This window comes from Acetivibrio ethanolgignens (assembly GCF_001461035.1).
Taxonomy (GTDB): Bacteria; Bacillota; Clostridia; order Lachnospirales; family Lachnospiraceae; genus Velocimicrobium; species Velocimicrobium ethanolgignens.
Map to the genome: position 1 here is coordinate 9,648 of NZ_LNAM01000186.1, position 57,671 is coordinate 67,318.

The 57,671-nt window shown below is 41.9% G+C and carries 54 protein-coding genes, 1 tRNA gene and 1 pseudogene (1 of these 56 only partly in view); 41 read left to right on the plus strand and 15 right to left on the minus strand.

Annotated elements, in window-relative coordinates; translation table 11 throughout:
• A partial coding sequence (locus ASU35_RS19935; protein WP_187142763.1) for a hypothetical protein occupies positions 1-189 on the minus strand: 189 nt, incomplete at its 3' end.
• Positions 190-203: 14 nt separating this feature from the next.
• On the opposite strand from ASU35_RS19935, the gene ASU35_RS14175 reads away from it, so the two are divergent.
• Positions 204-629, plus strand: coding sequence for a hypothetical protein (locus ASU35_RS14175; protein WP_058353635.1), 426 nt, complete (start codon positions 204-206; stop codon positions 627-629).
• A gap of 66 nt (positions 630-695) precedes the next feature.
• Here the strand turns inward: ASU35_RS14175 and ASU35_RS14180 are convergent, their stop codons facing one another.
• Complete coding sequence (locus ASU35_RS14180; protein WP_083504326.1) at positions 696-2,699, minus strand: methyl-accepting chemotaxis protein; 2,004 nt, start codon at positions 2,697-2,699, stop codon at positions 696-698.
• Positions 2,700-2,894: 195 nt separating this feature from the next.
• Between ASU35_RS14180 and ASU35_RS14185 the strand changes: the two genes are divergently transcribed.
• The 10 genes from ASU35_RS14185 (at position 2,895) to ASU35_RS14230 (ending at position 12,706) form a co-directional block, all read left to right on the plus strand.
• Positions 2,895-3,230, plus strand: coding sequence for a hypothetical protein (locus ASU35_RS14185; RefSeq protein WP_058353637.1), 336 nt, complete (start codon positions 2,895-2,897; stop codon positions 3,228-3,230).
• Between the two features lie 64 nt (positions 3,231-3,294).
• Complete coding sequence (locus ASU35_RS14190; protein WP_058353638.1) at positions 3,295-4,455, plus strand: molybdopterin molybdotransferase MoeA; 1,161 nt, start codon at positions 3,295-3,297, stop codon at positions 4,453-4,455.
• 15 nt (positions 4,456-4,470) lie between these two features.
• Positions 4,471-5,475, plus strand: coding sequence for an anaerobic sulfite reductase subunit AsrA (asrA, locus tag ASU35_RS14195; RefSeq protein ID WP_058353639.1), 1,005 nt, complete (start codon positions 4,471-4,473; stop codon positions 5,473-5,475).
• Complete coding sequence (gene asrB, locus ASU35_RS14200; RefSeq protein ID WP_058353640.1) at positions 5,465-6,256, plus strand: anaerobic sulfite reductase subunit AsrB; 792 nt, start codon at positions 5,465-5,467, stop codon at positions 6,254-6,256. Before asrA ends, asrB begins: the two co-directional genes overlap by 11 nt.
• 11 nt (positions 6,257-6,267) lie before the next feature.
• Positions 6,268-7,251, plus strand: coding sequence for a sulfite reductase subunit C (gene asrC, locus ASU35_RS14205; protein WP_058353641.1), 984 nt, complete (start codon positions 6,268-6,270; stop codon positions 7,249-7,251).
• A 17-nt stretch (positions 7,252-7,268) separates the two neighbouring features.
• Complete coding sequence (locus ASU35_RS14210) at positions 7,269-9,371, plus strand: molybdopterin oxidoreductase family protein (RefSeq protein ID WP_058353642.1); 2,103 nt, start codon at positions 7,269-7,271, stop codon at positions 9,369-9,371.
• Positions 9,364-9,792 carry a 4Fe-4S dicluster domain-containing protein gene (locus ASU35_RS14215; protein ID WP_058353643.1) on the plus strand — a complete coding sequence of 143 codons (429 nt, stop codon included), beginning with the start codon at positions 9,364-9,366 and terminating at the stop codon, positions 9,790-9,792. Before ASU35_RS14210 ends, ASU35_RS14215 begins: the two co-directional genes overlap by 8 nt.
• Positions 9,789-11,021, plus strand: a complete 1,233-nt coding sequence (locus tag ASU35_RS14220; RefSeq protein WP_058353644.1) for an NAD(P)/FAD-dependent oxidoreductase — start codon at positions 9,789-9,791, stop codon at positions 11,019-11,021. The genes ASU35_RS14215 and ASU35_RS14220 overlap by 4 nt, the downstream gene beginning before the upstream one ends.
• Before the next feature lie 12 nt (positions 11,022-11,033).
• Positions 11,034-11,966 carry a TDT family transporter gene (locus tag ASU35_RS14225; RefSeq protein WP_058353645.1) on the plus strand — a complete coding sequence of 311 codons (933 nt, stop codon included), beginning with the start codon at positions 11,034-11,036 and terminating at the stop codon, positions 11,964-11,966.
• Positions 11,967-11,980: 14 nt separating this feature from the next.
• Complete coding sequence (locus tag ASU35_RS14230; RefSeq protein WP_083504327.1) at positions 11,981-12,706, plus strand: Crp/Fnr family transcriptional regulator; 726 nt, start codon at positions 11,981-11,983, stop codon at positions 12,704-12,706.
• Here ASU35_RS14230 and ASU35_RS14235 read toward each other — a convergent pair.
• From ASU35_RS14235 to ASU35_RS14245, 3 genes are read right to left on the minus strand one after another with little or no spacing between them, the layout of a single operon-like run.
• A complete protein-coding gene (locus ASU35_RS14235; protein ID WP_058353647.1) occupies positions 12,697-13,491 on the minus strand; it encodes an ABC transporter ATP-binding protein in 795 nt (264 codons plus the stop codon). The two genes, ASU35_RS14230 and ASU35_RS14235, sit on opposite strands and share 10 nt — an antisense overlap.
• Entirely contained in the window at positions 13,484-14,473 is a 990-nt protein-coding gene (locus ASU35_RS14240) for a FecCD family ABC transporter permease (protein WP_058353648.1), read from the minus strand. Before ASU35_RS14240 ends, ASU35_RS14235 begins: the two co-directional genes overlap by 8 nt.
• A 6-nt stretch (positions 14,474-14,479) precedes the next feature.
• The gene (locus ASU35_RS14245) at positions 14,480-15,430 is read right to left on the minus strand and encodes an ABC transporter substrate-binding protein (RefSeq protein ID WP_058353649.1); all 951 of its coding nucleotides are present in this window, start codon (positions 15,428-15,430) and stop codon (positions 14,480-14,482) included.
• 110 nt (positions 15,431-15,540) lie between these two features.
• Between ASU35_RS14245 and ASU35_RS14250 the strand changes: the two genes are divergently transcribed.
• The gene (locus tag ASU35_RS14250) at positions 15,541-16,245 is read left to right on the plus strand and encodes a Crp/Fnr family transcriptional regulator (protein WP_058353650.1); all 705 of its coding nucleotides are present in this window, start codon (positions 15,541-15,543) and stop codon (positions 16,243-16,245) included.
• A 42-nt stretch (positions 16,246-16,287) separates the two neighbouring features.
• Here the strand turns inward: ASU35_RS14250 and ASU35_RS14255 are convergent, their stop codons facing one another.
• The 4 genes from ASU35_RS14255 to murC all read right to left on the minus strand — a co-directional run bounded on the left by ASU35_RS14255 (position 16,288) and on the right by murC (position 21,232).
• Positions 16,288-17,460 carry a ribose-phosphate pyrophosphokinase gene (locus ASU35_RS14255; RefSeq protein WP_058353651.1) on the minus strand — a complete coding sequence of 391 codons (1,173 nt, stop codon included), beginning with the start codon at positions 17,458-17,460 and terminating at the stop codon, positions 16,288-16,290.
• A gap of 61 nt (positions 17,461-17,521) precedes the next feature.
• A complete protein-coding gene (locus tag ASU35_RS14260; protein ID WP_058353652.1) occupies positions 17,522-18,532 on the minus strand; it encodes an ATP-binding protein in 1,011 nt (336 codons plus the stop codon).
• Between the two features lie 37 nt (positions 18,533-18,569).
• A complete protein-coding gene (locus tag ASU35_RS14265; protein WP_058353653.1) occupies positions 18,570-19,607 on the minus strand; it encodes a DnaD domain protein in 1,038 nt (345 codons plus the stop codon).
• Between the two features lie 245 nt (positions 19,608-19,852).
• The gene (gene murC, locus ASU35_RS14270) at positions 19,853-21,232 is read right to left on the minus strand and encodes a UDP-N-acetylmuramate--L-alanine ligase (protein ID WP_058353654.1); all 1,380 of its coding nucleotides are present in this window, start codon (positions 21,230-21,232) and stop codon (positions 19,853-19,855) included.
• A gap of 213 nt (positions 21,233-21,445) precedes the next feature.
• On the opposite strand from murC, the gene ASU35_RS14275 reads away from it, so the two are divergent.
• From ASU35_RS14275 to spoVG, 3 genes are read left to right on the plus strand one after another with little or no spacing between them, the layout of a single operon-like run.
• The gene (locus ASU35_RS14275) at positions 21,446-22,720 is read left to right on the plus strand and encodes a glucose-1-phosphate adenylyltransferase (protein ID WP_058353718.1); all 1,275 of its coding nucleotides are present in this window, start codon (positions 21,446-21,448) and stop codon (positions 22,718-22,720) included.
• Entirely contained in the window at positions 22,717-23,838 is a 1,122-nt protein-coding gene (gene glgD / locus ASU35_RS14280) for a glucose-1-phosphate adenylyltransferase subunit GlgD (protein WP_058353655.1), read from the plus strand. The genes ASU35_RS14275 and glgD overlap by 4 nt, the downstream gene beginning before the upstream one ends.
• Positions 23,839-23,853: 15 nt before the next feature.
• Positions 23,854-24,132, plus strand: a complete 279-nt coding sequence (gene spoVG / locus ASU35_RS14285) for a septation regulator SpoVG (protein ID WP_058353656.1) — start codon at positions 23,854-23,856, stop codon at positions 24,130-24,132.
• A 64-nt stretch (positions 24,133-24,196) separates the two neighbouring features.
• Here spoVG and ASU35_RS14290 read toward each other — a convergent pair whose 3' ends face one another.
• Both ASU35_RS14290 and asnS read right to left on the minus strand, forming a co-directional pair.
• Entirely contained in the window at positions 24,197-25,825 is a 1,629-nt protein-coding gene (locus tag ASU35_RS14290) for a putative polysaccharide biosynthesis protein (RefSeq protein WP_058353657.1), read from the minus strand.
• A 29-nt stretch (positions 25,826-25,854) separates the two neighbouring features.
• Positions 25,855-27,249, minus strand: coding sequence for an asparagine--tRNA ligase (gene asnS, locus ASU35_RS14295; RefSeq protein WP_058353658.1), 1,395 nt, complete (start codon positions 27,247-27,249; stop codon positions 25,855-25,857).
• A gap of 239 nt (positions 27,250-27,488) precedes the next feature.
• Here asnS and ASU35_RS14300 point away from each other — a divergent pair, with 239 nt between their 5' ends.
• The 3 genes from ASU35_RS14300 (at position 27,489) to ASU35_RS14310 (ending at position 31,354) form a co-directional block, all read left to right on the plus strand.
• On the plus strand, positions 27,489-28,868 hold the full coding sequence (locus tag ASU35_RS14300) for a PTS mannitol transporter subunit IIBC (protein ID WP_058353719.1): 1,380 nt from the start codon (positions 27,489-27,491) through the stop codon (positions 28,866-28,868).
• Positions 28,869-29,070: 202 nt separating this feature from the next.
• Positions 29,071-29,277 carry a hypothetical protein gene (locus tag ASU35_RS14305; protein ID WP_058353659.1) on the plus strand — a complete coding sequence of 69 codons (207 nt, stop codon included), beginning with the start codon at positions 29,071-29,073 and terminating at the stop codon, positions 29,275-29,277.
• On the plus strand, positions 29,243-31,354 hold the full coding sequence (locus ASU35_RS14310; protein ID WP_058353660.1) for a BglG family transcription antiterminator: 2,112 nt from the start codon (positions 29,243-29,245) through the stop codon (positions 31,352-31,354). Before ASU35_RS14305 ends, ASU35_RS14310 begins: the two co-directional genes overlap by 35 nt.
• Before the next feature lie 213 nt (positions 31,355-31,567).
• On the opposite strand, the gene ASU35_RS14315 is transcribed toward ASU35_RS14310, so the two are convergent.
• The 3 genes from ASU35_RS14315 to ASU35_RS14325 are packed head-to-tail and all read right to left on the minus strand — an operon-like array spanning position 31,568 to position 32,387.
• Positions 31,568-31,843, minus strand: coding sequence for a hypothetical protein (locus tag ASU35_RS14315; protein ID WP_058353661.1), 276 nt, complete (start codon positions 31,841-31,843; stop codon positions 31,568-31,570).
• A gap of 14 nt (positions 31,844-31,857) precedes the next feature.
• Positions 31,858-32,109 carry a hypothetical protein gene (locus tag ASU35_RS14320; RefSeq protein WP_058353662.1) on the minus strand — a complete coding sequence of 84 codons (252 nt, stop codon included), beginning with the start codon at positions 32,107-32,109 and terminating at the stop codon, positions 31,858-31,860.
• Positions 32,106-32,387: a hypothetical protein gene (locus ASU35_RS14325; protein WP_058353663.1), complete on the minus strand. Its 282-nt coding sequence runs from the start codon at positions 32,385-32,387 to the stop codon at positions 32,106-32,108. The genes ASU35_RS14320 and ASU35_RS14325 overlap by 4 nt, the downstream gene beginning before the upstream one ends.
• A 600-nt stretch (positions 32,388-32,987) precedes the next feature.
• Between ASU35_RS14325 and ASU35_RS14330 the strand changes: the two genes are divergently transcribed.
• From ASU35_RS14330 to ASU35_RS14425, 21 genes and pseudogenes are all read left to right on the plus strand, one after another.
• Positions 32,988-33,413, plus strand: coding sequence for a PTS mannitol transporter subunit IIA (locus ASU35_RS14330; RefSeq protein ID WP_058353664.1), 426 nt, complete (start codon positions 32,988-32,990; stop codon positions 33,411-33,413).
• 114 nt (positions 33,414-33,527) lie between these two features.
• Entirely contained in the window at positions 33,528-34,790 is a 1,263-nt protein-coding gene (locus ASU35_RS14335; RefSeq protein ID WP_058353720.1) for a zinc-binding dehydrogenase, read from the plus strand.
• A 191-nt stretch (positions 34,791-34,981) separates the two neighbouring features.
• Positions 34,982-35,809: a PrsW family glutamic-type intramembrane protease gene (locus ASU35_RS14340; RefSeq protein WP_058353665.1), complete on the plus strand. Its 828-nt coding sequence runs from the start codon at positions 34,982-34,984 to the stop codon at positions 35,807-35,809.
• A gap of 248 nt (positions 35,810-36,057) precedes the next feature.
• Positions 36,058-37,746, plus strand: a complete 1,689-nt coding sequence (locus ASU35_RS14345; protein WP_058353666.1) for a methyl-accepting chemotaxis protein — start codon at positions 36,058-36,060, stop codon at positions 37,744-37,746.
• 26 nt (positions 37,747-37,772) lie between these two features.
• On the plus strand, positions 37,773-38,960 hold the full coding sequence (locus tag ASU35_RS14350; RefSeq protein WP_058353667.1) for a GGDEF domain-containing protein: 1,188 nt from the start codon (positions 37,773-37,775) through the stop codon (positions 38,958-38,960).
• Positions 38,961-39,034: 74 nt separating this feature from the next.
• Positions 39,035-39,580, plus strand: coding sequence for a stage V sporulation protein T (spoVT, locus tag ASU35_RS14355; protein ID WP_058353668.1), 546 nt, complete (start codon positions 39,035-39,037; stop codon positions 39,578-39,580).
• A gap of 38 nt (positions 39,581-39,618) precedes the next feature.
• Positions 39,619-40,392 (plus strand): nucleoside triphosphate pyrophosphohydrolase, encoded by a 774-nt coding sequence (gene mazG / locus ASU35_RS14360; protein ID WP_058353669.1) that lies wholly within the window; start codon positions 39,619-39,621, stop codon positions 40,390-40,392.
• Positions 40,393-40,447: 55 nt separating this feature from the next.
• Positions 40,448-40,726: pseudogene (locus tag ASU35_RS14365) on the plus strand (HU family DNA-binding protein); the annotation flags it as partial.
• A gap of 82 nt (positions 40,727-40,808) precedes the next feature.
• On the plus strand, positions 40,809-41,048 hold the full coding sequence (locus ASU35_RS14370; RefSeq protein WP_058353671.1) for an RNA-binding S4 domain-containing protein: 240 nt from the start codon (positions 40,809-40,811) through the stop codon (positions 41,046-41,048).
• A 62-nt stretch (positions 41,049-41,110) separates the two neighbouring features.
• Positions 41,111-41,398, plus strand: coding sequence for a sporulation protein YabP (gene yabP / locus ASU35_RS14375; protein ID WP_147525459.1), 288 nt, complete (start codon positions 41,111-41,113; stop codon positions 41,396-41,398).
• A 5-nt stretch (positions 41,399-41,403) separates the two neighbouring features.
• Positions 41,404-41,865 (plus strand): spore cortex biosynthesis protein YabQ, encoded by a 462-nt coding sequence (gene yabQ / locus ASU35_RS14380; protein ID WP_172794654.1) that lies wholly within the window; start codon positions 41,404-41,406, stop codon positions 41,863-41,865.
• Positions 41,831-42,139 (plus strand): septum formation initiator family protein, encoded by a 309-nt coding sequence (locus ASU35_RS14385; protein ID WP_083504329.1) that lies wholly within the window; start codon positions 41,831-41,833, stop codon positions 42,137-42,139. The genes yabQ and ASU35_RS14385 overlap by 35 nt, the downstream gene beginning before the upstream one ends.
• Before the next feature lie 48 nt (positions 42,140-42,187).
• A tRNA-Met gene (locus tag ASU35_RS14390) sits at positions 42,188-42,261 on the plus strand.
• 233 nt (positions 42,262-42,494) lie between these two features.
• On the plus strand, positions 42,495-42,632 hold the full coding sequence (locus ASU35_RS19395) for a hypothetical protein (RefSeq protein ID WP_156059443.1): 138 nt from the start codon (positions 42,495-42,497) through the stop codon (positions 42,630-42,632).
• A 48-nt stretch (positions 42,633-42,680) separates the two neighbouring features.
• Complete coding sequence (locus tag ASU35_RS14395; protein ID WP_058353674.1) at positions 42,681-42,893, plus strand: hypothetical protein; 213 nt, start codon at positions 42,681-42,683, stop codon at positions 42,891-42,893.
• Complete coding sequence (locus ASU35_RS14400; RefSeq protein ID WP_058353675.1) at positions 42,893-43,144, plus strand: type II toxin-antitoxin system RelE family toxin; 252 nt, start codon at positions 42,893-42,895, stop codon at positions 43,142-43,144. The genes ASU35_RS14395 and ASU35_RS14400 overlap by 1 nt, the downstream gene beginning before the upstream one ends.
• Before the next feature lie 269 nt (positions 43,145-43,413).
• Entirely contained in the window at positions 43,414-45,705 is a 2,292-nt protein-coding gene (gene spoIIE, locus ASU35_RS14405) for a stage II sporulation protein E (RefSeq protein WP_058353676.1), read from the plus strand.
• Positions 45,706-45,769: 64 nt separating this feature from the next.
• Positions 45,770-47,170: a tRNA lysidine(34) synthetase TilS gene (gene tilS, locus ASU35_RS14410; RefSeq protein ID WP_058353677.1), complete on the plus strand. Its 1,401-nt coding sequence runs from the start codon at positions 45,770-45,772 to the stop codon at positions 47,168-47,170.
• The gene (gene hpt / locus ASU35_RS14415) at positions 47,154-47,675 is read left to right on the plus strand and encodes a hypoxanthine phosphoribosyltransferase (RefSeq protein WP_058353678.1); all 522 of its coding nucleotides are present in this window, start codon (positions 47,154-47,156) and stop codon (positions 47,673-47,675) included. Before tilS ends, hpt begins: the two co-directional genes overlap by 17 nt.
• Positions 47,676-47,684: 9 nt before the next feature.
• A complete protein-coding gene (gene ftsH / locus ASU35_RS14420; RefSeq protein WP_172794655.1) occupies positions 47,685-49,541 on the plus strand; it encodes an ATP-dependent zinc metalloprotease FtsH in 1,857 nt (618 codons plus the stop codon).
• Positions 49,542-49,882: 341 nt separating this feature from the next.
• A complete protein-coding gene (locus tag ASU35_RS14425; RefSeq protein ID WP_058353679.1) occupies positions 49,883-50,596 on the plus strand; it encodes a CPBP family glutamic-type intramembrane protease in 714 nt (237 codons plus the stop codon).
• A gap of 69 nt (positions 50,597-50,665) precedes the next feature.
• On the opposite strand, the gene sstT is transcribed toward ASU35_RS14425, so the two are convergent.
• Positions 50,666-51,892 (minus strand): serine/threonine transporter SstT, encoded by a 1,227-nt coding sequence (gene sstT, locus ASU35_RS14430; protein ID WP_058353680.1) that lies wholly within the window; start codon positions 51,890-51,892, stop codon positions 50,666-50,668.
• A gap of 292 nt (positions 51,893-52,184) precedes the next feature.
• Here sstT and ileS point away from each other — a divergent pair, with 292 nt between their 5' ends.
• On the plus strand, positions 52,185-55,319 hold the full coding sequence (ileS, locus tag ASU35_RS14435) for an isoleucine--tRNA ligase (protein ID WP_058353681.1): 3,135 nt from the start codon (positions 52,185-52,187) through the stop codon (positions 55,317-55,319).
• A gap of 11 nt (positions 55,320-55,330) precedes the next feature.
• A protein-coding gene (locus ASU35_RS14440) for a glycogen/starch/alpha-glucan phosphorylase (protein WP_058353682.1) crosses the window boundary here: on the plus strand, positions 55,331-57,671 show its 5' portion. Its footprint extends 113 nt past the window's final position; only the first 2,341 of its 2,454 coding nucleotides appear in the window; its start codon is at positions 55,331-55,333; its stop codon lies beyond the right edge, outside the window.

Sequence of the window (57,671 nt, forward strand, 5' to 3'; positions counted from 1 at the left end):
CAGGTCCGAGCCCAAATCCAGGTCCGAGCCCAAATCCAGGTCCGAGCCCAAATCCAGGTCCAAGACCACAACCAGACCCAGTACCAGAGCCAGTACCAGACCCAGTACCAGAGCCAGTACCAGAGCCAGTACCAGAGCCAGTACCAGAGCCAGCACCAGAGCCAGTACCAGATCCAGTACCGCCTTCAAGGGGAGAAAAGCTGGTGTCTGCTATAGTAACAGTTAAGACTGTGCAGAATCCTGTAGTTGTTGCCAGTGGTGCAGCAATTCGAGTTGCCACTGGTTCGGCAATTGATGACAATAACGAGGTGAAGCTGAGTCTTAAGGTAATGGATAATCGACTGCAAGATAATATTACTTTATCTGATCTTCTAAAGATAGACAGTGGATACAGTGTTGAGGTTGATTTTAAATTTGAAGGTATTGAAGATAGTGATAATGTCTACTTAAAAGACAATTATGGTGAAAGCAGGACTATAGAAAATGGAGGAATGGATAACTTTCTGTTGAGCGAGTGTGTCAAAGGGACAAAGGATACGGTAAGGTTTACAGCTTATAAAAATGGCGGTGGAAACACAATATTCTTTACCTTTACACTCAAGGTAACCCTGGAAACAAAAAAAGACTAAGCTATAAAAATATCCTGTGGAAGCTCCCTGCACTAAGAAGCAGAGAATTCCACAGGATATGCTTTTTTAAATCTGAAACTGTGCTACAATATGCTCCAACTCTACGATAACCTGAAGCAAATCCTCCATGGAATTTGCAATCTGCTGCATTCCGCCATTTTGCTCCTCGGCTCTTTGGTTGATTTCGGCTGTAGAAGCAGAAATCTCCTGAGTAGCAGCAGAAATACCGGAAAATTTAGATAAAATCTCATTTTTATTCTGATTTAAATAGGTCAGAGTTTTATCCAGGTTTTTGATTCTATCACCTACTTCACCGATTTCATCATTAATGCTGACAAAGGTGGTTCTGGTTTCCTTCATCGAATGAACACATTCCTTTGTAGCAGAGCTGATAAACTGCATATTTGCTTTCGTCGTGCTAATCTCATTCTGAATTTCAGAAATAATCTTTACAATGTCACTGGTAGCACTTCCGGTTTGCTCTGCCAGAGTGCGGATTTCATCTGCTACTACAGCAAAGCCTCTTCCGGCCTCTCCGGCTCTTGCCGCCTCAATAGAGGCATTTAGCGCAAGGAGGTTGGTCTGGCTTGCAATATCATTGATAATTTGTGTAATTCCATCAATGGATTTTGATTTATCTGCCAGTGTCTCCACATTTTCTGTTGTCTTAATCTGTAGTTCCTCTGTTTCAGAAATTCTTTTTGAAAGAACATCGGCCTTGCTAATTCCATCCATGCTTTGTTGAACCGCCTTTTGAGATACCTCGCTGATTTTCTTTGTATCCTCTGCGACCTGCTGGATTTGTCCGGAAAATTCATTTAGCTTGTCAGAACCGCTTTGAAGCTCCTCTACCTCACTATCAATGGCGATAGCAATTTCGTTAATAGTTCTGACAACAGTATCCAGAGAGCTTTGATTTGTATCAATAACACTGCCGATTTCATTTGATTTTGTATTGATGACATCAGAGGTCATCTTCAGATTTGTAACAATTTCAATTAAGTTTTTCCGCAGCAGTTTTACCGATTGCACCATCTTACCAATTTCATCTCTTCGTTTCTGATAATGCTCCCAGGAATGGTCATTTTCAGCACTGTCCAATTCAAAGTTCTGTATTTTTCCAATTTCTCTGGAAGACATTTCAATCGGTTTTGCAATGCTGTTTCCTATCAGAACAGAAATAAGGGCAATCACAGCAATGACAGCTAAGATCAGATAGCCAAAGGTGGCCAGAAGCTCCTTGGTCTGCTGGATATATGCGGCGGTAGGAGTTACCAATACAACAGTCCAGCCATTTGTTGCAACCTTACAGCTTTCAAGGTATTTTTGTGCTCCGTCATAGTCAGTGATTGGAGTGAAGCTGCCCATCCCTGCCTCATAGTTACCAGACAAAGCCTCAGATAAATTTACAGCCCGTTCCTCTGTTGGAGTAAATTCGCTGTCTGGATGGAGAATAAAATTGTTCTCGCTATCCAGTAAAAAGGCATAGGAGCCATCAGAGGTATCAATCAGGCCATTGATAATATCAAGAAGATTTTGGATATTTAAATCCATTCCGACAACGCCGGCAATGGAACCGTTAATCTCAAAGGGCTGTGCAATTGTGATAACCATTTCACCGGTAAGGGCGTCCAGATATGGACTTTGATAAATTCGTGCGTTCTGCTCCTTGGCACTTTTATACCATCCGCGGGAGGTACAATCATAATCCGCTGGAAGCTCGCTGCCGGAGCCGTTGATATGAACCTTATTTTCGAAGGAGACATAGATATCTGTAATGGTGGTTTGATGCTCTCTTAGCTTTGAAAGATACAAAAAGATGGTTTCCTCATTGGGAGGATTCTTGCTTTCCATAATAGACTTTACGGAATCCAGAACAGCAGCTTCAGTTCTAAGCCAGCCTTCGATTTCAGTTCCATACAAGGCTGCTGTTTGGCGGGCAGTTTTCTTATTGGCTGCCTCCATGTCGTCATAGGATAGCTTGGCTGCGATTCCCAGTGCCACAACTAAAAACAGCACAGAAGCAGTCAGGAAAATAGAGATAATTTTTGTTCTGATACTCTTCATCATAAAAACCTCCTAAAATATGTATAGATAGTATTGTATTGCAAGTGTAAAAAAATGTCAAGTAATGCAAAATATAGAAGATTGCGGGCATAATACTAATTCCTTTCGTTGATAATTTCCATGAAAGCATGCTATACTTATAGCAACCAACGGAAGAAGAAAAGGAATACCGGATAGAACAGAGAAGAAGGAGTAACGATGACAGTTGGAAAATTAATAGAAGCCGGAGTATTTCAGCTTCTGAATCAGGGAGATAACTTAGAACAGAGGATTACAAGACCTTTTTGCTGCGATCTTTTGAGCAGCTGCATGACGAAGATACCAGCGGGGGCGGCATGGGTTACAGTCATAGGCAATATCAATACTCTGGCAGTTCTGACATTAACAGATGCAGCTTGTGTAATTTTAGCAGAGGGTGCTTTTCTGGATGAGGCAGCGGCCCGGAAAGCGAAGGAACAGGGGATCACGGTATTCGCGACGGACCTGCCGATTTTTGAAGCAGCCTTGAGGGTCTATGAGCTTGAACATGTGTGATTTCTATCACGGCGGCTGAAATGTAAGTTTGATATAATTTTGTCACAAGGAGCTGTGAGAGAAGATGAAAATTTCAATTAAGGAAGCCCAAAGAATCACATCTGCCCATATGCCGGAGCAGGGTATAGAGGTTATACCGCTTATGGAAAGCTGTGGACGGATGCTAGCAGAGGACATTATTGCAGAAATAAGCCAGCCACCCTTTCGGAGAAGTGCTATGGACGGTTATGCACTGCATAAGGAGGATTATGTGGCAGGAGTAAGCTTGCCTGTTGCCTGTGAAATAGACGCAGGGGATATTCATTCCTGTGTTCTTGAGCCTGGAACGGCAGTACGGATTATGACTGGTGCAAGGCTGCCAGAGGGAGCTAATCTGGTTGTCCGGCAGGAGGACACGGACTATGGTGAGGATTTTGTTTTGATTAAAAAACTGCCACAAACAGATAATATCTGTCCTGTAGGAGAGGATTTTTTAGCGGGAGAAACTTTGGTAGAAAAGGGGAGAAAAATAGATGCCCAGACCATGGCTTGCATTGCAGCAGCCGGGAAGCAAAGGGTAGCTGTCTATCGCCCACCCCGTGTTATGCTTTTGACTACAGGAACAGAGCTGACGGAACCTGGCATGAAGTTAAAGCTGGGGCAAATTTACAATTCTAACCTTGTGTACCTTTCTGCAAGGCTTTTAGAGCTTGGCTGTAGGATTGTCTGTCAGAAGCAGGTAGAGGATAACGAGCAGCTTATTGAACGGGAACTGTTAAAGGTGGAAGGCAGTGTAGATTATATTATTACAACAGGCGGTGTTTCTGTAGGAAAGAAGGATTTTATGGAACAGATACTGCAAAAAATGGATGCAAGAATTTTGTTCCATGGGATAGCGATTAAACCGGGAATGCCAACGATGTTTTCCATGCTGGGTAAGATACCGGTTCTATCTTTATCCGGGAATCCTTATGCAGCCAGCTGTCTGTTTGAATATCTGTTTCCTTATCATACACCCCTTTGTATTGAAACGGTTCTGGCAAATAGCTTTAAGAAGCCCCGACCCTGCTTAAGGATTGTCAGAGGTTTTTTTGATGGAAAGGGTGTCACAGTCTTTGTCCGACAGAGAAATGGAGCTACGAAAGAAGGGGTTCAGGCAAACTGCTTTGTGGAGCTTCCGGCTGGGGACAAGCCGGTGCCGGAAGGAGAAAAGGTAGTTATTTTTGGACCATGGAACAGAAAATAGGAAGAGGTGAAAATTATGGGATATCAGCTTACATATGCTGAAATGAAACGGCTGTTTTCAGAAATAACACAGGCCTATGATGTATGGGCACCAGTGGTGAAAAAAGGGGAGGGATGCTTTTCTGATACGGATGTGATACGTTATGAGAAAATTTCTTCTCTGGATGAGGTCTCATGGGAAAAGAAATCAGATTATTCCTTTAAGGAGGCTCTCCTTGCAATAAATGAAACATTATTTTATTTTACGGAGGATAAGGTAACTATTCCGGCAGAGCCGCAAAAGGAGCTTTTGATTTTCCTTCGCTCCTGTGACCTTCATGGGATAAGGAGGCTGGATCAGATTTATTTGAAAAATGGCTTTGAAGACTTTTACTATGCAAGGGTAAGGCGAAGGGCAAAATTTATTTTGATGGGCTGTAGCGAAAGCTGTCAGACGGGCTTTTGTGTCAGCATGGGAACAAATCAGTCTGATAACTATGATGCCTATATAAGGATGGAAGAGAAGGCTGTATTTATTGATACGAAGGACGAGGCTCTGAAACAGCTGTTCTCTGTTGGAAAGGAAACAGACGTAGAGCCGGACTTTGTAACAGAAAACCATGAAAAGGTGACCCTGCCAAAAAAACTGTCACCTGCAGTTTTTCAGTCTGCTATTTGGGAGGAATATGGAGAACGATGCATTGCTTGCGGAAGATGTAATTTTGTATGTCCGACCTGCACCTGCTTTACTACCCAGGATATTTTTTACAGGGACAATAAAAAGGTCGGAGAACGTCGCCGTGTATGGGCTTCCTGTCAGGTAGATGGTTATTCGGACATTGCAGGGGGACATGGCTTTCGTCAGAAAAAGGCAGAGCGTGTACGATTTAAGGTTATGCACAAGATTTGTGATTATGAGAAGCGTTTTGGATATCATATGTGCGTAGGATGTGGACGTTGTGACGCTGTTTGTCCGGAATATATCTCCTACTCTAATATAATTCATCGTCTGGCAAAGGAGGAAGAAGAGAATGAAAAATGAATATATTCCTCAGCTTTCTACGATTCGTGAGGTTATTAGGCATACGGCCTTAGAATACACTTTCCGTATGGAATACAAAGGTGAGGTAAAGCCGGGACAGTTTTTTGAGATTTCTATTCCCAAATATGGTGAGGCCCCGATTTCCGTAAGTGGAATTGGAGAGGACACTGTGGACTTTACAATCCGCCGGGTAGGAAAAGTAACAAATGAGGTATTTGAAAGCTACGCAGGAGAGCAGCTTTTTATCCGGGGACCTTATGGAAATGGTTTTGATATTGAAAATTACAGAGATAGAGAACTGGTTATTATTGCCGGTGGAACCGGTGTTTCACCAGTTCGCGGCATAATACAGTATTTTGCACAGCACCCGGAGGAGGCTGTGAGTACCACACTGATAGCAGGCTTTAAAAGTCCGGAGGATGTCCTCTTTAAAGAGGATTTTGAATTTTGGAAAAAGCATATTAATGTTATTAAGACGGTAGATAAAGCACCGGAGGATTATGAAGGACCGATTGGGATGGTAACAAAATATATACCGGACTTGAAATTTAAAAATCCTAAGCAGGCGGTGTTCGTTTGTGTTGGACCTCCGGTTATGATTCGTTTTACAATTGCAGAAATTAAAAAGCTTGGGATAGAGGATGAGCAAATCTGGACCTCTTATGAAAGAAAAATGTGCTGCGGACTTGGAAAATGCGGCCATTGCAGAATAAATGAGAAATATGTCTGTCTGGACGGACCGGTATTTAATTATGCGGAGGCAAAAAATCTGATGGATTAGGAGGAGGACTCATGGGTTTAGATATTAATACGAAAAAAGCAAAAAAAAATGCGTTCCGTATATCAAAGGAACGTGGAATCGGAGCCTCAAGAATCCGTGTGCCGGGAGGGTATCTGAAAGCAGAGGTTCTGGGGATGGTAGAGGAGATTGCAAAAACATATGGAAATGGCTACGTACATCTGACCACCAGGCAGGGCTTTGAGATTGAGGGAATCCGTCTTGAAGATATGGAAGAGATTAATAAAAAGCTTCAGCCAATTATCGAAATCGTAGGAATTAACCAGGAGGAGAAGGATAAGGGGTATCCGGCCTCTGGAACAAGAAATATTTCTGCCTGTATCGGAAATAAGGTCTGTCCCTTTGCAAATTATGATACATCGATTCTTGCAAGAAGACTTGAACGGGAAATTTTTCCAAATGATTTGCATTTTAAGATTGCCTGCACCGGCTGTCCGAATGACTGTGGAAAGGTAAGAATGCATGATTTTGGTATTATTGGAATGACCCTTCCACAGTATGACCCAAACCGCTGTATTCATTGTCAGGCTTGTATAAAGGGATGTAACTCCCTGTCTGTTGCAGCCCTTCGGTCAGAGAATTACAAGATTGTGCGGGATGAGGAAAAATGTGTTGGCTGTGGTGTCTGCGTTACCAAATGTCCGACCAGGGCCTTTACAAGAAGTCCGAAGAAATACTACAGGCTCTCAATTATGGGGCGAAGTGGTAAGAAAAATCCGCGTCTTGGACAGGATTTTTTAGTATGGGCGGATGAAGAGAATATCGTAAAAATCATTAAAAATACCTATAAATTTGTAGAGGAGTATATCTCAGAGGATGCACCGGCCAGAAAGGAGCACATCGGCTATATTATAGACCGGGTGGGCTTTGAGGAATTTAAAAAATATGCCCTGGAGGGTGTTGTACTTATGCCGGAAACAAGGGTAAATCAGTGTGTGTATTGGGGTGGCATACATTTTGATAAAAGCAATTCATAAGAGGAAAGGAGAAGAACATGAAGAAAGTACAATCAACCTGTAATTACTGTGCTCTTGACTGTAATCTGGATTTCTACGTGGAAAATAACAGGGTCATAAAAACACTTCCTACAAAAGGCTATCCGGTAAATGATGGATTTTGCTGTATTAAGGGTCTTTCCCTGAGTAAGCAGCAGACGACAGTGAAGCCAAATTCCCTTCCAAAGCTTCGCCAGGAGGATGGAAGCTATCGCGAGGTGCCATGGGAGGAGGCATTTACCTATGTAGCAGACAAGCTAAAGCAGCTGCAGGAGAAGTATGGACCGGAAAGTGTGGCTGGAATCAGTACCGGTCAGCTGACTATGGAGGAGTTTGCTATTTTTGGTCATGTAATGCGTAACTATTTAAAGGCGAATGTAGATGGAAATACCAGGCTTTGTATGGCGACGGCAGTCGTTGCCCATAAGCAGAGCTATGGTTTTGATGCACCAGGCTACACTCTTGAGGATCTGGAATTATCCGATAGGATTATTTTTATCGGAGCAAATCCGGTAGTAGCTCATCCGATTCTATGGGGGAGAGTGCTTCAGAATAAGGTGCCGGGGCATAAGGTAATTGTAATTGATCCAAGATGCTCTGAGACGGCACAGAATGCGGATTGCTGGTATGGCTTAAAGTCAAAGAGCGACCTGCTACTCATGTACACGATTGCCAATCAGCTGATTGAAAAGGATTATATTGACCGGGAATTTATAGAAGCACATACGGAAAAATTTGAAGAATTTAAGGAATTTGTAAAGGATTACACCCTGGAGAGAGGTGTCGAAGGAACAGGACTCAGCAAGGAACAGATTAACGAGCTGATAGAATTGATACATAGTGGAAAGAAGGTTTCTTTCTGGTGGACAATGGGGGTAAATCAAGGCTACGAAGCAGTTCGTACCGCTCAGTCCATTATTAACCTTGCCCTTATGACCGGTAATATTGGAAGACCTGGCACAGGAGCAAATTCCATTACCGGGCAGTGTAATGCCATGGGTTCCCGTGCATTCAGTAATACTGCTGTGATGTATGGAGGTGGTGACTTTACCAATCCGGCAAGAAGGGAAAGGATTGCCTCTGTACTTGGGGTAGCTGAGAGTATGCTGGCAGAGAAGCCGACTAAGACCTATAACCAGATTATTGAGGGAATTAATGCAGGAGAAATCAAGGGGCTGTGGATTTTATGTACTAATCCAAGACATAGCTGGGCGAACAACGAAACCTTTGCCAGGGCGGTAAAAAAGCTGGAGCTTTTCGTAGTACAGGATATTTATGATACGATAGAAAGTGCGGAAGAATGTACAGTCTTTTTCCCGGTGGTTCCAGGCTTAAAGAAGGAAGGAACCTATATTAATCTTGAGAGAAGACTTTCTGCCATGCGGCAGGTCCTAGAGCGTGAGGAAAATGAAATCTCAGACTATGAGGCTATTCTTGGTGTGGGAAGAGCTCTGGGAATGGGAGCTGCTTTGAAGGGCTGGGAAACACCAAAGGACTGCTTCCAGCTTATGAAAGAATGTTCCAGAAATATGCCTTGCGATTTTACTGGTGTGACATGGGAGGCATTGACGGACTCCCATGGAATCCAATGGCCATATCCGGAGGGAAGGGAGGAGGAAAACCAGGAAGAGCAGCGGCGTTTGTATGGAGACGGAAGATTTTTTACGGCTTCCCAAAAGGCACAGTTCATGTTTGAACAGATACAGGAAAATCCATATCCATTGACGGAGGAATATCCTTTTGTGTTTAATACAGGCCGGGGTACGGTAGGACAGTGGCATACACAAAGCCGCACAAAGGAAGTGAAATTTGTAGAAGATGTATCCTTAAAGCATGCTTATATCTACATGAATCCGGAGATTGCAAGGGAGAAAGAAATAAAGGAAAATGACAGAATCCGTGTATTTTCAGTGAATGGAGAAAATGCAGTATTTTCTGTAAAGATAACGGATAATGTGGGAAAACATCAGCTCTATGCACCAATTCACTATGTGGAATGTAATAAGCTGACCCTGTCCAGCTATGATCCATATTCCAAGGAACCAAATTATAAGGCGGCAGCTGTTCGCTTTGAGAAATGTGAGGAGGCAGGATATGTATAGAATAAAAATTGATCGAAGCCGTTGTATCGGGTGCCTGACCTGTGTGACAGCTTGTGTTGTCAGCCATGAAACAGAAAGTGCAGATGCAAGGAACCGTGTAGTTATTGATAGCGAAACAAAGCCAGCACCGATTTTCTGTCGTCACTGTGATAGACCGGAATGTGTTTATACCTGTATGACAGGGGCAATGAGAAAAAATCCGGAGACAGGATATGTAGAATATGATAAGGAGCAGTGTGCAAGCTGCTATATGTGCATCATGTCCTGTCCATATGGTGTCTTAAAATATGACAGTATAACACATCTTGAAATTATGAAATGTAATATGTGTATACACCGCGGAGAAAACGGAGAAGAAAAACCGATGTGTGTAGAGCGTTGTCCGATGCATGCGATTACCCTTGAGGAGGTGAAAAAATGAGATACATAGTACTGGGAGCCTCTGCAGCTGGAGTCAATGGAGCCATGGAGCTAAGAAGACTGGACCCCGACTGTGAGATTTTATTGATTTCCAAGGATGAGGAAATCTATTCCAGATGCATCCTTCATCAGTATCTGGCAGAGCAGCGAAGTTTGGAGCAGCTGTGCTTTGTAGGGAAGGATTTTGAAAAAAACTATCGGGTGGATTTAAGGAAGGGAATTGGCTGTACCGGAGTCTGTCCGGAGAAAAAGGAAATTCTTTTAAGTGATGGTACAACAGAAGGATATGATAAGCTTTTAATTGCAACAGGAGCACATACCTATCTGCCACCGATAAAAAATCTTAGAGAGGCAAAAAATGTTACAGGATTCCGCAATATAGAAGATATTGAGGCAATCAGAGAAGCAGCAGAAACAAAAAAGAACATTATTATGCTTGGTTCTGGTCTGGTGGGGCTTGACTGTGCAACAGGGCTTTTGGAGCGGAAGGTATCCCTGTCTCTTGTTGAAATGGAACAGTGGCTCCTGAATAAACAGCTGGATGCCCGTGCTGCAAAGGTTTATCAGGATATTTTTGCAGAGCGTGGTGTAAAGCAGTATTATGGTGTTGGTATTTCAGAGCTCATTCTGGATGAGAATAAGATGATTACAGAGGTTGTTTTGACGGATGGAAGACACCTTCCATGCGATTACTGCATTGTGACAGCTGGTGTAAGGGCTAACGTAGAATTTTTAAAGGAAAGTGGAATAGAAATCAATAAATTTGGCCTTGTGTATGATGCGACAGGAAAGACCAGCGATGATAATATTTACGGTGCTGGAGATGTCTCTGGAACCAGTCCAATCTGGCCGGTGGCAGTAAAGGAGGGAATTATTGCTGCTAGCAATATGGCTGGAGTGGAACGGAAAATGACAGACTTCTTTGCAAGTAAGTCCACGATGAATTTCTTTGGAATACCGAGCATGTCTTTGGGAGAGGTAAATCCTGCTCCAGAAGAGGAGGTACAGGTTGAAATCAAAGAAACAGAGACTTCCTATAAGAAAATTCTTCATAAGCATGGAAGGATTACAGGAGCAATTTTGCAGGGAGACTTGGACTATGGCGGTATTTTGCAGCAGCTGATTGCAAGAAAAATTGATATCTCAAGGGTGAAGAAACCGATTTTTGATATTGACTATTCGGATTTCTTTCATATGGATGAAAATTTAGAGTATTTTTATGAGGATTAGGAGGAGATAAGTATGGAGCGACTTCAACGTATGCCAGTGCCGGTGCTGCCGACCTTTGTTGGTGCACTGACATTGAGCAATGTATATGCAGGCTTAGGATATTCGTGGGTACGTCATGTTACAATGATTGTGGCAACGGTAGTCTGGATTCTTTACTTGGTAAAAATCATACGTTATCCAAAGACCTGCCAGGGAGAATATAAAAATGTAGTACCATGCAGCCTTTATGCAGCCTTTTTTATGATGCTAATGATTCTTGGCAGCTATTATGCAGCCTATGCTCCGGCTTTTGGGAAAGGGCTTTTACTAGTAGCAACCTTTGCACATGCAATTCATATTTCAGTATTTACCTACCGTAATGTAATCAAGGAACGTAATATAAAGACCTTTGTTCCAAGCTGGTTTGTAACCTATAATGGTATTATGGTAAGCTGTGTGGTAGGAGCAGGGATGGGCTGCAATCATATTTTAGTATATTTGGTATATTATGGAATTGCTATTTATCTGCTTCTGATTCCAATTATGATCTGGAGATTATGCAAGGTGGAGATAGGGGATGCTGTATATCATACTATGGCAGTTGTTCTGGCACCGGTCAGTCTGTGTCTGGTAAGCTATTTAAACATTATAGAAGGTCCAAATCAAAGCTTGGTATATTTTCTGTATATTTGCGTACTGGCCTCTCTTGTTTTTGTGGTGCTTATGCTTCCTAAATTTTTCCGTTATTCCTTTACTCCGGGATATGCAGGTCTTACCTTCCCAATGGCAATCGGAATTGTAGCGTCCAATAAAATGGCTGGCTATCTTCTGAATGTAGCGGGAAATGAGATGCTTTCTAAGATGGTAACACAGATAGCGGGAATCCAGATTTACCTCACTACTATTTTAGTGGGTTATGTTCTTCTAAATTTTCTTATTATGGCACTTAAGCTTGAAAGAAAGTAGCTGGCAGTAGTATAATGGTACTGTTCCAAGGAGGTGCTATTATACAAAAAAAGATAAAAGAGGACATGCTGTTCCCGGGGCTGAAATCGGAAACGAAGGAAAAGCTGCTTCAATGGGGGAGAATGAAGTCCTATGGGAAAAAGGAAATTATTTTTCTTGACCGGCAAAATGAGGAAAAAATTTATATTTTATTAGAGGGATATGCTGCTTTATATAAAGTAAATAAAAATATGGAAAGAAAAATAATTTTTATTCTGGGGCCAGGGGATATATTAAATGAAGAGGTTCTTGAAAATACGATAGTTTCTACAAACAGTATAGCTTTAGAGGAGACAAAGCTTTTGCTTTTCACAAAAAAGCAGTGGCTTGAGCTTATGGAGCAGGATTTTTCCCTGGTAACGTGGACATATAATGAGATGGCAATGAAAATTAGAAGACTATGTCATCAGCTTGGTAATACCACGAATGCCATGCGTCTGAATCAACAGGTAGCGGCAAAGCTGTGGAAGCTTGCAAAGGACTATGGTATAAGGACAGAGGCTGGGATCCAGATTCCTTTTGATATGACAATTTCTTTTTTAGCAGATATGGTAGGATCAAAAAGAGAAACGGTATCCAGGGTAATTAAAAATTACGCACAGCAGGGTCTTGTATCAATGAGGCAGAACCGCTGCATTATTTATAATATGGAACGACTGAAAAAAATCACAATGGAATATATAGCGGCTTCCTACGAATGAAAATCCTGTGGGTAGTTGGTTTTGGGGAGCTCGAAGGTAAAATATACCCTGCCTGAACTATCAGTAAGCTTAACTGGCCTGACCTGAAAGATCTCTTCAAATATACTGGAGGAAAGAAGCTCTTTTGGTGTCCCCTGAGCAACGACTTTTCCACGTTGCAGAACGATAATAAAGTCAGAAACCTGTAAAGCGAAGTTAAAGTCATGCAGTACCATAAAAAGAGTTTTCCCCTTTTCCTTCAGAGCTTTAATAATTTGTAGAAGTCCCAGCTGGCAATGGATATCCAAATAAGTAGTGGGCTCATCCAGCAGCAGATATTCGGCTTCTCCGCAAAGAAGCATGGCCAGATAGACCTTTTGCTGCTCTCCGCCGGAAAGAGTGGAAACATTTTTGTGCCGCAGGGGATAGATTCCTGTCTGTTTCATAGCAGATGCACAGCACTCATAGTCAAAGGGAGAATAGCTTCTCGGAAAATTGATATAGGGGAAGCGTCCATGGAGTACCATTCGTTCTACGCTGATGGATGGTGTATTGTGCTGTTGGGAAAGATAACGTACAGTTTTCGCCAATTCCTTTGAAGATATTTTTTTAATATCATCTCCATTGACGCAAATACTGCCCTTTGTTATATGGCATAAGCCGGCGATGGATTTCAAGAGGGTGCTTTTTCCACTGCCGTTTGGTCCAATTACAGTTGTTATGGAATTGTCTGGAAGCTGTACATTAGCCTGCTTTATAACAGCTTCAGCAGTATAGCCGGAAGAAAGATTAGTAATTTCAATCATGAGATGACCTCCTTCTATGTGACAAAAGCAGGAAAATAAAAAATGGTGCACCAAGCAGAGATAAAAAGATACCTGCCGGGATTTCATAAGGCGAGAAAAGCGTTCTTCCGAGTGTATCGCAAAGGACTACCAGAATGGAGCCGATAAAGGCAGATACAGGGAGTAGATAACGGCATTCATCGCCTACAAGAATTCTTGCAATATGAGGGACGATAAGTCCGACAAAGCTAATTAATCCTGCAAAGCTGATAACTGCACCGGCCAGAACAGAGGCAAGGAGCAGGAATAAAAAGCGGTATTGCTTGATTGGCAGACCGAGGGAGGCAGCGGTTTCATCGCCTAAGGACAATATTTCCAGCTGCTTATGAAGCAACAGGATAAGGCAAAAGGCAATGACAATGATTAGGGCGGCAATGGAAAGAATCTGAATATTGACACCGGAAATGCTTCCGATTTTAAACAGCTTACTGCTAATCAGGTAGTTGTCATTTAAAAGATAAATCGAGTCTAATGCACTATTTAGGATGCTGTTAACAGCCACACCGGATAGAATTATTGCATATTTAGAGGCACCACTTTTGTGGCCCAGAAAATAAATGGAAAGTGTAGTAAGAAAGGCTCCAGCAAAGGCTGCAAAGGGAAGGAGTGCATAGGAATAGGGAAAAACAGCAAAAATCAGAACAACAAAAAAGCCAGCCCCGGCATTAACGCCAATAATGTTGGGGCCTGCAAGAGGATTGTGAAAAACAGTCTGGATAATAACACCAGCAGTAGATAATCCAAGTCCTGCAATGATACCGGCGATTACTCTTGGAATTCGGATATATGTTAAAATGTATCCGGTTTTTGTGAGGGGCTGCCTAAGGGCGACAGCCACAAGCTCACGCAGGGACACAGGAATAGCTCCTACAGTGATAGAAAAAAAGCTGATAACAGCTAAAAAAGCAGCCAGTCCCAGAATTATGTACTTTTTTTTCTTCATTGGATACTATTCTCCTCCGTATAAAATATCGGCCAGAAACCTGTAGCTTTCAGGCCAGCGTTTGTTCGGCTTATTTTGAAATAACTCCTTTGGAAGAACATAGTAATTTCCCTGCTGTACAGCGTCTAAGGAGCTCCAGGCCGGATTTGATATCAGAAGCTTATCAAGGCTTTTTTGTGCAGCAGCCTCAGAGTTTCCCATGGTGGTTACAAAAATATAGTCAGGGGAAGCAGCAATAATTGCTTCGAGACTTAGGTTCTCTGAAAAAACAGAATCAGAATCGGCAATATTAATACAGCCAAGGTCATGGAGCATGGTGCCGGTCATGCTGCTGCTGTCCTTTGCTTTCACACCCTTGGAATAGGCACGCAGAAACAATACAGAAGGATGGCTTCCATCACTACGGCTAATCTGCTCTTCAATGGCGGTTCGAAGTGTGAGCACATTTTCATCATATAGGTCGCTGCGGCCTGTGATGTCAGTAAAAATCTTCATCATCCTTGCATAGTCGTCAAAGGTTTCTACATCAAAATAGGCAGTAGGAATATCAGCAGCCTTTAGCTGTTCCTTAAGCTTTATATGATATGGAATGTTTGCAGAGAGAATCACAAAATCGATATCATTTGAAATCATAGCTTCCAGATTTGGAGAAGACAGGCTTCCTAGGGAAATCGTATCTGGATCCAGAGAAATATTTGAAATAGACCAGGTATCCTCTGTAGTAGCATAGACAGAACCACCAGCTAAAAGCCAGGCATCGGCCAGACTGCCAGAGAGTACTGCTGTCTTCTGGGGATTAGCAATTGTCACATTGTTATCCAAATCATCTGAAAAGGAAACTGCCTCCGGCATCTGTGAGGCAGAGGTCTCTGGCTCCTGGGTAGTGGCTCTGCTGCAGCCAGATAGGAAGATGCAGCAAAAAAACAGAAAGCAGAGTTGTCGTTTAAGCTTGGTCATAGTATAATTCCTCCATGTCGGTAATAACTATATTGAAACAAAAAGCAGAAAAATATAATGTTGCACATGCAACATTAAAAAATACTATAGGAAAAATGAGGTAAAAAGGAATGACAAAAAGGATGGAAGACTATATCCCTGAACTAAATAAAATGCCGTTATTTTCTGGAATTAAGGAAGATGATATAGTTAACGTACTAAGCTGCCTGGGGGCATTTAGAAAAGAGTATAAAAAAAGGGAATACATTATTCTCTGTGATGATGATGTACATTCGGTGGGAGTTATTCTCCATGGAAAGGTGCAGATGCTCCGGGAAGATATGTGGGGTAATAAGTCAATTTTAACCAGTATGATTACGGGTGAGCTGTTTGGAGAAACTTTTGCCTGTGGGAGCCTGTTGCGTTCTACGGTTTCCTTTTTGGCGGTGGAAGAAACAAGAGTCCTTTTTCTGCCCTTTGAAAAAATGATGAAATCCTGCACTATGTCCTGCATTTTTCATCATAGGCTGATAGAAAATATGGTTACTTTAATTGCAGATAAAAATGTACAGCTCATGGAAAAAATAGATATTATTTCTAAAAATTCCTTGCGGGAAAAGATATTGGCATATCTGCTTTTTCAAGAGGAGCATCAGCAAAGTCCTTATATAGAAAGTCCTCTTGGAAGAGTGCAACTGGCAGAATACCTCCACGCAGATAGAAGTGCCCTCACAAGAGAGTTGAATTTAATGAAAAAGGATGGACTGATTGATTTTGAAAAAAATTCCTTCCGGATTACAGGGAAATTGGACAGGCCTTCTACTTGCGGTAAATAATAGAGAGATTTCTATAAAACTTTATAGAAATCTCTCTATTATTTAAATCTGCTTATACTCCTTCAAAATCTTCTGAATTCTCTCTGTTGGGCTTAACAGGCTGGAAATAGAAGAGTCGTGGTTCAGGGTATCAATCATAAGGGCAATATATTTGCTCATATCAGCAGATATATACCATTCTCTCTTTAAAAGCTCTTCTGGCTGATATACCAGGTTAGTGGTCAGTACACAGTGGATTAGCCCCTCCTCGTAAGCCTGATCAAACTTCTCCAGGCCGTTGGTAAACAGACCAAAGGTAGAAGCAACAAAGATACGGCCGGCCTTTCTCTTTTTCAACTCGCGGGCTACATCCAGCATACTTTCACCGGAAGAAATCATATCATCAATAACAAGCATATCCTTACCTTCTACATTGTCACCCAGAAATTCATGGGCAACGATAGGATTACGACCATTTACAATATGAGCATAGTCACGGCGTTTGTAGAACATACCCATATCAATACCAAGGATATTTGCATAGTAGATAGCTCTGCTCATAGCCCCCTCATCCGGGCTGATAACCATCATTTTGTCAGCCTTGAACTGTATATCAGGTACATTTTTAAGCAATGCCTTGATAAACTGATAAGTAGGCTGAACCGTTTCAAAGCCTTTTAAAGGAATAGCATTCTGGACTCTTGGGTCATGGGCGTCAAAGGTGATAATGTTATCTACACCCATAGAGGTCAGCTCCTGTAAAGCGAGGGCACAGTCCAGGGACTCTCTGCCGCTCCTCTTGTGCTGGCGGCTCTCATACAGGAAAGGCATGATAACGGTAATACGATGTGCCTTTCCTCCTACTGCGGCAATGACTCTTTTTAAATCCTGGTAGTGGTCATCCGGCGACATATGATTTGTCTGACCGCATACGGTATAGGTCAGGCTGTGGTTACAGACATCTAAAAGGAAGTACAGATCTGCTCCACGAACCGATTGTCGGATAGTACCCTTTGCCTCACCAGAGCCAAATCTTGGACATTTGGCATCGATAAGATAGGTATCCCTCTGGTAGCCGGCAAAAGAAATCGTGCTTTTATGCTCGCTTTCCTTAGAACGACGCCATTCAACGATATAATCGTCTACCTTTTTTCCCAGAGACTTGCTGCTTTCGAGGGCAACAATACCTAGCTTTCCAACAGGGATTGTTTCGATTTGCTTGTCTTGTGCTGACATATTTGATTTCCTCCATAAAGTATATAAAAGTTAATAATGTACAAAGCCATGTTCATTTATATCATTTTCGACCCATTTCGTCAAGGAAAATCGCCTTTTTTAGACGAATATCTGTGCCGGTAAGCTTCAAAAGGCGATAGCTGCTTAGGATTCGGGAGAAAACCCGCTCACTGTAAAGACGGTTTAAGTCATCCAGGGAAAGGTTAGTCGATATAATTGTAGCCTTCTGCTTTAAAAGCCGTTCATTGACACAGAGGTAGAGCTGTGAAGCCAAAAAACTGTTGGTAGACTCCGTACCCAGGTCATCAATAATTAAAAGGTCAGAGTCCAGAATATAGTGTACCTTTTCTTCAATAGAAGAGTATTCCTCAGGGCTTCGGTTAAATTTGTATTTTTCCAGAATATCAAAAAGCTGGAAGGCGGTCAGATAAACAACAGTGTGTGCTTGGTCCAAAAGCTCCTTTGCAATACAGTTACAAAGAAAGGTTTTGCCGACACCGGTATTGCCATAAAGTAAAAGTCCGTCCTTTTTTTTGTCGAAATTACGGATAAAGTCATGACATTCATTTAAAACCCGGAGAATATTGTCGCGGGGGGTAAGACCGGTGCTTTCCTCTATCCGGTCATCAGGATAATAGTCAGTTTGAAAGGTGGAAAAATTCTCTTCTGTAAGAATGGAGCTTAGGTTGGACTGGGAGTATAAAAAATTAACAATGGTCTGTTTCAGACAATGACATTTTTCATTGCCGATATAACCAGTATCCTGACAGTCCGGGCAGGTGTAGACCGGTTCCAGATAATCAGCAGGATAACCGTGGTTTTCTAAGAGCTGGGCTTTTTCACGGATTATGGATGCATTTTCACTGGCCAGCTTATCCATAGAAATAGTATTGCCCGAAAGAGACATTTTAGCATAGACAATGCTGTTAGAGGCCAGCTTTTCTTCGAGAATGGTATATTCAGGAAGGGTATCCTTTATTTCGTTATAGCGGAGTATGGCTTCATATCTGGCCTGAAGCCGCCGCTCCTCGTAATCATTCATGATTTTGGTATAGGGAAGATTTTTAAGCATATGTGTACCCCTTTCTTAGCTGTAGTTTAAGAGCCTGTCAGGCTTTACGCTGACGGCGTAAAAGCTCCTTTTCCATGTTGGAATAATCCTCTTGGGAGTAGCTTCGCTGAGGAAAAGCATTAAACCGGTTAGGAGCTTTTGGCTGTGTCTCTGGCGGAGCCAGCCTACTGATCCGGGAGGCATTAAATTCACTGTCAAGCTTCTTAATATCCTCAAGACTTTTGACCTCTTTTTTATACCAGTTGTTAAGAATCCGGTCGGTGTATTTAAAATCCGGCTTCTGGGTATTTAACAGAGTACGGTTGCAGGCCTCAGTAATAATTTCTATCGAAAAACCAAGACCGGAGGTCCAACTGTCAATATAGCGACGTTCTGCAGCTCCAGGCATACGGTTCAGTCCGAAGGCTTTTGTAACAGCAGAATAGCTGCTGTTGTACTGAATAGAAGCATTTTCTGCCTCCTCTACGGTGCTGATGCCCTGCTCGGCCCAGGAAATAGCTACGGCCTCTATGTAGGAGGAGCTTTTCTTTCCTTTGGAAATACAGTGCTCGTATAAATAGAAAATAAGCTCTGCACTAAAATGCAGGGAATCATACAGGTAAAGAATCAGCTGTAGATCCTTTGGGCGAAGGGGCCGGGATAAATAGTTCTCAATAATGGTAATAATCCATTTAACCTCATCATCATTGGAAAGGACAGCAATCTGCTCTGTAGTATAAACCGGACGCTCCGGAAGCAAAGAGACGGAAAGGGGTTTAGCCTCTTCCATTGCTGGTCTTACTGGTGTCAGCAGGGAAATAGAAGACACAGAGCCGTCAGAGCTTGTCTGCAGCTTTAAAAGCTTTACCTTTTCCCAGTATTTCAATGCCCGAAGAATATCCTTTTCTGTCTCCTCAAGCTGGTCTGCCAGATAGGAAATGGACAAAGTCTCCGGGGTCTGGTACATGCATCGAAGCAGGTAAAGGTAAACCTTAACAAAGCTGCCGTTTGCTGCTGGCATATAGTAGTCAATAAATGTATTGGAAACAGAAGTAGCTGAGAAGCTTTCTTCTGCACATAAAGTTAAGTTTTTCATAAAAATCGCTCCTGTTTATAATATGATAAAAGGTTTTTTGAACCTGTGCATCTTAGTATAACACAGAAAAAAACTCTTGAAAATAGACGATTTTTTGCAGAAATTCAGGTGGATAAAAAAGTGGATAATGTGAATTCTGTGGATAAAAATACGGGGCTTTGATAAATAAGGGAAAAGTTATTAGCAAAAAATCCACACCCAAATTATCGACAAAATGTTGATAAGGGTGTGGATAATGTGGATAACTATAATCCAAGCAGGTCTTCTCCCACAGATACAATGTTTCCGGCACCCATAGTTATCAACAGATCACCGTTGGAGCAATTTTCTAATAAAAAATCTTCAATTTCATCAAAGGACGGAAAATACCATACATTTTTTCCTAAATCTTGAAGTTCTTTTTGTAAATCTCTGGAAGAAATCTCGTCGGTATCAACCTCTCTGGCAGAATAGATATCTGCAAGAACAATTTTATCAGCCAGAGAAAGGGCCTGGGCAAAATCCTTTAAGAAAGCTTTGGTACGAGAATAGGTATGTGGCTGGAATACGCACCAGACCGGCTTATTCAGACGTTTGGCTGCTGTCAGGGTAGCTTTGATTTCTGTTGGATGGTGGGCATAGTCGTCTATGACAGTAATTCCCTTTAAATCACCCTTATACTGGAACCGCCGGTCAGTACCGCCAAAGGTAGCGAGGCCTTCCTTAATGTGCTCCATATCAATATGGAGAGAAAGGGCAATGCCAATCGCAGCAAGGGCATTGGATATATTGTGGGTACCGACAACGTGGAGGGCTACCCGGCCAAGCTCTGCACCATTATAAATGACGTCAAAGCTTCCATGGCCATTTTCATCATAAGAAATGTTGGCTGCAAAAAGATTGCAGGTGCTGTCAGCCAGGCTGTAAGTGAGATATGGACAGGCAAGGCCTTTTGTGATTTCTGTATAATTTTCAATATCGCCATTAATGACAAGGACACCGTTTTCCGGAAGCAGGTGAGCAAATTGCAGGAAAGAATGCCGGATATCATTGAGATCCTTAAAAAAATCAAGATGCTCTGCTTCAATATTTAAAATAACTCCCATTGTCGGGTTAAATTTCAAAAAGCTGTTGGTGTATTCGCAGGCTTCGGTCAGGAAGTTACCGGATTTTCCAATTCGGATATTTCCATGAAGAGCTTTTAAAATACCTCCGACAGATATGGTCGGATCCAGGTCTCCTGCCAGAAGAATATGGGAAAGCATAGAAGTCGTTGTGGTTTTCCCATGGGTACCGGCTACGGCAATGGCTGTTTCATAATTTTTCATGATCTGCCCAACCATTTCGGCACGCTCCAGCATTGGAATACCATCTGCCATGGCCTTGGAAAATTCTGGGTTATTCGGATGGATCGCTGCAGTGTACACAACGAAATCAATATCCGGAGTAATATTAGCAGCAGCCTGTTCATATACTATACGGATGCCAAGCTCCTCCAAATGTTCAGTAATGAGGCTTTCTGTGTTATCGGAGCCAGAAACGGTAAATCCGGCACTATGTAATAATTCTGCAAAGCCGCTCATACTGATGCCGCCAATGCCGATAAAATGAACATGACATGGATGGGTAAAATCAATTTTATACATAAAGAGCACTTCCTATTCTTTGTTTTATACTGTTATTATACCCGTTTTTGCAAGAAAAACAAACAGAAAATTGGAATAGGACTAGAGAACTAAGGTTATTTGTTTAATTTGCCAAAAAAATCCATAAATAATATAAAAAATTTAGGAAAAATAATTCACTTTTTCAGAAAAGAATGGTATAATATTGATATTAAATTGACAAGAGGTGATTGTGTGATTAAAAAAGAAATGATCGCCATGCTTTTAGCAGGGGGACAAGGCTCCAGATTAGGTGTACTGACAGCTAATATTGCAAAGCCTGCAGTAGCTTTTGGCGGCAAATACCGTATTATTGATTTTGCATTAAGTAATTGTATTAATTCGGGTGTAGATACCGTAGGTGTTCTGACCCAGTATCAGCCTCTCAGGCTGAATACCCATATTGGTATTGGAATCCCTTGGGATTTAGACCGCAATGTTGGAGGAGTTTCTATTCTTCCACCCTATGAAAAGAGTACAAACAGCCAGTGGTATACTGGAACGGCAAATGCTATTTTTCAGAATCTGGAGTATATGGAGTACTATAATCCGGAATATGTACTGATTCTGGGTGGTGACCACATCTACAAAATGGATTATGAGGTTATGCTTAAGTTCCATAAGGCAAATAAAGCAGATATCACGATAGCGACCATTCCGGTGCCAATGGAAGAAGCAAGCCGTTTTGGCGTTGTTATTACTGATGAGACGAAGAGAATTCAAGAGTTTGAAGAAAAGCCTCCGATACCAAGGAGTAATCTGGCTTCCATGGGTATCTATATTTTCTCCTGGCCAGTATTAAAAGAAGCACTAATCACCTTAAAGGAGCAGAAGGGCTGTGATTTTGGAAAACATATTATTCCATACTGCCATGAGCGTGGAGATCGCATTTTTGCGTATGAGTATAATGGCTACTGGAAGGACGTTGGAACCTTAGGATCTTACTGGGAATCCAACATGGAGCTCATTGATCTGATTCCAGAGTTTAATCTTTATGAAGAATTCTGGAAGATTTATACGAAGAGTGACCAGATTCAGCCACAGTATATTTCTGCAAATGCAGTGATTGATAAGGCAATTATTGGCGAATCGGCAGAGATTTATGGTGAAGTACATAATTCTGTTATTGGTGCCGGTGTTTATATTGGTGAAGGTGCAGTAATAAGAGATTCTATTATTATGAACGGAGCACGGATTGGTGACAGAAGTGTGATTAATAAAGGTATTATTGCAGAGAAGGTAATTATTGGCAATGACTGCCAGATTGGTGTTGGTGAGGAAGCAGAAAATAAATGGAAGCCAGATATTTATGCTTTTGGACTGGCTACAATAGGTGAAGGCAGCGTTATACCAGGCGGCATCAAAATTGGAAAGAATACGGCAATTTCTGGTGTAACAGAACCGGCAGATTATCCTGGTGGATGTCTGGTGAGCGGAGAATCAATAATAAAGGCAGGTGACATAAAATGAGAGCATTAGGAATTGTTTTGGCTGGAGGAAACAGCAACAGGATGAAAGAGCTGTCCCATAAAAGGGCAACAGCAGCGATGCCGGTGGCAGGAGGCTTCCGTGCGATAGATTTTGTACTCAGCAACATGTCCAACTCTCATATTCAGAAGGTTGCTGTGCTGACCCAGTATAATGCAAAGTCTTTAAATTTACATTTAAGTTCTTCTAAATGGTGGGATTTCGGACGTAAGCAGGGAGGTCTTTATCTGTTTACACCTACGATTACCCAGGACAATGGCTTCTGGTATAGAGGAACGGCGGATGCGATTGCACAGAATCTTGACTTTTTAAAAAGCAGTCATGAGCCATATGTAGTGATTGCTTCCGGTGACTGTGTTTATAAGCTGGATTTTAATGAGGTATTGAGCTACCACATTGCTAAGAGGGCAGATGTCACCATCGTGACCAAACAGATTGGAAAGGATGAGGATGCTACTCGTTTTGGTACGATAAGAACCAATGCAGACGGAAGAGTCATTGAATTTGAAGAGAAGCCGGTAGAAACACAGGAAACAAAAGTTTCCACCGGAATTTATGTTATCCGTAGACGCCAGCTGATAGAGATGATTGAACGCTCTATGGAAGAGGAGCGGTACGATTTTGTAAAGGACATTCTGATACGTTATAAAAATATAAAGAAAATCTACGCTTATGATATGGAAAGCTACTGGAGCAATATTGCTACAGCGGAGTCCTATTTTAAGACAAATATGGATTTCTTAAATAAAGAAATCAGAGACTACTTCTTTAATGAATACCCGAGTATTTACTCTAAGGTAGAAGATTTGCCGCCAGCAAAATATAATGCCGGAGCAAATGTAAAGAATAGTCTGGTAGCCAGTGGATGCATCATTAATGGAACCGTAGAGAACTCGGTATTATTTAAGGAAGTCTTTGTAGGAAATAACTCTACGATAAAGAACTCTATTATTTTAAATGATGTATATATTGGAGACAATGTACATATTGAGAATTGCATCGTAGAAAGCCGGGGTACTCTTCGTGTCAATACAAATTATATCAATAATGAAGATGAGGTTAAGGTTATTGTAGAAAAGAACGAAAGATATGTTTTATAAACAGGGGGATTTTCTATGCAGATTACGGACGTGAGAGTAAGGAAAGTGACAAAAGTAGGAAAAATGAAAGCTATTGTTTCGATTACCTTGGATAACGAATTTGTTGTCCATGATATTAAGGTAATTGAAGGTGACCAGGGATTGTTTGTTGCCATGCCAAGCAGAAAGGCAGGGAATGGGGAATACCGGGATATTGCCCACCCAATTAATTCAGAAACCAGAGAGCGTGTGCAAAAGGCCATTCTGGAAAGCTATGAAAGGGCATTAGAGGAAACAGGCGAAGAAATTGCATAGTAATTACTAATAAAAAGATGCTGTCATTAAAGTGGCAGCATCTTTTTTGCTGATAGAAAAGTTTTTATAATAAATGAAGTTTTTTCCCCAGACGGATAAGGGCACCACCCTTTGGAAAACGGGAAAGCTCATCCTCAGTAATTGCCTTTGTTCCCAGGATTGCCATAAAATACACAATGACAGAAAGAGGAACAGAAACAGCCAGTCCAAGGATGTTACCAAAGCCTGCAATACGAACCAGGTAGTAAGAGGCCCAGGTGACTATGCCCATAATTCCGGCGGCGATTGCCGGAAGGAGAAAGGACTTCTTTAAATCCAGGCAAAAGCCCAGATATTTTCTTACAGACAGGTCATTTAAAATGCACATAGTCAAAGAGTAGGCTACGGTTCCCAAAAGCAGGGCATACAAATTAAGGTCTGTAAAGACTAAAAGCGGGACCAAAGCAGCCAGATGGATAACCAGGGCAATAGCAGCATTTTGCATAGGAATATTAACCTTTCCAATACCCTGGAGTACAGCATTGGTTACCGTGGACAGAGAGTAGAAAATAATGCAGATACAGCCTGTCCTCAGCAAATCAGAAGCAAGTACAATGGTTTCCGGCTGTGGAAATAAAAGTGCCATAATCGGGTAGGACAGAACACCGATACCTATCGTGGCCGGAATTGCGAGGAGCATGGTAAAGCGGATGGCTTCGCTAATCCGGGCATGGGTCGTTTTAAGGTCTCCAGTCTCATAGCCGGCAGATACGCTCGGTATCATGGCGGAGGAGATAGAGGAGGCCAGTGCAATTGGTATATTGATAATAACGGTGTATTTTCCGGAAAATACACCGTACTGAACAGCACTCTGCTCCTCAGTCCAGTTCTTTAAATACATGGATATCTTATAGTACAGGGTGGAGTCAATGGCTGTAATGCTATTGTAAATAAAGGTACTGAAGATAACCGGAGTTACCATCAGAAGAATGGTTTTAAAAATAGCCTTATAGCTTTGTACATTGGTGTGCTGGTCTTTTTCCAGCCGCCGGTTGACAAAGGAGCAGTTAAGAAGGTAGACAAAAACCATAAATAAAAGTCCGGTCAGGACACCAGCACCTGTACCAAGAGCACCACCGGCTGCACCTTCAATCGGCACGAGAAGCTCATTGGCGGTGCCTACATAGGCTCTGGTGAGAAGCCAGGCAGCAAGGACGCTGACAACGGCATTGATAAGCTGCTCCAGAATCTGGGAAACCGAGGTCTGAAGCATAGAACCATGAGCCTGGAAATATCCCCGGAGAACGCCTAAGATACCGGAAAACAGAATCGTAGGTGCCAGTACCTTAAGGGCAGGCACGGAGTTTGCTTCTACCAGGAAATCTGCGGCAAACCAGGTGAAAAGGCTTGCAATTCCACCGACAATAACAACGTACCACAGGGCACAGATAAATACACGATGGGCATTTTTATACTCCCGCAGAGCCAGTTTGGCCGAAATAATTTTAGAAATTGCCAGTGGTATGCTGTAGGAGGAAATCAGAAGAATAATTGTATAAATGTTATATGCAGCACCATAATAGCCGTTTCCTTCATCGCTGATAATCGCAGTTAAGGGGCTGCGGTAGAGCATACCGATAATACGGACTAAAATACCGGCAGCCCCCAGGATAGCGGCTTGTTTTAAAAAACTGCTTTGTTTCTTTCCTGACATAGATATCCCCTATCTTAGCTTTATCTATATTATAAATCGCAGTTATTTACAGTTCTTGGGAATGGGATGACGTCACGGATATTGCCCATTCCGGTAAGGTACATAACACAGCGTTCAAAGCCAAGACCAAAGCCGGCATGACGAGTAGAACCATACTTTCTTAAATCCAGATAGAACTGATAATCCTCTGGTTTTAAGCCAAGCTCCTTCATACGGGAAAGGAGCTTGGCATAGTCATCCTCTCTCTGGCTTCCGCCGATAATCTCACCGATACCAGGAACTAAAAGGTCCATAGCAGCAACTGTCCTGTTGTCATCATTCATCTTCATGTAGAAGGCCTTGATATCCTTTGGATAATCGGTTACAAATACCGGCTTTTTGAAAATCTGCTCGGTTAAGTAACGCTCATGCTCAGTCTGTAAATCGCAGCCCCAGGATACCTTGTAATCGAAGTTATCATTATTCTTTTCCAGAAGCTCGATGGCTTCGGTATAAGTAACGTGGCCAAAGTCAGAATTTACCACATGCTGAAGCCGCTCTAAAAGTCCCTTGTCGATAAATTGGTTTAAGAAGTTCATTTCCTCCGGAGCATTTTCCAAAACATAGTTGATGACGAATTTTAACATGCTTTCTGCCAGAAGCATATCGTCCTTTAAGTCAGCGAAGGCAATTTCTGGCTCAATCATCCAGAACTCTGCTGCATGGCGGGTAGTATTGGAATTTTCTGCACGGAAGGTAGGACCAAAGGTGTAAATGTTACGGAAGGCCTGGGCATAGGTTTCACCATTTAACTGGCCGCTTACGGTCAGGTTGGTCTCCTTACCAAAGAAATCCTGAGTAAAATCTACCTTTCCATCTTCTGCTTTTGGAAGGCTGTCCATATCCAGGGTGGTAACACGGAACATCTCGCCGGCACCCTCGCAGTCGCTTCCTGTAATCAGTGGTGTGTGAACATATACAAAGTTCCGCTCCATAAAGAAGGTGTGAATTGCATAGGCAATCAGAGAGCGGATACGGAATACTGCCTGATAGGTATTGGTCCGTGGACGCAGATGTGCGATGGTTCTTAAGTACTCCAGGGTGTGTCTCTTTTTCTGAAGTGGGTAGTCTGCACTGGAAGGCCCCTCAATAAATACCTCGGTGGCCTGGATTTCAAAAGGCTGCTTTGCGTCTGGAGTAGCTACCAGTTCACCGGTAACGATAACGGCAGAGCCTACATTTAACTTTGTCAGCTCCTGGAAGTTGGAAAGCTTGTCCTGACCGTATACAACCTGAAGGGTTTCAAAAAAGGTTCCATCATTTAAGATCATGAATCCAAAGGTTTTAGAATCGCGGTTGCTTCGTAGCCAGCCGCCGACCTGGATTGTTTTTCCGATGTAATTTTCCTTGTTGCGGTATAAATCTCTTATTGTTATTAAATCCATCTTTCTTCTCCTCATTTCACAAATAATCTTTTGCTTTCTCTATAATAGAATATTTTTCCTAAAAAGACAAGAAAAAACTTAAAACGAAAGTTTGACGCTATCGGCTGATGCCAAAGCTTTCGCTAGTTTTGATTGCTAAACGAGGAAATGTTTCGGTATAATAAAGCTATCAAAAAGGAATTGATTGGCCAATCATGCCTTTGATTTGATATTATACTAAGCAAAGAGAGGGTATGATGATGAAAGAAAAAGTACAGGTTATTGGTAGATTTTTTAGTGGAATGGTAATGCCGAATATTGGTGCCTTTATTGCATGGGGATTGATTACTGCATTATTTATTCCGGCAGGTTGGTGGCCAAATGAGACATTAGCTGGTCTGGTAGGACCAATGTTAAACTATCTGCTCCCACTTCTGATTGCGTATACCGGTGGTAGCGTTGTAGCAGGTATCCGTGGTGGTGTTATCGGTGCGATTGCATCCATGGGTATTATTGCAGGAGCAGACATTCCTATGTTCTTAGGTGCTATGCTCATGGGACCTTTGGCTGGATGGGTTATTAAGAAGTTTGACAAGGTTCTGGAGGGAAAAATCCCAACTGGCTTTGAAATGCTGGTAAATAATTTCTCTCTGGGTATTATCGGTGCAATTTTAGCAGGAGTAGGTATGGTAGGTGCTGCTCCATTAGTAGAAGGATTAAACAGTGTTATGGAAGCGTGTGTAGGCTTCTTTGTAGACAGAGGTCTTCTTCCTTTGGCAAGTATCTTTATTGAGCCTGCAAAGGTACTGTTTTTGAATAATGCGATTAATCACGGTATTTTATCTCCACTGGGATTAAAGCAGGCAGAGGAACTTGGAAAATCCATTTTCTTCCTTCTGGAAGCAAATCCTGGATCAGGACTTGGAATTTTACTGGCTTATTGTTTGGCAGGTAAGGGAAATGCAAAGACAACAGCTCCAGGAGCTGTTATTATCCACTTCCTCGGTGGTATTCATGAGATTTATTTCCCATACATACTGATGAACCCATTGTTAATTTTAGCAGCGATTGCTGGTGGAGCTACAGGAATCTTTGTACTGGATATGTTTAACGGCGGTCTGGTTGCACCGGCATCTCCTGGAAGTATCATTGCTGTATTAGCTATGACACCAAAGGGTGGATACCTTCCAGTTATTCTTGGAGTAGCAGCGGCCTGTGCCGTATCCTTTGTAGTGGCAATTCCAATCCTTAAGTTTGCAGGAAAGGATGAAGATATTGAAGAGTCCCAGGCAAAGGTAACCGAGATGAAGAAGCAGTCTAAGGGTGTAAAGGAAGAAGCTGCTGTTACTGTAGAAGCAAAGGATGTAACAAAGATTGTATTTGCCTGTGATGCAGGTATGGGTTCCAGTGCGATGGGGGCTGCCGTACTTCAGAAAAAGCTTGCTGAGGCAGGACGGAAGGATATTAAGGTGGAGCATGCGTCTGTATCATCAATTCCGGCAGATGCACAGATTGTAGTGACACATCAGGATTTAAAGGAGAGAGCTGCACACTCTAATCCAAAGGCACAGCTGGTGCTGATTAAGAATTTCCTTGCAGCACCGGAATATGATGAGCTGGTAGTACATCTTACCAAATAATAGCCGGATGTGAAAAAATATGCTATAATGTAAAAAAGTTTTGCTTTTTTGCCTCAAATAAGGATGGCAGCCTGCGGGTCTGCCAGCCTTATTTGTGCATTTATAAAAGTGCTCAGGGAAGAAACCGGGGGAACCGCTTATGGGATTGCAATTCCGATGATTTTGAGCTATACCGCAGGAAAACAGGCTGGAGGAGAGATTGGTGCTGTTGCAGGAGCTATGGCAGGAGCGGGGCTCATACGTTTTGAAGAGATGGGCTCCAGTGCGATGGGAGCGGCTTGCAGAATTTTCTGGAGAAGCAAAGGTTTTAGAGGTTGAAAATCTGACCAGTATGGCAGAGTACGAAAGACTGGCAGAACAGTTGGAGGAAAAAAATGGAATTTACACCAAGATTACAGCAGATTCTTAAGATTCTTCTGCGGGAGGAGAATAGTATACCGGTAAAGGCTTTGGCAGAGCAGTTGGAGGTAAGTAAACGGACTGTACAGCGGGAGCTGGAGTATATAGAGAATCCATTAAAAAAATATGGAATAACCTTCTGCTCCAAGACGGGCAGCGGTATCTGGCTGGAGGGAAAAAAGGAAAATAAGGAACAGCTTCTTTTAGAGCTTGAGAAAGAGGACAGTCTGGATGTATCGAACCGTTCGGAACGGCGGAAAAGGCTGACTTTTGAAATTTTAAAGGATAAAACAACGCAGAAGCTGTATTATTACAGTAATCTATTTGGTGTCAGTGAGGCGACGATAAGCAGTGATCTGGATGCAATAGAGCCGTGGTTTCAGAAATTCAATCTGCGGATACAGAAAAAACAGGGATATGGCATTTCTCTGGAAGGAAGAGAGCGGGATTACCGGCAGGCTATCTGCACTTTCCTGGATGAAAACGCAGATACGGAGATGATTCGGGAGCTCTATGAAAGCCGCAGTCAGGTAATGCTTCATACCATTTTAAATAAAGAAAAAAACATATACAGTATACTGGATGAAAAAATCCTCAAACGGGTAGTGTCCTGTATTCTGGGATTGAATGATAAACGTATTCTGAATTTGACAGAAGGCTCTTATATGGGCTTGATTATACATGTAACGATTGCCATTAACCGAATTTTAAAGCAGGAGATTTTAAAGGAAGAAGAAGGGGGACTTTGTAATCTTCGAAATGAGAGTGAATATGAGCTGGCATCTTATATTACTGCTGCATTGGAAAGAGAATTTGAAATTTCAATTCCGGAGATTGAAACGGCTTATATCTGTTTACATATTAAAGGTTCTAAGCGGCAGAATGTGGAAATTGATGAGAAGTCCAGAGAACTCATTCAGGAACAAAAGCATCTGATGGAGATTGTAAATCGTATGATTGATGCTTATGATGAAGAAAACGGATGGCTTTTAAAGCAGGATGAGGAGTTTATCCGGGGATTGTTAGCTCATCTGATGCCAACGATGACCCGGCTTTCTAACGGTATGAGAATTAAGAATCCGCTTTTGGAGCAGATAAAGGAGGATTACCCGGAGATATTTAAAAAGTGCCAGGCGGTTGTCCGGGTTTTGGAGGAGGAGACAAAAACACAGGTACCAGAGGAGGAAACCGGATTTCTGGCTATTCACTTTGGGGCGGCGGTTGTCCGGATGGCTGATGAAAAGGAGAACCGGAGAAAGGTTTATATCGGTATTGTGTGTGCCAGTGGCATTGGCATATCCCGCCTGATGCTGACCAAAATTATGAAATGCTTTGCAGGGCGGACTGAGCTTACTACTTATGGAAAAAATGATGTTACACCATATGTTCTGGAGCAGATGGATTTCTTTATTTCAACAATTCCACTGACCGAAGCGGATGAAAGTGATGTCTTATATGTGAGCCCGCTTTTGGGAAATGAGGATATGGAAAAGATTGAGAAAAAAATCTGCTATTACGAAAGAACGCCCCAGAGAGAGCGGGAAGAAAATGCCTTTACCCGGCAATTAGAGCAGATTAATTATGTTGCTATGCAGATAAAAAATCTGATTCGGGATATTACCGCTATTAAAGTGGATAACAACATTGGCTTTGATGAGCTTTTATTGGCGGTGAGTGAAGGCTTGACGCCATATCATGACCGACAGAGCATGATACAGGAGGATATTCGTCATAGGGAAAGTCTTGGGACACAGGTGTTTTCTGAGCTTGGCTTTGCCCTTTTACATACCCGGACCAGGGGGGTGCTGCGGCCTAATTTTTCTCTTTGCTTTACAAAGGACAAGGGCGTTTTTGCGAATCCGTTTTTTAATGGCATAGGAGCAGTGGTTATTATGCTGCTTCCAGAGGATGAGCATATCCGGGAAAACAGAGAAATACTGGGATATTTAAGCAAGCAGTTTATTGAAGAACCGGATTTTATGGATATTATACTGAGGGGAGAACTGGAAGAGATAAGGGAAGAGGTATCACGACAGTTGAAGCGGTTTTTTAATTTGTATCTGGATAAAATTAAGGTAGAAATTTAATATTTGTAAAAAAAGACTGACAGACGAAAGGCGAGTAGTCATAAAGACAACTTGTGAACCGAGAGTCAAGGCAAACTGAATAAGGTGAGAGTTAGGTCCGATACTTGAGATTTCAAGTATCAGACCTAACTCTTTTTAGTTTATTTTTTATAAGCTTACAGGAATATCTTATAGCAATTTAAGATGGCTTCACAAATGTCCTGCATCTTGTTTTTAATATATTAATTTTGTAGAAAAATTTGTAGTATATTCTTTAATTTTATTTTCATCAAAATAAACATTTGGAATAGATAAATCCTCGGGAGAATCAGAAAATCGATAACACATCTCCGATAAATTGTCTAACCACTTTTCTGAAAAACTTGACAACTCTTCTTCTTCTGCCATATCTCTATGATATTCAATGAATAAATCACAAAAATCACTTGTAGTGTAGTTACCTTTATTATAATTTATTATTAAATATATTAATTTTTCTTTAGAATTCATAACTATCACCTATTCTACTTTATTTTTGGTAAGGGACCTAATGCTTTAGAGCCTCTTGGGTCCGGTCGAGACAATCCTTTACTTATTGCTTGCTTTAAAGTATGTACAGGTACAAACCTATTTGGATTATTCATATGTGTTGCTGTTGCAACAGTAAAATTCAAGCCATCCTGAATTTTAGAATATTTATAGGTTTTCATTGCAGCTTTAATAGCTTTTTTACCTTTAGCGGTTTTGGCAAATTTAGCAAAATCATCGGCTTTCAAAAGAACTTTACTACCTCACGAAAGTAAGCGGTAGAAGGCAATAACGGTAATAATGCCGCAGTATCTAAAACATCCCAAACTGTTCGTTTTTTGGGTCTACCATCTTCTTCTACATAATAGATTGTACCATAAGCTGTTTCATTAGATGATACAATTGTAAATGATATGTTGGAATTTTTAAAAGCCATAGATTCAGCAGCAAAAGCTGGAACGGATAGGCTAAAAATCATCAATATTGTTAGTATAAGACTTAAAATTTTAGTAGTCAACTTTTTCATAAAAACTCCTCACTTTCTTGTATTAAAGTTTATTTTCTTTTTACCAGATATAGCAGCTTATAGAACCATCGGAACCACCCCCCCCTTAAAATCAGAACCTCATCAATAATTTTTACTACTGCTTGTAACTGTTCGAGTTTCACTTTTTCCGTTATGCACTGCTGTTGAAGTTACTATAACTTGATATTTATATCCCTTGGAGATTTTATAGGTTTCATAAAGGCGAAAAGGCTGAGAAATACTCACGCACTGCACCACAGGACATTTGGATTCACTATCGTGACATTGGAATGTTAAGCGATGTGAAGAAAGAGTTTGATATTGAGTCACCCGAGGAAATGTATGGTACTTGTGGAGTGCTTGCATGGGATGACGGCTTACAGCCTGCAATTTAAGACAGCAAAAGGCGGACAGCCAAAACTGTCCGCCTCATATGCCCCATAGATTAGGTGGGTTCAAAAATTGTCCTTGTGAACACTCGCCTAAAGCTGCCTTCTTTTTTTACAAATTTGTCACTATCTGATAGAGCCAAATACCCTTTTGTTTTCGTTGAATTTACGGGCTTTCCGCTACTATAATTAAGTCAAGGAGGAACGAAATATGGAACTTTTGGAAAAGAAAAATATTCGAATTAACTGCCAGCCAAAATCGAAAAATGAGGTAATCCAGTCAGTAGGACAGATGCTTTTTGAAAGTGGGTATGTAAAAAAGGATTACATTGCAGCAATGGTGGAAAGAGAAAAGACCTTTTCTACCAATATAGGTAATGGAATCGCCCTGCCTCATGGTACGGAGAATGCAAAAAGGGAAATTATTTCCTCCGGCATTGCGGTACAGGTATTCCCAGAGGGGACAGAATGGGGAGAAGAAAAGGTACAGGTGGTTATCGGAATTGCTGGTGTAGGAGATGCACATCTGGATATTCTGGCACACATTGCAGAGAAGCTGTCGGACCCATCGGAGGTAGGGTGTCTGGTAAAAAGTGATGAAGAGGGAGTTTACCGGATGCTGACAGGAAAGGAATAAAACAGGATTTCCCACATAGAGAGATGCGGGAGGTAAAAGAATCAACGTTTCAAAGACCATTCGGGAGCTGGGTGGGGAGAGACTAGGACAAGAAATCAGGAAGGGATGAGAAAATTGAAAACAAAAGCAGTTAGAATGTATGGAATGGACGATCTTCGGCTGGAAGAGTTTGACCTTCCAGAAATCAAGGAAGATGAGATTTTAGTTAAGGTAATGAGTGATAGTATCTGTATGTCTACCTATAAACTGGTAAAGCAGGGAAAGAAGCATAAAAGGGCACCGCAGAATATCGACACGAATCCAATTATTATCGGACATGAATTTGCAGGAGATATCGTAGCAGTTGGAAATAAGTGGAGGGATGAGTTTAAGCCGGGTGAAAAGTTTGCTCTGCAGCCAGCCCTGAATTATAAAGGAAGTCTGGCTTCCCCGGGATATTCCTATGAATTCTTTGGCGGAGCCTGCACCTACTGTGTAATTCCCCATGAGGTTATGGAACTGGGATGCCTTTTGCATTATGAGGGAGAAAGCTATTTTGAGGCTTCTCTGGGTGAGCCTATGAGCTGTGTTATCGGTGGTTACCACGCAAACTATCATACAAATAAGAGAAACTATAATCATGCCATGGGTACAAAGGAAGATGGAAACATCCTGATTCTGGGTGGCTGTGGTCCGATGGGACTGGGAGCTGTAAGCTATGGCCTGCAGTTTGAGAATAAGCCAAAGAGAATTGTAGTAACTGATGTAAATGATGATAAGCTTGCCAGAGCTAAAGAAGTGATTCCGCCAGCCCTGGGAGAGGAGAGAGGCATTGAGCTTTTATATGTAAATACAGCAGCGATGGCAGAGCCGGTTGAGGAGCTGATGGCAATTACAGAGGGTCATGGCTATGATGATGTGTTTGTCTATGTTCCGATTCGTGAGGTGGCTGAGCTGGCAGATAAGGTACTTGCCTTTGACGGTTGTATGAACTTTTTTGCAGGACCTACAGATAACCAGTTCAAGGCAGAAATCAACCTCTATAACGCACATTATACAAGCACGCACATTCTGGGAACTACCGGCGGTAATACTGACGATTTAAAAGAGGCTAACCGTCTGGCAGCAGCTGGGAAAATAGATATTGCAGTTATGGTAACTCATGTTGGAGGTATTGACAGCATTGCAGATGCAACGATGAATCTGCCATCGATTCCGGGAGGCAAAAAGCTGACCTATACGCAGTTTGATATGCCATTGACAGCAATTGACGATTTTGAAGAGCTTGGTAAAACAGATCCGCTGTTTCAGAAGCTCGATGAGGCCTGCAAGCGTCATAAAGGTCTCTGGAACACCGAAGCTGAGAGGATTTTATTCGAGCATTACGGTGTAAAATAATATTGGTATCAGCCTCACTTTTTTAGGCAGCAGCAGGCTTGTAGACAAAACGAGTTTTTGCCACAAAATTGCCACAATTTTCATACAATTTTTCGGAGATTTCGGTGATGAATATAAATATAATTGTAACGAAATGAACTAGGAAGAATACATAGTACTATTTCTATTAATTTTTAAATATTGGAGGCGGTATGAAAAGATTTTTTATTGAAAAAAAGCATATAATTTTGGTTACAATAACCCTCGTTTTTTTCTTTGCTGGTGTAAGCTCTCAGTTTATAGATTTAACAAAGAATAATGGTCACGATGATAAATATCCAATATTTTTATTGGCAATTTCAATGATAGGATTTTACCTTATCCCTATGGCTTTGGGAATTTATTATCTTAAAAAAAGATGGGAGGTATCAGACAAGCCCCTGGTAATTAGCTGGATTTTAGGACTAAGTGCCACTGGGTTTTTAAGTACAATATTCCACATGGCTATCGGCTTTTTCTGGTTAAATATCATACAGGCTCCCCAGGAGTTTCTCAATGCCTGGGGAGGCTCTGTATCGGCACCTTTCGCAGAGGAGCTTGCAAAATACCTTGTTGTTTTATTGGTTCTTTATTTCGCTCATGAAAAATCCTTAAAGGCGACATGGCTAAGTGCCATTATTGTTGGATTGGGCTTTCAGATAATTGAGGATATATCCTATACATCTGTGGCAGTTTTTCAGGAAAATACCTCAGGCTTTAGTAGTTTGTTTGAAAGAATTGCATATTCATTCGGGACACACTGGGTATTTACCGGGTTATTTGCTTTTGGTATGCTTGTATTAACAAGGAAAAAGCTTTTGATTCCAAAATGGAAGGGGTGCATTTGGGCCATAAGCTCTATTGCTCTCCATTTCTTATGGAATTCACCTATTGAATTTGACGGCTTTGATACAATACTCGGTACTGTCGGCTTACTCTTAATGTATGGCATCTTCAGTGAACTTGATACAGGGAAGGAAGCCTGTGGGATAACAGGCTGATCTTCTATTGAGAAATGCTGGCTTTCACCATGAAAAGCGGCACCTTCTGCTCGTAGCTTTTGGAGCAGAAGGTGCCGCTTTTATAGTGTAAAATCAAGGTACTGTGAATAAACTACGGACGCTCAAGAGTATTGGGTTATTGACATAAAGAAGAAGTGTGAGGTATAATTATAGCTATAAATTGGTAATAGCATATAAAATCAAAGCCATGATAAAAACAGTCAGATGAAAATTAGGAGGAAAAGAAGATGAAATTAGAAGAACGCATCGGAAAAGTGGGTATTAAAAAAAGACTGGACTTTGGATATGGAGTGGTTATTGTCTTGATGACTGTTGTGGGAATACTGAGCCTGGTATCCATGCTGAGCCTTAAAAGCAGCTTAGACAGATACCTGAACGGTATAGATAAGGCAAAGAATGCAATAGCTGCAGTTCGGCTGGAAACGAACATTGTAGCGAGAAATATAAGGGAAATGGCATTGAATAGTAATCAGGACAGCTATGCTGGCTATAAACAGACCATAGAAGAGAAGCTGTCTGACGTTGTTGATAATGAGCTGAAGATTTTAAAGGCAACAAAGGTGCTTACAGATGAGGAATATACGGAATATGCAAATGCTATTACAGAATGGGCAACCATAGGCTATGAAATTATTACAGAGATTGAAAATGGAAATCGTGCGGATGCTTCACAGAAAATTTTAACAGAATGTGCTCCTTCTCTAAGTAAGCAGATAGAAATAGCTAAGAAGCTGGACAAGGAGATAGAAGAGGAAAAGGAAAAGCAGCTACAACAAAACGATCTTCTTTTCTATTGTACAGCAGCATTTATTATCGTAGCAATTATCATTGCAATTATTCTGGCAAAAATTATAGCAGTTAAGATAGTTGTTACAATTACAGAACCATTAAAGGAGATAGAGCAGGTTTCACTGGAATTATCAGAGGGTAACCTGCATACAAAGCTGGAATATCGCTCAGAGGATGAAATTGGCAGACTGGCACACGGCTTGCGAAAATCCATTCGTATTCTTAGCAGCTATGTAGATGATATATCAAGAACCATGGAGGAATTTTCAAAGGGTAACTTTTTAGTTCAGCCGCAGGTGGAATGGAGAGGTGACTTTGTTGCTATCCTTAATGCATTTACGGCATTTGAAAAGACTATGACAGATACGATAACAGAAATTCAGCGGGTGGCAAATCAGGTTGAGTGTGGTGCCAGCCAGGTATCAGACAGCTCCATTGATCTTGCACAGGGTGCCACTGAGCAGGCAGGTGTAACCCAGGAGCTTGCAGCCACGGTAGAAAATATTTCAGCACAGGTGCTGCAAAATGCAGAAATGGCAAAGGATATTAGTAAACAGGTGGTGCAAAATGGAATAGAAATCGATGGTGGAAATGAAAAAATGCAGGAAATGGTTAAATCCATGTATGAGATTAAGGATTCCTCGATTAAGATAAGGGGAATTATCGATGCGATTAATGATATTGCATCGCAAACAAATCTGCTTGCTTTGAACGCCTCCATTGAGGCAGCAAGAGCCGGAGAAGCAGGTAAAGGCTTTGCAGTTGTGGCAGATCAGGTATCTATACTGGCATCCCAGAGCTCAGAGGCGGTAAAGGAATCAGCTGTCCTGATTGAATCCTCGGTACAATCAGTAGAAAAGGGAGTAATGATTGCAGATGAAACAGCAAAGCTTTTAGAGAGTATTGTTTTGAGCTCCAGAGGTATCGTAGAAGATGTAAATCGGATTGCAGATACCATGGAAACGCAGGCAGATGCCTTTGGTGAAATAAATAGAGGTGTGGATCAAATTAATGGGGTTGTGCAGACAAATGCGGCAGCCTCCGAGGAGTGTGCAGCAAATAGCCAGGAAATGAGCAGTCAGGCAGTGAACTTAGGTGAGCTGGTTAGCAAGTTTAAGGTGAGATAATTTATAATCTGAAAAGGAGGTGGATTTTGTACGATATAAATGAAACAGCATTCATACTTCCCAGAGGATTCATGGTTTATGAAGCAGAGGGGAAGGAAAGGATTCTGTATGCAAATGAACCGATTTTGAATATTTTTGCCTGTGCTACAGTAGAAGAGCTTATGGAGCTAACAGGCGGCAGCTTCCGTGGTGCTATATATAAAGATGTCATGGAAGAGGCTGAAAAGTATGATGATAATACAGATAACGTGATTTTCCGGATTAAGAGAAGGGATGGCCTAATCCGCTGGGTAGAGGCTTATAGACAACGCTTTTCTATACAGCTGGGAGAATTTTCAGGTGTATTTGTTGCAGATATTACTGAAAAAAAGCTACAGAAAGATCAACAGTGGATACAGGATTATATAAAAAATCTGGAAACCGTATTTGATATTGTGCGGCTGGTGGATGTGTCAGAGGCGGTGGTGTACTCACTGAATGAAAATGGAAACTGCGAAAAAACGGATAGAAAGTGCTTTTCCATATGGGAGAAGGAGCATAGATGTGAAAACTGTATTTCTGCAAAGGTGCTTGCAAGTAAAGGGCAGATGAGTAAGTATGAGTTTATCGGTAATGAGCCTTACTACGTTATTTCGAAGTACGTGGAGCTGAAGGGCAGGGCATACATACTGGAGATGGTTAATAAGGTGAAAAACAGCTCTGTGCTTGAGGCTTACGGAAAAGAGAACTTTGCAGATTTTATTAAATCATATAACAATAAGTTGTACACAGATTCCCTGACTGGTGCCTATAATCGGCGGTATCTGGAGGAGCAGCTAAGCCATCTTACAGGAACGACAGCAGTTGCCATGATTGACTTAGATAGCTTTAAAAAAATAAATGATACCTATGGGCATGATGCTGGAGATGAAGCATTAAAATTGTTTGTAAACATTGCGAAGTCCAGCATTCGTAAAGAAGATACAGTGATACGGCTGGGTGGAGATGAGTTTTTGATTGTTTTTGATGGACCGCCTCTAGAAACACTTCAGGAGCCTTTAGAGCAGCTTTGTAAAAGGGTTAGTGAGGCCAGATATCCGGAATATCCAAAGATGCAGATTACTTTAAGCATCGGTGCGGTTAGGGCGAATGACTGTGGGCGTGAAGCAAGAAAGCGGGCAGACCATGCACTGTATGAAGCAAAAAAAATAGGAAACTGCGTAAAGGTAGAATAAGCAGGTATAAAATTCCTTTGTTTACAGATACTAGGTTTATAAAACTAGAATTTGCAGATGGAGGAATTTTTAACATGAAAGCAACCGGAATTGTTCGTAGAATAGATGATTTAGGGAGGGTTGTAATTCCAAAGGAAATTCGAAGAACCTTAAGAATTCGTGAAGGAGACCCGCTGGAAATCTTTACAGATCGTGAAGGTGAGGTTATACTGAAAAAGTACTCTCCCATTGGTGAACTGGGACAGTTTGCAAAGCAGTACGCAGATGCCTTGGCACAGACGACAGGGCATATTGTCTGCATTTCTGATAGAGACTGCCTGATTGCAGTGGCGGGAGGTGGGAAAAAGGAGCTGCTTTCCCGTCCAATCAGCAAGGAGCTGGAGCACCATATTAATGAGAGGGAAAGTGTGCTGGCAAAGAAAAACAGCCGGGAGTTTTTAAAGATTACCGACATGGATGAAGAATATGGATATGAGGCTATCAGTCCAATTATCAGTGCAGGAGATGCGATTGGAGCAGTAGTTATATTGTCAAAGGATTCAAAAACAGAATTTGGTGAGGTAGAGGCAAAGCTGGCAGCGGCAGCAGCCAGCTTCCTTGGCAGACAGCTGGAGCAGTAGCTTTCAGCTGTTTGTCGAAAGCTTAAAGGAGGCAAGGAATGCAAAAGAAAATGACCATGGATGAATTTTTGAAGATTATTCGAAGACTTCGGGCAGAGGATGGCTGCCCATGGGACCGGGAGCAGACTCATGAGAGCCTTAGGGGGTGCATGCTGGAGGAAGCCTATGAGGTTGCAGAAGCCATTGATAATAAAGATGTAGCAAATTTAAGAGAGGAATTGGGCGATGTCCTTTTGCAGGTGGCGATGCATTCGGTAATCGCTGAGGAGCAGGAGGAGTTTACAATGAATGAGGTGCTTGGTGAGGTTGGTGAGAAAATGATACGCCGTCATCCCCATGTATTTGGCGAAATAAAGGTCGATACCTCGAGCCAGGCACTTGCTAACTGGGAAGAGATAAAAAAGGCTGAAAAAAAGGAAAATACAACGTCAGAAAGCATATTAAGAGTTCCTAAAGCATTGCCGGCTGCTATGAGGGCAGAAAAAGTGCAGAAAAAAGCAGCTAAAGTAGGCTTTGATTTTGCAGATTATGAGGAGGCCTATAAAAAAGTTGAGGAAGAGCTTTTGGAGCTTGAAGAAGCTAGAAAAACTGGAAATAAATGTAAAATAGAAGACGAGTTTGGGGATTTATTATTCTCAATAATAAATTTATCAAGGTTTTTGCAAATAAATGCGGAAAATTCCTTGACAAATGCCACTAATAAGTTTATAAATAGATTTGTAAGTGTCGAATCTCTGGCGTTAGAAGAGGGACGACAATTAAAAGACATGACCATAGATGAAATGAACGATTTATGGAACCGTGTAAAATAATCAGAATATAAATTCTGATACATAAAACTACTATAATTTTCAGAGGAGGAGTCAATCCATGAACAAAGCAGAATTAGTTGCAGCTATTGCAGAGAAAACCGAATTATCCAAGAAAGATTCAGAGAAGGCTTTAAAAGCATTCATCGACGTTGTAACCGATGAGTTAAAGAAAGGCGAGAAGATCCAGTTAGTTGGTTTCGGTACTTTCGAGGTATCTAAGAGAGCTGCAAGAGAAGGCAGAAATCCTCAGACAGGAAAGACTATGAAGATTGCTGCTTCTTTAGCACCTAAGTTCAAGGCTGGTAAGGCATTAAAGGATGCTGTAAACAACTAGGAATTGACAACTATAAAAGCTGCTCTTTTAAAGAGCAGCTTTTTTGGATAAGAAAGCTCTTCGATAGAAATGGGGGAAAATTATGAGACTGGATAAATTTTTAAAGGTATCCCGCCTGATTAAGCGTCGTACTGTCGCAAACGAAGCCTGTGACGCAGGCAGGGTATTGGTAAACGACAAGGTAGCAAAGGCTTCGGTTAATGTAAAAGAAGGAGATGTTATTGAAATTAACTTTGGAAATAAGTCGGTAAGGGTTGAGGTAGTGGATGTACAGGAAACTATCCATAAAGAAGAAGCAAAAGAGCTATACCGTTACCTGTAAAAGCTGTACTAAAGGAAAGGCTCCTTGAATATATTGTCTTAAGACAATGTCAGGGGGTTTTTATTTTGGAGGATACAAAGCGGGTACAGGGAAATCATAGAATTGTATTAACAGGAAGAAAAACGGCTGTGATTTCAGGTGTAATGGATGTGCTGTCCTTTGATACAAAGGAGGTGCTGCTGGAAACGGATATGGGAATTTTGCTCCTAAAAGGAGATGACCTTCATGTAAACCGCCTTACTCTGGAAAAAGGGGAAGTGGATTTAGATGGGCGGATTGACAGCATAGCATATTCAGAGAATAGTCATCTGAAGGGAGAGGACGGCTTTTTTAAGAAGCTGTTTAAGTAATGACCATGAGTGAGATAATTGTGCTGGAGGTACGTTTTTTTCTTGGTAGCTTTCTGGGCGGTGTGATTTTACTGGCAGTTTATGATATTCTGCGGCTAATAAGGAGAATTATACCCCATAAAAGGATATGGATTAATGGAGAGGACCTTCTATTTTGGCTGGCAGCCAGCGTTTTTATTTTCCGCATTATATACCGCCTGAATAATGGGGAAATACGGGGCTTCGGGATGCTTAGCATGACAGCTGGAATGGTACTGTATCATTTTACTGTGAGTGATGTGCTGGTGGAGCTTTTTTTTCGGATTTTCGGGACTTCTTTACTGAAATTTGTCCAAATTGTAAAGAAGGGATTGAAAAAAGCTGTCAGACCGTTTAAAATGGGATTAAAGAGATTAAAACATATGCAGGGCTTGCATAGAAACGAGGAAGAAAATGAGGTTGGACAGGCAGACAAAAAGAAATGTTAAAAAAAGCAGAAAGAATCTTTTGCTGGTAGCAGGTGTTGTATTGATTCTGTGTGCTGTCATGTCTTACAGCAGGGTAAAGCTGGAGGCTCAGGAAAACGCCTGCAAGGAGCGAATGGAAGAACTATCTTCGGAGCTTTCAGAGGAAGAGAAACGGGCAGAGGATATAGAGAATTACAAGACCTATGTACAAACGAAAAAGTTTATTGAAGAAGAAGCACGGGAAAAGCTGGGACTTGTCTATCCAGATGAGATTATTTTTGAAGCAGAGGATTAAATACTTGACATAAGTCTGACTGGGCGGTATAATATTTCTGCTGTGTTTGGCGGGATAGCTCAGTTGGCTAGAGCACACGGTTCATACCCGTGGTGTCGGGGGTTCAAATCCCTTTCCCGCTACTAAAAATTTTTTCGTGAAAAGCCGTGAAGTCATTGATTTTACTGGCTTTTTTCATTTCCTAATATATTACATCAAATGAAAAAAATATTTGAGGTAATCAAAAAGGTAATCAAAACAAAAAAACACAGGAAAGGATTCTATGCCAGCAGCCAGTTATGCTCAGCCTGTGGATATCAGAATGCAGATATAAAAGATTTGTCAGTGAGGAGAAGTCGATGAAGCAGGAAGCCCATTGGCTACAGAGGTGCATAAAATGACAGGCAAGGAGCACATAAGGGCAAAGGGAGAGACAGTGAACGGATACATTACAAGGCTTGTTTTATCTGACCTTGGAGAAGAGGATGCGGAGCAAGTGCCTTTTATGAATTAGCGATACTGTGAATATAATAATATATACATGAAAGTGAGGTAGTGAGCTATGAGCAACAGAGAGAGAATAATTGAATTATTGGACAGCATACCAGACTATAAAATTGGTTATGTTTTGGCTTATGTTCAGGGAGTAGCTGCAGACGAGGAAGCGGATGATATATTTTGTCAAAGAATGGTAGAGAGTTACGAGAACGCACCGGACGAGGACAAAGAAAGTATTCCGTTTGAAGAATGTTTGAAAGAATGGGGGCTTGATTGATGTATAAAATAATCATCAAAAAGAAAGCGAAAAAATTTATTGATAAGCTCCCACAGAACGAGAAAATACGAGTTGTTAAGGCTATCGAAATGCTTCCGAACGGCGAGGACATCAAGAAACTAAAGGGACATAGCGACTTATTGCGGTTGCGTGTTGGAGATTATCGAATTATTTACACTGTTGACAATGGTGAATTAGTAGTTATTGTCATAGCTGCAGGAAATAGAGGAGAAGTATATAACAAATATTAACAATAGAGCCGCCAGAAATGGCGGTTTTTTGCTTACTGTTATATTATGAAAGACGGTTCTAGGATTAAAAAAGCATTCTCTGTGAAGATTACCAAAATAAATTTTAATTTCTTACATTTCCTTAGCTCCCTCGCATCCCCTCGACTTTCCATAGAACCAATATTTTGTCTAAAACTTTTTTCACAGTGTACCGCTAATTTGACAAAAAAAGAACTGCATACAAGGTATAATGGGCGGCAAACGAAAAATGACGAGGAGAGTTACAGACAATGAAAGAAAAACAGAGAAAGCTATGTATGGATGTGCTGGGAATGCTGATTGGCCGGGGATGTATGCTGGGGATGAATCCAATCGGTATGGGATATTTCCTAAGTGTATATGCACAGGAGCCGAAGCGACCGCTTTTGGCAGTCTGCATTTTACTGGGAATGTCTACTGTGATGAAGGAGACGGAGCTTGTTAAATATGGACTATCCATGCTGGTGTCCGTTACCGTGTTTCATCTGGCAGAGCATACAGGCAAACGTCTGACAGCGGAGCTTAAATATGCCGTAGGAGCCGGTGTTGGAGCTGTGCTGGCCTTGACTGGCGGAATGTTTACCATACAATATAAGACGTATATTATCATGGCTATACTGGAAGGAATTCTGATATTTGTATTTGCACGGCTGTTTCAGGCAGGAATTGGATACTTCCTCTATCATAGAAAAAGGGAAGGCATGAGCAGTGAAGAAATGGTAAGTACGGGAATCCTTATTGGAGTGATGGCATACGGTATGCCGGATATGGGACTGGAAACGGTTTCTGCAGCCGCAGCCTTGTCCTATTTTCTGGTGCTTATTACGGGCTATAAGTATGGACCGGGACTGGGGGCTATTGCAGGGGCTGCCTGTGGGATTGCCCTTGCCTTTCAGGGAAAGGAGGTAGTGCTGATAGGAATTCTTTGTGTACTGGGAATTGGAGCCGGATTATTTCAGGAAACTGGGAAATGGTGGACAGGGATAGCCTTTTTGGCAACAGGAGTTTCTGTGGGGTACTTGTATGCAGATACTTTAATGGAAATGGAAAGTGTAAAGGCACTTGTGATTGGCTGCGGAGCATTTTTGTGTATTCCTGCTAAATATGTAAAGCCGATGAGCTGGAATCGAAGTGAAGAAAAGGACACCTATGTAAGACAGAATATACAGCTTCTAACGAAAAATAAAGTGCAGGAATTTTCGGATTCTCTGCAGCAGCTGTCAGGTTCGTTTTCGAAATTTACAAGGGAGAGGCAGGCCGTAAGTTATGCTGATGTCAATGAAATTTTTGAGGATATTTCAGGACGCTTTTGCCGGGAGTGTGACCGGTGCCAAAGCTGTTGGGGTGATGAGTATGATTTTACCTATGCAGCGGCTCAAAGCCTGTTTTTGACGGCAAGAAAGCAGGGCTATGTAGCAATGGAGGATGTGCCGGAGAATTTTTGCAGCCAGTGTATCCATGCTGGTGAATTTGTGGAGGAGACAAATTATCTTTTACAGAAAATGAAGGAAAGTCTGGGAATTGAAAATCGTCTGGCGGAGAGCCGTCAGGCAGTGGCCGGACAGCTTCATGAAATGGCACGGATGATGAGGGATTTTGCTTCGGAGCTTTATGAAATAAAGGAGGTTCGGACCAAGCTGGAGGAGGAAATGATAGAGCGGCTGAAAAAGAATCATATTGATGTACAGAAGCTGGTGATTATGGAACGCCGGGAAAGACGCAAGGAAATTCACCTGATGGGGCGGATGCGGCTGGGACGCTGTGTAACGGCCAGAGAAATAGCGGTTATGTTAGGTCAGGTTATGGGAAAACGGCTGAAGCCGGCGGAGCAGACCAAGACGGTACTGGGAAGAGAACTGGAGGTTATGGTTTTTATTGAAGACACCCCCTATAAGACCCTGACCGGAGTGGCCAGGGCAACTAAGGAAGGGGAGGAAATCTCCGGAGATAATTTTTCGATTCTTTCTCTCGACAATGGAGAGGAGGTGCTTCTCTTATCTGATGGAATGGGTTCAGGAGAACAGGCAAACAGGGAAAGCTGTCTGGTGGTTGAGCTTCTGGAGCATTTCCTGGAGGCAGGCTTTGATAAAGAGGCCGCTATCCGTATGATTAATTCAACCTATGTACTGCAGTCAGACAGTCAATCCTTTTCTACGATAGATTTGGGAAGTATTGATTTGTATACCGGAAAAATTGAATTTTTAAAGCTGGGCGGAGCAGCCAGCTTTATCAAGCGGCGGGATGGTATTCAGTGTATCCGTGCTGAAACATTTCCGGCTGGAATGTTTCAGCAAATAGAGCTTTTGCATCAGACGGAAACACTATCCGATGGAGAATTTGTGGTTATGGTTACCGATGGAATATTAGACTGCTTTGAGGGAGAAAACAAGGAGGACTATATTGCATTTCTTTTAGAGGAAACAAAAAGTATCAATCCGAGGGAAATAGCAGACTATATTCTGCATAAAGCATTGGAGGAAAATCAAAATAAAAATCTGGATGATATGACGGTTCTTGTGGCAGGACTCTGGGAAAAGGCTTGAAATCCGGCTTGGGTAGAGGTACAATAGGAATACTTAAAGCAGGTAAGATAGCCGGGAGAATGTCATGTTAGAAAAGATTAGGGCATATATAAAAGAAAATAGAATGCTGGAGAGAAAAGATAAGATTGTAATCGGTGTTTCTGGAGGTGCTGATTCTGTCTGTCTTTTCTTCGTGCTTTTAGAGCTTTGTAAAGAATACGAGCTGAGCCTTCAGGTGATGCATGTAAATCACGGTATCCGGGGGGCAGAGGCCGATATGGATGAAGCCTTTGTAAGAAGCCTGGCCGAAGAAAAGGGGGTAAACTTTGAAGGATTTCATGCGGATATTCCTGCAATGGCGAAAGAAAAGGGTCTTGGCGAGGAGGAAATGGGAAGGCTGTACCGCTATGAGGTTTTAGAGAAGGTACGGAAAAGCAGTGGTGCAGATAGAATTGCTGTTGCTCATAATGAAAATGACTGTGCGGAAACGGTACTTTTAAATCTGTTCCGGGGAAGCGGACTTTCCGGGCTCGCAGGGATTGCTCCGGTAAGGGATAAAATTATCCGGCCCCTTCTGTGTGTCAGCCGGAAGGAGATAGAGGGCTGGCTTTTGGCACGAAAAATACCTTACCGGACAGATAAGACGAATTTTAGTAATGCGTATACAAGAAACCGGGTTCGGATGCATTTTCTGCCGTTGGCTGAGCAGGAGATTAACGAAAAGGCAATTGAGCATACAGCAAGGGCTGCGACACTTCTGCGAGAGGTGGAGGCTTATATGGAAAAGCAAATTATGATAGCCTGTACAGAGAATGTTGTCCAGGAAAATGGAGCATACTTCATAAAGGAGTCTGTTTTATCAGAAGAGGAGATTGTAATAAAGGGTGTTCTGAAAAGGGCGATGGAGCTGCTGGCAGGCTGCAAAAGGGATCTAGAGAGTGGTCATGTAGATTCTCTTCTTAGGCTTTTTTCAAAACAGACGGGTAAGGAGGTTTGCCTTCCTTATGGAATGAAAGGAAGACGGCAATATAAAGGAATTCGTTTGTTTCAGGAAAAAAAGAAGAAGACTCAGGAGACGGAGGAATATATGCTTTCGGTACCGGGAGAATATGCTTTGCCCAATGGAAAGAGAGTCTGTCTTGAGCTGTATGCTGCCGGAGGAAAAAATGTGGAAATTCAGAAAAACGACTGTACGAAATGGTTTGATTATGATAAAATAGAAAATAGGCTTTCGCTGAGACACAGGAGAAATGGAGATTATTTGCAGATAAGGAAGGATGGCGGAAGAAAGAAGCTAAAGGATGATCTGATTGACCGAAAGGTGCCGAGGGAAGAGCGGGATGAGCTTTGGCTTTTAGCTGATGGAAGCCACGTTTTGTGGGTGCTTGGAGGAAGAACCAGTGAGGCCTTTCACATAACAGAAGAAACAACTGCAATACTAAGGGTAAAAGTATACGGAGGTAAAAGTGATGGAAGACAAGATTAGAGTTATGATTTCCGAAGAAGAGATTACAAAAAGAGTTAAGGAAATGGGTGAGCAGATAAGCAGGGATTATGAGGGTAAGACCGTACACCTTATCTGTATCTTAAAGGGAAGTATTTTTATGACCTGTGAGCTGGCAAAGCACATCAGTGTTCCTGTTACGATGGACTTTATGTCTGTTTCCAGCTATGGTGACGGAACAGAGAGCTCTGGAAGGGTCAAGATTGTAAAGGACTTGGATGAGCATGTAGAGGGCAAGGACATTCTGGTAGTTGAGGATATTATTGACTCCGGCAGAACTCTGGACTTCCTTCTGGATATGTTGAAGGCAAGAAAGCCTGCCAGTATAAGGCTGTGTACTCTTTTAGATAAGCCGGACCGCAGAGTGACAGAGGTTTCTGTGGATTATACCGGCTTTGTAATTCCAGATGAGTTTGTTGTGGGCTATGGTCTGGATTACGTACAGAAATACAGAAATCTGCCATATATAGGTGTGGTAGAGCAATAAGGAGGTTTCATGTTGAAAAGACAGTTAAAAGGGTTGGGCTTTTATTTTGTTGTCCTGCTGATTATTTTTGTTGCAATTTATTTTTCAAATAGTTTGCAAAGAGCAAATACAGAACGCTATAATTATTCGGATTTTATTCATGAGCTGAATAAGAACGAAGCAGCTATCGGAAGTATAGTAATTTACCAGAATCAGGAGGCCCCTACTGGTGAAGTAGTGGTTAAGTACCAAAACGGTGATGAGAACAGATTTTATGTCACAAATACACAGACAGTGGAGAAGGAGCTTGTAGAGCGCGGGATTACAAATTACCGCGTGGATGATATAAGAAAGCCAAGCTGGATTATTACAAACCTGCTTCCGTATATGCTAGGCTTTATCGTGGTCATGATATTGATAAGCTTTATGATGAACCAGGCCAATGGCGGTGGCGGCGGCAACAGCAAGATGATGAGCTTTGGTAAAAGCCGGGCTGTTATGACAACGGATGAGGCCAATAAGACGACCTTTAAAAATGTCGCTGGATTAAAGGAAGAAAAGGAAGCTCTGGAGGAAATCGTTGATTTTCTGAAAACTCCGAATAAATATATTAAGGTGGGGGCAAGAATTCCAAAGGGTGTGCTTTTGGAGGGTTCCCCTGGTACCGGTAAAACCCTTCTTGCAAAGGCTGTAGCCGGTGAAGCAGGGGTTCCGTTTTTTAGTATTTCCGGTTCCGACTTTGTAGAGATGTTTGTTGGTGTTGGTGCTTCCCGTGTAAGAGATTTATTTGCAGAAGCAAAGAAAAATTCACCATGTATTGTGTTTATTGATGAGATTGACGCGGTAGCAAGACGGCGTGGTACCGGTCTTGGCGGTGGACATGATGAAAGAGAGCAGACCTTAAATCAGTTGCTTGTAGAAATGGACGGTTTTGGGGTCAACGAGGGTATTATCGTGATGGCAGCGACCAACCGTGTAGATATCCTGGATCCGGCGATTTTGCGTCCAGGCCGTTTTGATAGAAGAGTTACGGTAGGCCGTCCGGATGTAAAGGGAAGAGAGGAAATCCTTCAGGTTCATGCCAAGAACAAGCCTCTGGGAGAGGATGTAGATTTAAAGCAGGTGGCACAGACAACAGTAGGCTTTACCGGTGCAGACCTGGAGAATCTGTTAAATGAAGCGGCGATTGTGGCTGCAAGAGAAAATCGTGCTTATATTGAGCAGGAGGACATTAAGAAGTCCTTTATCAAGGTAGGCATCGGACCAGAAAAACGAAGCCGTGTTATTTCCGAAAAGGATAAAAAGATTACCGCTTATCATGAGGCTGGTCATGCGATTTTATTCCATCTTCTGCCGGACATCGGACCGGTATATACCGTTTCTGTTATTCCGACCGGACATGGAGCTGCAGGCTATACCATGCCTCTTCCGGAAAAGGATGAGATGCATCTGACAAAGGGAAGGATGCTGCAGGATATCATGGCTACTCTCGGCGGCCGGATTGCAGAGTCTCTGATTTTTGATGATATTACAACAGGTGCTTCCCAGGACATTAAGCAGGCAACAGGGGAGGCGCGAGATATGGTAACCCGCTATGGTTTTTCTGATACAATTGGTATGATTAGTTATACCAGCGATGATGATGAAGTATTTATCGGACGCGATTTGGCTCACACCAGAAGCTATAGTGAGAGCGTAGCCAAGACCATTGATGAGGAAGTAAAGAAGATTATCGATGACTGCTACGATAAGGCTAAGAAAATCCTTACAGATAACATTGATGTGCTTCATAAGTGTGCTGATCTCCTGATGGAGAGAGACCGTATTGGAAAAGAGGAGTTTGAAAGCCTGTTTTCAAAAAATGAACCAGAACCGGAAGGAATTTAAAAGAAATAACGAAGGAATTTTAAGGGAGAACGAAAGGTGACAAAAAAATGCACAAAAAAAGCTGTTGAATTTTGTGAAGTTTGTGCACACTTTTCCTGCAAAATACTATATACTAATACTCGTAAACCCCAATACATTATATAGTTTTTGCTACACCCCATAAGTAACAAAAATACCTTCTCCAGAAAAAGGACGGCAAATCTTGCCGTCCTTTTTCGCATCTTGGAATAATTGGATAATGCTGCAATGAAAAGTAAGAGAAATATCAGTTTTTCTTAAGAACTCCATTCTCTGTATGCAGTATAATTATTTCAATTGGAAAAAAGAAAGGAGAAATTGATATGCCATTCAAAAAAGGAAGAGAGGCTGTAAAGGAACTGTTACTTCTGGATGTAGCTGTACTAACGGTAATTATGTTTGGACAGGCAATCTATAATTCATCCATACATTATCTTCATTTGCTGAATAGAACAACAACCATAAGCCAGACAACAGATTTTAGTATTTTTGATAATTATTATGCATTGGCAAGCCAGATGTTTTTGCTGTTTCTTGCTTTTTTATATCTTAAGGTGAGGAACTTTGATTTTCGTGTATGGAATCTAAGAGCTACCTTCTCTGGCTTTGGAAAGGGCCTGCTATTATTTTTGGTTGCTGCTATCTGTATGGATGTATATTGGCTTTTGACCAGCAGACTTGTCTATACACTGCCTTTTCCAGCTATGCTGGGGACTATTCTTGGCCGCTTTGAATTGTCTACAGTACTTTATGCAATATTAAATGGATTTTATGAAGAAATTTATTTTTTGGGAATAATTACTCATGTTAAGCTGGAGAAGCTAAAGTATATCATCCCTTTTTCCCTGCTTATCCGGTTTAGCTTCCATACATATCAGGGGGTTATTTCTGCTCTGGGACTTGGCTTTGTTTTAGGGGGACTATTTTATTTTCTGTATAAGAAATCTAAGACAAAAAATTTATTTCCTTTTTTTGTCGCACATGCCTTTGCTGATATTATAGGCCTTGGAATTTTGTATTACATTCTTCCGAACTAGAAAAGGTAAAAGCTACCTCTTAACCACTGTAGAAACGTCAGGGTTGGAGGTAGCTTTAAAGGAAAAAGATTAAAAGGTCACTTCGCGGCCTTCCTTAAGCCATTCACGAAACTCTGCTGTTGCAGCAAATAGCACATCTCCGGCTGAATTAATTGCCGTTTCAGAGGAATCCTGTATAACACCAATGATAAAGCCAACGCCGACAACCTGCATTGCAATATCGTTGCTGATGCCAAAAAGAGAGCAGGCCATAGGAATAAGAAGCAAAGAGCCACCTGCAACCCCGGAAGCTCCACAAGCGGCAAGGGTTGATAAAAGGCTTAGCAGGATAGCGGTTGAAATATGAACGGAAATGCCCATAGTATGGGCAGCAGCCAAGGTCATAACAGTAATCGTAATTGCCGCACCGTTCATATTGATGGTTGCTCCGAGTGGAATCGACACGGAATATATATTCTTGTCCAGTCCAAGACGTTCACATAATGCCATGTTAACTGGGATATTTGCAGCCGAACTGCGGGTAAAGAAGGCAGTTACACCGCTTTCTTTAAAGCATCGATATACCAGTGGATAGGGATTACGATGCAGACAGATGGCGACGATTAGTGGATCGATAATCAGGGCAATCATCAGCATACAGCCAACTAAAAGGGCAAGAAGCCTACTGTAATCGATAAAGATAGCAATTCCATTTTCGGATACAGAGGTAAATACAAGTCCTAAGATACCAACGGGAGCAAAATTGATAATCCACCGCACTGTTTGGGACACAGCCTCAGATAAATCCTTTAGCAGCAGCTTGGTCTGTTCCGACGCCAGTTCCTTTAGAGCAAGACCGAGAATAACGGACCAGGCCAGGATGCCTATGTAATTACCGTTCATTAATGCTGCTATAGGATTGGAAACAATATTATTAAGAAGATTATGGAAGACTTCCATAATCCCACTTGGGGGAATTTGATCTGTTACTGCCTCTGTCAGCTTCAGGGTTACTGGAAATACATAGCTTGCAAATACAGCAGTAACAGATGCAAGAAATGTACTCAGCATATACAAAAAGATAACGGTACGAAATCTTTTTCCAATGCCGTTTGCGGCCTGAGCCAGAGAGCTGATGACAAGAATAAAGACTAAAACAGGGGCAATCGCTTTCAATGCATTGACAAAAAGTGTTCCCAAAATAGATATTACGGTTATCTGGGGCATTGTCAGTGCAAGAAGGATACCTGCAGTTAGTCCGAGTATAATCCGTAGAATAAGGCTGGTATCGTTCCATTTTTTTAGTAAATTTTTCATTTTTTCCTCCATTTCATGGTGTTTTTGTTTTTATTTTGAATAAAAGTGTTTTTGTGATACGGACAAAAGTCCGCGATGTGGATAATGATATCATGTTATTTTAAGATTTTCAAGAATTTTGTTGTAAAATTTTTCAAAGGATATTTTTAAGAATTGACATTATCTCATTTTTATACTATTATGAAACAGAGTAGACAAAGGCTGTGTACACGATAAGGTGGTATAACGAAAGCAGAGCTTTCGTCCTGTTGTGGGGCGGAAGCTTTTTTATTCGATAGGAGGGAGAAAGAGGATGTACGAAAAAGTATCAACGAACTTAAACTTTGTTGAGCGAGAAAAGAACACGGAACAGTTCTGGAAGGAAAACAAAATTTTTGAGAAAAGCATGGAGCAGAGAAAGCAGGGAGAGACCTATACCTTTTATGATGGCCCTCCAACTGCCAATGGAAAGCCCCATATTGGTCATGTGCTGACCCGTGTTATCAAGGACATGATTCCAAGATACCGCACGATGAAGGGGTATATGGTTCCGAGAAAGGCTGGCTGGGATACCCACGGACTTCCAGTAGAGCTGGAGGTAGAAAAGCTTCTGGGACTGGATGGTAAGGATCAGATTGAAGAATATGGTCTGGAGCCATTTATTGATAAATGCAAGGAATCTGTATGGAAGTACAAGGGTATGTGGGAGGATTTCTCCGGCACCGTAGGTTTCTGGGCAGATATGGATAACCCTTATGTTACCTATCACAATGAGTATATCGAATCTGAATGGTGGGCCTTAAAGCAGATTTGGGAAAAGGGACTTTTATATAAGGGTTTTAAGATTGTGCCTTACTGTCCACGCTGTGGCACCCCGCTTTCTTCGCAGGAGGTAGCCCAGGGCTATAAGATCGTAAAGGAGCGTTCTGCGATTGTGCGGTTTAAAGTAAAAGGCGAGGATGGGTATTTCCTGGCATGGACGACAACACCTTGGACCCTGCCTTCTAATGTGGCACTCTGTGTTAATCCAGAAGAGACCTACTGTAAGGTAAAGGCAGAGGATGGCTATACCTACTATATGGCAGAGGCGTTGCTTGACAGGGTACTGGGAGAAGCTGCCTATGAAGTGTTAGAGACTTATAAGGGAGCTGAGCTGGAATATAAGGAATATGAGCCATTGTTCGCCTGTGCTGGTGAGGCAGCCGAAAAACAGCACAAAAAAGCCCACTATGTAACCTGTGATGACTATGTAACGATGACAGATGGTACCGGTATCGTTCATATTGCACCGGCCTTTGGTGAGGATGACTCCCAGGTTGGAAGGAAATACGGCTTGCCCTTTGTGCAGTTTGTAAATGGCAAGGGTGAGCTCACTGAGGAGACGCCATATGCAGGGGTATTCTCTAAAAAGGCTGACCCACAGATTTTAAAGGATTTGGATGAGCAGAAGCTGTTATTTGATGCACCGAAGTTTGAGCATGATTATCCACACTGCTGGAGATGCGATACACCGCTGATTTATTATGCAAGAGAGTCCTGGTTTATCAAGATGACAGAGGTAAAGGATAATCTGATTAAAAATAACAATACAATCAACTGGATTCCGGAAAGCATTGGAAAGGGCCGTTTTGGTGACTGGCTTGAGAATGTTCAGGACTGGGGTATTTCCCGTAACCGTTACTGGGGTACACCATTAAATATCTGGGAATGTGAATGCGGACATATGCATTCTATCGGAAGTATTGCAGAATTAAAGGAAATGTCTGCCAACTGTCCGGAGGATATTGAGCTCCACCGTCCGTACATTGATGCCGTAACGATTCCGTGTCCGAAGTGCGGAAAGGAAATGCACCGGGTACCGGAGGTTATCGACTGCTGGTTTGACTCAGGAGCGATGCCCTTTGCACAGCACCACTATCCCTTTGAAAATAAGGACCTGTTTGAGAAGCAGTTCCCGGCAGACTTTATTTCTGAGGCAGTAGATCAGACAAGAGGATGGTTTTATTCCCTGCTGGCAGAGTCTACCCTGTTATTTGACAAGGCACCATATAAGAATGTTATCGTTCTGGGCCATGTACAGGATGAAAATGGACAGAAGATGAGTAAGTCCAAGGGAAATGCCGTAGATCCTTTTGAGGCACTGGAAACCTATGGTGCAGACGCGATTCGGTGGTATTTCTATGTCAACAGTGCCCCATGGCTTCCAAACCGTTTCCATGGCAAGGCAGTTATGGAGGGACAGAGAAAGTTCATGGGGACTCTTTGGAACACCTATGCTTTCTTCGTACTGTATGCGAATATTGATGAATTTGACGCAACAAAGTATACCCTGGAATATGATAAATTATCTGTAATGGATCAATGGCTGTTATCCCGATTAAACACGGTTGTCAAGGTTGTAGATGAAAACCTGGCGAATTATAAGATTCCGGAGACAGCAAGAGCATTACAGGATTTCGTAGATGAGATGAGTAACTGGTATGTAAGACGGGGCCGTGAACGGTTCTGGGCAAAGGGCATGGAGCAGGATAAGATTAATGCCTACATGACCCTATATACTGCACTGGTTACGATTGCTAAGGCCGCAGCACCGATGATTCCGTTTATGACCGAGGATATTTACCGGAATCTGGTATGCAGTATTGATAAAGCTGCACCGGAAAGTGTGCATTTATGTGATTTCCCAGAGTGTAAGACAGAGTGGATTGATCCGGAGCTTGAAAAGGCAATGGAGGAGGTTCTGGATATTGTTGTTCTGGGAAGAGCCTGCCGTAATGATGCCAACATCAAGAATCGTCAGCCGATTGGCAAAATGTATGTAAAGGCAGAAAACGAGCTGTCTGATTTCTATAAGGAAATCATTGCAGATGAGCTGAATGTAAAGGAAGTTGTATTTACCGATGATGTAAGAGACTTCACAAGCTATAGCTTTAAGCCACAGCTTCGGACTCTTGGAAAGCGGTTCGGAAAGCAGTTGAACGCATTGAAGGAGGTGCTTGCCAGCTTAGATGGTAATAAAGCGATGGATGAGCTTAATGAAAAGGGAACCCTTACGATTACCCTGGAGGGAAGCGAGGAGGTTTTGGAAAAGGATGACCTTTTAATCGATGCAGCACAGATGGAGGGCTATGTGTCTGGTTCGGATTACGGAATTACAGTAGTTTTGGATACCAATCTTTCCGAAGAGCTGTTAGAGGAGGGCTATGTCCTTGAAATTATCAGCAAGATCCAGACCATGCGTAAGGAAGCTGATTTTGAGGTTATGGATCACATCAATGTTTATTTAGAGGGAAATGATAAGCTGAAAGCAATTCTTTCAAAAAATGAGGAAGCTGTAAAAGCAAAGGTACTGGCAGAGAATATCTGTTATGAGAGTGCAAAGGGCTCTGTAAAGGAATGGAGCATTAACGGAGAGAATGTTACTTTAGGCGTTGAACTGTTAAAATAAGGAGGCATTCTGTGAGAGAATTAAACAAAGAAGAATTTAAAAAAGAAGTCATTGATTATTTAAAGGTATTAAATTTCCGTACCGTAGAGGAAGCGACGCAACAGCAGCTGTTCCAGGCAGTAGCTTATGCCCTGAAGGATTATGTGGTAGACCAGTGGATGGCTACCCATAAGGCTTCCAAGGCAAATAAGTCAAAAATTGTTTATTATTTATCTATGGAATTTTTGACCGGACGGGCTTTGGGAAATATGATTATCAACCTGAAGGGAAATCAGGAGATTAAAGAGGCTTTAGAGGAACTGAATATTAATTTAGAGAATTTAGAGGAGGAGGAGCCAGATGCTGCTTTGGGAAATGGTGGCCTGGGTCGTCTGGCAGCCTGCTTTTTAGACTCTTTAGCTACTCTTGGGTATCCGGCTTATGGCTGTGGTATCCGCTATAAATACGGCATGTTCAAGCAGGAGATTGAAAATGGCTATCAGAAGGAGGTTCCGGATGACTGGCTTAAGAATGGCAATCCTTTTGAAATCAAACGTGCAGAGTATGCCCAGGAGGTTAAATTTGGCGGATATATTACCATTCGTAAGGATGAAAATGGACGCGATAAGTTTATCCAGGAGAACTATCAGTCGGTACGTGCTGTGCCATACGATCTGCCGATTGTAGGCTACAATAATAATATGGTCAACACTCTCCGCATCTGGGATGCAGAGGCGATGGATGACTTTAATTTAAATTCCTTTGATAAAGGAGACTATCATAAGGCGGTGGAGCAGCAGAATCTGGCAAGAACCATCTGCGAGGTGCTCTATCCAAATGATAACCACTATGCAGGCAAAGAGCTACGTTTGAAACAGCAGTATTTCTTTGTATCTGCCAGTGTACAGCGGGCAGTAAAGTCCTATATGCACCGCTATGGTGATATCCATAAGCTTTATGAGAAGGTATGCTTCCAGCTTAATGATACCCATCCGACAGTAGCGGTAGCAGAGCTGATGCGTATTTTAATGGATGACTATAATCTGGAATGGGATGAGGCATGGTCTATTACAAATAAAACCTGTGCTTATACGAACCATACGATTATGGCAGAAGCATTGGAAAAATGGCCTCTGGAGCTGTTCTCCCGGCTTCTTCCTAGAATTTACCAGATTGTAGAAGAGATTAACCGCCGCTTCATTAATGAAATTCAGAGCCGTTATCCTGGAAATTACCAGAAGATTGAAAAGATGGCTATTTTATATGATGGACAGGTGCGGATGGCAAATCTGGCGATTGTATCCGGTTTCTCGGTTAATGGTGTAGCACAGCTGCATACAGAAATCTTAAAGCATCAGCAGCTGAAGGATTTTTATGAGATGATGCCGGAGAAGTTTAATAATAAGACGAACGGTATTACCCAGAGACGTTTCCTTCTTCATGGTAATCCGCTTCTGGCGGATTGGGTAACCAGTAAAATTGGTGATGAATGGATTAGTGATCTTCCTCACTTAAATGAGCTGGCTATCTATGCAGATGACTTAAGGTGCCAGAAGGAATTTATGAATATCAAATACCAGAACAAGGTACGTCTGGCAAAATATATTAAAGAGCACAATGGCATTGAAGTTGACCCAAGGTCTATTTTTGATGTCCAGGTAAAGCGTCTTCATGAATACAAGAGACAGCTTTTAAATATTCTGCATGTAATGCATTTATATAATCAGCTGAAACAGAATCCGGAGATGGACTTCTATCCAAGGACCTTTATTTTCGGAGCAAAGGCATCTGCTGGCTATGAGCGTGCGAAGGCTATTATTAAGCTGATTAACAGTGTAGCGGATGTGGTAAACAATGATGCTTCCATTCATGGAAAAATCAAGGTTGTATTTATTGAAAATTATCGTGTATCCAATGCAGAACTGATTTTTGCTGCTTCTGATGTATCAGAGCAGATTTCTACAGCAAGCAAAGAGGCTAGTGGAACCGGCAATATGAAATTTATGCTGAACGGTGCCGTGACCCTTGGAACTTTAGATGGTGCGAACATTGAGATTGTAGAAGAGGTTGGCGAGGAGAATGCAGTTATGTTTGGTCTAACCTCGGATGAAGTTATTGCTTATGAGCAGAATGGCGGCTACAATCCAAAGGAAATTTACAATATTGACCAGGATATCCGTGTAGTGCTGACACAGTTAATCAACGGAACCTATTCGCCGGAGAATCCAAACCTGTTCCGTAATCTGTATGACTCCCTGTTAGAGACCAAAGGTGGAGAGAAGGCAGACCAGTACTTTATTTTAAAGGATTTCCGGGCGTATGAAGAGGCTCAGAAAAAGATTGAGGCTCTCTATCGGGATGAGGCACGCTGGG

What these genes read in the sequence shown, in the direction of transcription:
- ASU35_RS14180 (WP_083504326.1), bottom strand. Translation starts at nt 2,699, where the DNA reads ATGATGAAGAGTATCAGAACAAAAATTATCTCTATTTTCCTGACTGCT.
- ASU35_RS14185 (WP_058353637.1), top strand. Translation starts at nt 2,895, where the DNA reads ATGACAGTTGGAAAATTAATAGAAGCCGGAGTATTTCAGCTTCTGAAT.
- ASU35_RS14190 (WP_058353638.1), top strand. Translation starts at nt 3,295, where the DNA reads ATGAAAATTTCAATTAAGGAAGCCCAAAGAATCACATCTGCCCATATG.
- asrA (WP_058353639.1), top strand. Translation starts at nt 4,471, where the DNA reads ATGGGATATCAGCTTACATATGCTGAAATGAAACGGCTGTTTTCAGAA.
- asrB (WP_058353640.1), top strand. Translation starts at nt 5,465, where the DNA reads ATGAAAAATGAATATATTCCTCAGCTTTCTACGATTCGTGAGGTTATT.
- asrC (WP_058353641.1), top strand. Translation starts at nt 6,268, where the DNA reads ATGGGTTTAGATATTAATACGAAAAAAGCAAAAAAAAATGCGTTCCGT.
- ASU35_RS14210 (WP_058353642.1), top strand. Translation starts at nt 7,269, where the DNA reads ATGAAGAAAGTACAATCAACCTGTAATTACTGTGCTCTTGACTGTAAT.
- ASU35_RS14215 (WP_058353643.1), top strand. Translation starts at nt 9,364, where the DNA reads ATGTATAGAATAAAAATTGATCGAAGCCGTTGTATCGGGTGCCTGACC.
- ASU35_RS14220 (WP_058353644.1), top strand. Translation starts at nt 9,789, where the DNA reads ATGAGATACATAGTACTGGGAGCCTCTGCAGCTGGAGTCAATGGAGCC.
- ASU35_RS14225 (WP_058353645.1), top strand. Translation starts at nt 11,034, where the DNA reads ATGGAGCGACTTCAACGTATGCCAGTGCCGGTGCTGCCGACCTTTGTT.
- ASU35_RS14230 (WP_083504327.1), top strand. Translation starts at nt 11,981, where the DNA reads ATGGTACTGTTCCAAGGAGGTGCTATTATACAAAAAAAGATAAAAGAG.
- ASU35_RS14235 (WP_058353647.1), bottom strand. Translation starts at nt 13,491, where the DNA reads ATGATTGAAATTACTAATCTTTCTTCCGGCTATACTGCTGAAGCTGTT.
- ASU35_RS14240 (WP_058353648.1), bottom strand. Translation starts at nt 14,473, where the DNA reads ATGAAGAAAAAAAAGTACATAATTCTGGGACTGGCTGCTTTTTTAGCT.
- ASU35_RS14245 (WP_058353649.1), bottom strand. Translation starts at nt 15,430, where the DNA reads ATGACCAAGCTTAAACGACAACTCTGCTTTCTGTTTTTTTGCTGCATC.
- ASU35_RS14250 (WP_058353650.1), top strand. Translation starts at nt 15,541, where the DNA reads ATGACAAAAAGGATGGAAGACTATATCCCTGAACTAAATAAAATGCCG.
- ASU35_RS14255 (WP_058353651.1), bottom strand. Translation starts at nt 17,460, where the DNA reads ATGTCAGCACAAGACAAGCAAATCGAAACAATCCCTGTTGGAAAGCTA.
- ASU35_RS14260 (WP_058353652.1), bottom strand. Translation starts at nt 18,532, where the DNA reads ATGCTTAAAAATCTTCCCTATACCAAAATCATGAATGATTACGAGGAG.
- ASU35_RS14265 (WP_058353653.1), bottom strand. Translation starts at nt 19,607, where the DNA reads ATGAAAAACTTAACTTTATGTGCAGAAGAAAGCTTCTCAGCTACTTCT.
- murC (WP_058353654.1), bottom strand. Translation starts at nt 21,232, where the DNA reads ATGTATAAAATTGATTTTACCCATCCATGTCATGTTCATTTTATCGGC.
- glgD (WP_058353655.1), top strand. Translation starts at nt 22,717, where the DNA reads ATGAGAGCATTAGGAATTGTTTTGGCTGGAGGAAACAGCAACAGGATG.
- spoVG (WP_058353656.1), top strand. Translation starts at nt 23,854, where the DNA reads ATGCAGATTACGGACGTGAGAGTAAGGAAAGTGACAAAAGTAGGAAAA.
- ASU35_RS14290 (WP_058353657.1), bottom strand. Translation starts at nt 25,825, where the DNA reads ATGTCAGGAAAGAAACAAAGCAGTTTTTTAAAACAAGCCGCTATCCTG.
- asnS (WP_058353658.1), bottom strand. Translation starts at nt 27,249, where the DNA reads ATGGATTTAATAACAATAAGAGATTTATACCGCAACAAGGAAAATTAC.
- ASU35_RS14300 (WP_058353719.1), top strand. Translation starts at nt 27,489, where the DNA reads ATGAAAGAAAAAGTACAGGTTATTGGTAGATTTTTTAGTGGAATGGTA.
- ASU35_RS14310 (WP_058353660.1), top strand. Translation starts at nt 29,243, where the DNA reads ATGGAATTTACACCAAGATTACAGCAGATTCTTAAGATTCTTCTGCGG.
- ASU35_RS14315 (WP_058353661.1), bottom strand. Translation starts at nt 31,843, where the DNA reads ATGAATTCTAAAGAAAAATTAATATATTTAATAATAAATTATAATAAA.
- ASU35_RS14325 (WP_058353663.1), bottom strand. Translation starts at nt 32,387, where the DNA reads ATGAAAAAGTTGACTACTAAAATTTTAAGTCTTATACTAACAATATTG.
- ASU35_RS14330 (WP_058353664.1), top strand. Translation starts at nt 32,988, where the DNA reads ATGGAACTTTTGGAAAAGAAAAATATTCGAATTAACTGCCAGCCAAAA.
- ASU35_RS14340 (WP_058353665.1), top strand. Translation starts at nt 34,982, where the DNA reads ATGAAAAGATTTTTTATTGAAAAAAAGCATATAATTTTGGTTACAATA.
- ASU35_RS14345 (WP_058353666.1), top strand. Translation starts at nt 36,058, where the DNA reads ATGAAATTAGAAGAACGCATCGGAAAAGTGGGTATTAAAAAAAGACTG.
- spoVT (WP_058353668.1), top strand. Translation starts at nt 39,035, where the DNA reads ATGAAAGCAACCGGAATTGTTCGTAGAATAGATGATTTAGGGAGGGTT.
- mazG (WP_058353669.1), top strand. Translation starts at nt 39,619, where the DNA reads ATGCAAAAGAAAATGACCATGGATGAATTTTTGAAGATTATTCGAAGA.
- ASU35_RS14370 (WP_058353671.1), top strand. Translation starts at nt 40,809, where the DNA reads ATGAGACTGGATAAATTTTTAAAGGTATCCCGCCTGATTAAGCGTCGT.
- yabQ (WP_172794654.1), top strand. Translation starts at nt 41,404, where the DNA reads ATGAGTGAGATAATTGTGCTGGAGGTACGTTTTTTTCTTGGTAGCTTT.
- ASU35_RS14385 (WP_083504329.1), top strand. Translation starts at nt 41,831, where the DNA reads ATGAGGTTGGACAGGCAGACAAAAAGAAATGTTAAAAAAAGCAGAAAG.
- ASU35_RS14395 (WP_058353674.1), top strand. Translation starts at nt 42,681, where the DNA reads ATGAGCAACAGAGAGAGAATAATTGAATTATTGGACAGCATACCAGAC.
- ASU35_RS14400 (WP_058353675.1), top strand. Translation starts at nt 42,893, where the DNA reads ATGTATAAAATAATCATCAAAAAGAAAGCGAAAAAATTTATTGATAAG.
- spoIIE (WP_058353676.1), top strand. Translation starts at nt 43,414, where the DNA reads ATGAAAGAAAAACAGAGAAAGCTATGTATGGATGTGCTGGGAATGCTG.
- tilS (WP_058353677.1), top strand. Translation starts at nt 45,770, where the DNA reads ATGTTAGAAAAGATTAGGGCATATATAAAAGAAAATAGAATGCTGGAG.
- hpt (WP_058353678.1), top strand. Translation starts at nt 47,154, where the DNA reads ATGGAAGACAAGATTAGAGTTATGATTTCCGAAGAAGAGATTACAAAA.
- ftsH (WP_172794655.1), top strand. Translation starts at nt 47,685, where the DNA reads ATGTTGAAAAGACAGTTAAAAGGGTTGGGCTTTTATTTTGTTGTCCTG.
- ASU35_RS14425 (WP_058353679.1), top strand. Translation starts at nt 49,883, where the DNA reads ATGCCATTCAAAAAAGGAAGAGAGGCTGTAAAGGAACTGTTACTTCTG.
- sstT (WP_058353680.1), bottom strand. Translation starts at nt 51,892, where the DNA reads ATGAAAAATTTACTAAAAAAATGGAACGATACCAGCCTTATTCTACGG.
- ileS (WP_058353681.1), top strand. Translation starts at nt 52,185, where the DNA reads ATGTACGAAAAAGTATCAACGAACTTAAACTTTGTTGAGCGAGAAAAG.